36 protein-coding genes (1 of these 36 only partly in view) are annotated in these 57,148 nt (G+C 59.1%); 14 read left to right on the top strand and 22 right to left on the bottom strand.

Annotated elements, in window-relative coordinates; genetic code table 11:
* The 6 genes from Q1K29_RS12870 to Q1K29_RS12895 form a co-directional block, all read left to right on the top strand.
* Positions 1 to 1,952, top strand: partial view of a phosphoenolpyruvate carboxylase gene (locus Q1K29_RS12870; RefSeq protein WP_300395439.1) — the 3' portion only. It extends 886 nt beyond the left edge of the window; 1,952 of the gene's 2,838 nt are visible here — the last part of the coding sequence; its start codon lies beyond the left edge, outside the window; its stop codon occupies positions 1,950 to 1,952.
* A 189-nt stretch (positions 1,953 to 2,141) separates the two neighbouring features.
* Positions 2,142 to 3,644 carry a PfaD family polyunsaturated fatty acid/polyketide biosynthesis protein gene (locus Q1K29_RS12875; protein WP_300395441.1) on the top strand — a complete coding sequence of 501 codons (1,503 nt, stop codon included), beginning with the start codon at positions 2,142 to 2,144 and terminating at the stop codon, positions 3,642 to 3,644.
* 28 nt (positions 3,645 to 3,672) lie between these two features.
* Positions 3,673 to 7,671, top strand: coding sequence for a beta-ketoacyl synthase N-terminal-like domain-containing protein (locus Q1K29_RS12880; protein WP_300395442.1), 3,999 nt, complete (start codon positions 3,673 to 3,675; stop codon positions 7,669 to 7,671).
* A gap of 71 nt (positions 7,672 to 7,742) precedes the next feature.
* Positions 7,743 to 9,161, top strand: a complete 1,419-nt coding sequence (locus Q1K29_RS12885; protein ID WP_300395443.1) for an SDR family NAD(P)-dependent oxidoreductase — start codon at positions 7,743 to 7,745, stop codon at positions 9,159 to 9,161.
* On the top strand, positions 9,154 to 16,413 hold the full coding sequence (locus Q1K29_RS12890) for a beta-ketoacyl synthase N-terminal-like domain-containing protein (protein ID WP_300395444.1): 7,260 nt from the start codon (positions 9,154 to 9,156) through the stop codon (positions 16,411 to 16,413). Before Q1K29_RS12885 ends, Q1K29_RS12890 begins: the two co-directional genes overlap by 8 nt.
* Positions 16,400 to 16,984, top strand: a complete 585-nt coding sequence (locus tag Q1K29_RS12895; protein ID WP_300395445.1) for a hypothetical protein — start codon at positions 16,400 to 16,402, stop codon at positions 16,982 to 16,984. The genes Q1K29_RS12890 and Q1K29_RS12895 overlap by 14 nt, the downstream gene beginning before the upstream one ends.
* Here Q1K29_RS12895 and Q1K29_RS12900 read toward each other — a convergent pair.
* Positions 16,974 to 17,609, bottom strand: coding sequence for a 4'-phosphopantetheinyl transferase superfamily protein (locus Q1K29_RS12900; RefSeq protein WP_300395447.1), 636 nt, complete (start codon positions 17,607 to 17,609; stop codon positions 16,974 to 16,976). The two genes, Q1K29_RS12895 and Q1K29_RS12900, sit on opposite strands and share 11 nt — an antisense overlap.
* Before the next feature lie 347 nt (positions 17,610 to 17,956).
* Between Q1K29_RS12900 and Q1K29_RS12905 the strand changes: the two genes are divergently transcribed.
* Together Q1K29_RS12905 and Q1K29_RS12910 are read left to right on the top strand one after the other, a co-directional pair.
* Positions 17,957 to 19,723, top strand: coding sequence for an autotransporter assembly complex family protein (locus Q1K29_RS12905; protein ID WP_300395449.1), 1,767 nt, complete (start codon positions 17,957 to 17,959; stop codon positions 19,721 to 19,723).
* Positions 19,723 to 24,045 (top strand): translocation/assembly module TamB domain-containing protein, encoded by a 4,323-nt coding sequence (locus Q1K29_RS12910; RefSeq protein WP_300395451.1) that lies wholly within the window; start codon positions 19,723 to 19,725, stop codon positions 24,043 to 24,045. Before Q1K29_RS12905 ends, Q1K29_RS12910 begins: the two co-directional genes overlap by 1 nt.
* 14 nt (positions 24,046 to 24,059) lie before the next feature.
* Here Q1K29_RS12910 and Q1K29_RS12915 read toward each other — a convergent pair whose 3' ends face one another.
* The 4 genes from Q1K29_RS12915 to Q1K29_RS12930 form a co-directional block, all read right to left on the bottom strand.
* A complete protein-coding gene (locus Q1K29_RS12915) occupies positions 24,060 to 25,262 on the bottom strand; it encodes an acyl-CoA dehydrogenase family protein (protein WP_300395453.1) in 1,203 nt (400 codons plus the stop codon).
* Between the two features lie 242 nt (positions 25,263 to 25,504).
* Positions 25,505 to 26,446 (bottom strand): nucleotidyl transferase AbiEii/AbiGii toxin family protein, encoded by a 942-nt coding sequence (locus Q1K29_RS12920; protein WP_300395455.1) that lies wholly within the window; start codon positions 26,444 to 26,446, stop codon positions 25,505 to 25,507.
* The gene (locus Q1K29_RS12925) at positions 26,443 to 27,036 is read right to left on the bottom strand and encodes a hypothetical protein (RefSeq protein WP_084394437.1); all 594 of its coding nucleotides are present in this window, start codon (positions 27,034 to 27,036) and stop codon (positions 26,443 to 26,445) included. Before Q1K29_RS12925 ends, Q1K29_RS12920 begins: the two co-directional genes overlap by 4 nt.
* Before the next feature lie 914 nt (positions 27,037 to 27,950).
* Positions 27,951 to 28,826, bottom strand: coding sequence for a LysR family transcriptional regulator (locus Q1K29_RS12930; RefSeq protein WP_300395457.1), 876 nt, complete (start codon positions 28,824 to 28,826; stop codon positions 27,951 to 27,953).
* 95 nt (positions 28,827 to 28,921) lie between these two features.
* Here Q1K29_RS12930 and Q1K29_RS12935 point away from each other — a divergent pair, with 95 nt between their 5' ends.
* Genes Q1K29_RS12935 through Q1K29_RS12955 form a run of 5 tightly spaced genes read left to right on the top strand, consistent with a single transcriptional unit; the run spans position 28,922 to position 34,859 of the window.
* The gene (locus tag Q1K29_RS12935; protein WP_300395459.1) at positions 28,922 to 30,073 is read left to right on the top strand and encodes an acyl-CoA dehydrogenase family protein; all 1,152 of its coding nucleotides are present in this window, start codon (positions 28,922 to 28,924) and stop codon (positions 30,071 to 30,073) included.
* On the top strand, positions 30,070 to 31,671 hold the full coding sequence (locus tag Q1K29_RS12940; RefSeq protein ID WP_366524207.1) for a carboxyl transferase domain-containing protein: 1,602 nt from the start codon (positions 30,070 to 30,072) through the stop codon (positions 31,669 to 31,671). The genes Q1K29_RS12935 and Q1K29_RS12940 overlap by 4 nt, the downstream gene beginning before the upstream one ends.
* A gap of 4 nt (positions 31,672 to 31,675) precedes the next feature.
* Positions 31,676 to 33,583 carry an acetyl/propionyl/methylcrotonyl-CoA carboxylase subunit alpha gene (locus Q1K29_RS12945; protein ID WP_300395463.1) on the top strand — a complete coding sequence of 636 codons (1,908 nt, stop codon included), beginning with the start codon at positions 31,676 to 31,678 and terminating at the stop codon, positions 33,581 to 33,583.
* Positions 33,583 to 34,035: a MaoC family dehydratase gene (locus Q1K29_RS12950; protein ID WP_300395465.1), complete on the top strand. Its 453-nt coding sequence runs from the start codon at positions 33,583 to 33,585 to the stop codon at positions 34,033 to 34,035. Before Q1K29_RS12945 ends, Q1K29_RS12950 begins: the two co-directional genes overlap by 1 nt.
* Positions 34,032 to 34,859, top strand: a complete 828-nt coding sequence (locus Q1K29_RS12955; protein ID WP_366524208.1) for a CoA ester lyase — start codon at positions 34,032 to 34,034, stop codon at positions 34,857 to 34,859. Before Q1K29_RS12950 ends, Q1K29_RS12955 begins: the two co-directional genes overlap by 4 nt.
* A 131-nt stretch (positions 34,860 to 34,990) precedes the next feature.
* Here the strand turns inward: Q1K29_RS12955 and Q1K29_RS12960 are convergent, their stop codons facing one another.
* The 17 genes from Q1K29_RS12960 to Q1K29_RS13040 form a co-directional block, all read right to left on the bottom strand.
* On the bottom strand, positions 34,991 to 35,731 hold the full coding sequence (locus Q1K29_RS12960) for an SDR family NAD(P)-dependent oxidoreductase (protein WP_300395469.1): 741 nt from the start codon (positions 35,729 to 35,731) through the stop codon (positions 34,991 to 34,993).
* Positions 35,732 to 35,949: 218 nt separating this feature from the next.
* Entirely contained in the window at positions 35,950 to 37,179 is a 1,230-nt protein-coding gene (locus tag Q1K29_RS12965) for a cytochrome P450 (RefSeq protein WP_300395471.1), read from the bottom strand.
* 12 nt (positions 37,180 to 37,191) lie between these two features.
* Positions 37,192 to 39,207 carry an acetoacetate--CoA ligase gene (locus Q1K29_RS12970; RefSeq protein ID WP_300395473.1) on the bottom strand — a complete coding sequence of 672 codons (2,016 nt, stop codon included), beginning with the start codon at positions 39,205 to 39,207 and terminating at the stop codon, positions 37,192 to 37,194.
* A complete protein-coding gene (locus Q1K29_RS12975) occupies positions 39,200 to 40,597 on the bottom strand; it encodes an MFS transporter (protein WP_300395475.1) in 1,398 nt (465 codons plus the stop codon). The genes Q1K29_RS12970 and Q1K29_RS12975 overlap by 8 nt, the downstream gene beginning before the upstream one ends.
* Entirely contained in the window at positions 40,594 to 42,177 is a 1,584-nt protein-coding gene (locus Q1K29_RS12980; RefSeq protein WP_300395476.1) for an FAD-dependent monooxygenase, read from the bottom strand. The genes Q1K29_RS12975 and Q1K29_RS12980 overlap by 4 nt, the downstream gene beginning before the upstream one ends.
* The gene (locus tag Q1K29_RS12985) at positions 42,170 to 42,796 is read right to left on the bottom strand and encodes a TetR/AcrR family transcriptional regulator (protein ID WP_300395478.1); all 627 of its coding nucleotides are present in this window, start codon (positions 42,794 to 42,796) and stop codon (positions 42,170 to 42,172) included. Before Q1K29_RS12985 ends, Q1K29_RS12980 begins: the two co-directional genes overlap by 8 nt.
* Before the next feature lie 70 nt (positions 42,797 to 42,866).
* Positions 42,867 to 43,424, bottom strand: a complete 558-nt coding sequence (locus Q1K29_RS12990; RefSeq protein WP_300395480.1) for a carboxymuconolactone decarboxylase family protein — start codon at positions 43,422 to 43,424, stop codon at positions 42,867 to 42,869.
* Positions 43,412 to 45,205: an FAD-dependent monooxygenase gene (locus Q1K29_RS12995; protein WP_300395483.1), complete on the bottom strand. Its 1,794-nt coding sequence runs from the start codon at positions 45,203 to 45,205 to the stop codon at positions 43,412 to 43,414. Before Q1K29_RS12995 ends, Q1K29_RS12990 begins: the two co-directional genes overlap by 13 nt.
* Positions 45,198 to 46,040, bottom strand: coding sequence for a fumarylacetoacetate hydrolase family protein (locus Q1K29_RS13000; RefSeq protein ID WP_300395485.1), 843 nt, complete (start codon positions 46,038 to 46,040; stop codon positions 45,198 to 45,200). Before Q1K29_RS13000 ends, Q1K29_RS12995 begins: the two co-directional genes overlap by 8 nt.
* The gene (locus tag Q1K29_RS13005; RefSeq protein WP_300395486.1) at positions 46,037 to 46,444 is read right to left on the bottom strand and encodes a hypothetical protein; all 408 of its coding nucleotides are present in this window, start codon (positions 46,442 to 46,444) and stop codon (positions 46,037 to 46,039) included. Before Q1K29_RS13005 ends, Q1K29_RS13000 begins: the two co-directional genes overlap by 4 nt.
* A 30-nt stretch (positions 46,445 to 46,474) precedes the next feature.
* A complete protein-coding gene (locus tag Q1K29_RS13010) occupies positions 46,475 to 47,038 on the bottom strand; it encodes a VOC family protein (RefSeq protein WP_300395487.1) in 564 nt (187 codons plus the stop codon).
* Positions 47,039 to 47,107: 69 nt separating this feature from the next.
* The gene (locus Q1K29_RS13015) at positions 47,108 to 49,525 is read right to left on the bottom strand and encodes a TonB-dependent receptor (protein WP_300395488.1); all 2,418 of its coding nucleotides are present in this window, start codon (positions 49,523 to 49,525) and stop codon (positions 47,108 to 47,110) included.
* A gap of 941 nt (positions 49,526 to 50,466) precedes the next feature.
* Positions 50,467 to 51,396 (bottom strand): aminotransferase class IV, encoded by a 930-nt coding sequence (locus tag Q1K29_RS13020; RefSeq protein WP_300395489.1) that lies wholly within the window; start codon positions 51,394 to 51,396, stop codon positions 50,467 to 50,469.
* Positions 51,397 to 51,455: 59 nt separating this feature from the next.
* On the bottom strand, positions 51,456 to 52,841 hold the full coding sequence (gene lpdA / locus Q1K29_RS13025; protein WP_300395490.1) for a dihydrolipoyl dehydrogenase: 1,386 nt from the start codon (positions 52,839 to 52,841) through the stop codon (positions 51,456 to 51,458).
* Entirely contained in the window at positions 52,838 to 54,145 is a 1,308-nt protein-coding gene (locus Q1K29_RS13030; RefSeq protein ID WP_300395491.1) for a dihydrolipoamide acetyltransferase family protein, read from the bottom strand. Before Q1K29_RS13030 ends, lpdA begins: the two co-directional genes overlap by 4 nt.
* Positions 54,146 to 54,149: 4 nt before the next feature.
* The gene (locus Q1K29_RS13035; protein ID WP_300395492.1) at positions 54,150 to 55,163 is read right to left on the bottom strand and encodes an alpha-ketoacid dehydrogenase subunit beta; all 1,014 of its coding nucleotides are present in this window, start codon (positions 55,161 to 55,163) and stop codon (positions 54,150 to 54,152) included.
* A gap of 5 nt (positions 55,164 to 55,168) precedes the next feature.
* Complete coding sequence (locus Q1K29_RS13040; protein WP_300395493.1) at positions 55,169 to 56,401, bottom strand: thiamine pyrophosphate-dependent enzyme; 1,233 nt, start codon at positions 56,399 to 56,401, stop codon at positions 55,169 to 55,171.
* 164 nt (positions 56,402 to 56,565) lie between these two features.
* Here Q1K29_RS13040 and Q1K29_RS13045 point away from each other — a divergent pair, with 164 nt between their 5' ends.
* On the top strand, positions 56,566 to 57,018 hold the full coding sequence (locus Q1K29_RS13045; protein ID WP_300395494.1) for an Lrp/AsnC family transcriptional regulator: 453 nt from the start codon (positions 56,566 to 56,568) through the stop codon (positions 57,016 to 57,018).
* The last annotated feature ends 130 nt before the right edge of the window (positions 57,019 to 57,148 follow it).

A 57,148-nucleotide genomic window follows, 5' to 3' on the forward strand; every position in this document is an offset into this window, starting at 1 on the left:
TGATTGAAGCCGCAAACTTTCTCACAGCAGACGCCACCGACAAGCTGACGGACGCCTGTGAAATCATTGCGCCACTCACGGCACTGATCGAAGACGAGGCGACGGACGCCGCCTTTGCCGGCAAGCTGCAGGTCCTGCGGGCCGAGGTCGAAGCCCTGCAGCTTGGCACGGCGCGCATCCATCTGCGCGTCAACGCTGCCCAGGTCCGCACCGTCCTGTCGCGGGACCTCAATCTCGAAACCGAAGACAATGAACTTGGCCGCGTGGCGCTAAGCCAGCTCTCTGACATGGCGGACTCCAATGAGGTCCGCCCGGTCAATTTCGCCGATCTGTTCATCGAACAGTCGACCGCGCGCCGCCAGTTCATGATGTGCGCGCAGATCCTGAAGCATATCGATGCCGGCTCGCCGATCCGCTTCCTGATCGCGGAAAGCGAGAACCCGGCCACCGTGATGGGCGCGCTGCATCTCGCCCGGCAATACGGCGTCGATCATGCCCTCGACATCTCGCCGCTCTTCGAAACACCGGAAGCGCTGGAGACTGGCGGGCGGTTCGTCGAACGTCTGCTGGAGGAGCCTGCCTTCGTCGATTATGTCCGCCATCGCGGCTATCTCTCCATCCAGCTCGGTTTCTCCGATTCCGGCCGCTTCATTGGCCAGGTCGCTGGGAATATGGCGATCGAGCGGATCCACAATCTCATCGGCCGGGCGCTGGGCGACAAGGTGCCGGGCGTCGGCCTGCTCTTCTTCAATACGCACGGCGAATCCATGGGCCGCGGTGCCTATCCCGGCAGCTTCGAGCAGCGCTTCGACCATCTGCTCACCCGCTGGACACGGGCCGGCCTCGTGCGCCGGAACATCCAGCCCCTGCACGAGGTGAGCTTCCAGGGGGGTGATGGCTTCCTGCACTTCGGGACGCCTGCCCTTTCCGAAGCGACCTATGCCGCCTTCTGCGAACACATCCTCTCGCCGACGGATACCGCGCTGGATGATCCTTTCTATAAGCAGACCGACTTTGTCTGGGATGCCTACCGGGCGCTTCGCGGCTGGCATGAAGCGCTTTTCCACGATGGCGACTATGCCCGGCTGCTTGGTGGCTTCACGTCCGGCTTCCTGGTCAAGGCCGGCTCGCGCCCGGTCAAACGGGCCGGCAGTATTTCCGGGCCGTCCGCCATCCGCGCCATCTCGCATAATGCAATGCTGCAACAGCTTGGCGTGCCGCTGAACTCCGCCTGCGGCATTGGCTCCTCGATGCCGCGTGAGACGGAGACGCTGAAGGATCTGATCAACGCCTCGCCACGCATGCATGCGCTCGTCATGCTCGCCGTGCAGGCCCGGATGCTGACCAGCCTTCCAACGCTGCGCGGCTATGCGAGCGTCTACGATCCGGAAGTCTGGCTGGCCCTCGCCAAGCACCGGGACGTAAAGAACGAGGAGGCGCTACGCCGCGTCGCGAACTCTGTCACCGACTATACGACAACCACCAGCCTCAAGCGCATCAACAATATTCTTGCCGTCGACCTGATCAAGTTCGACCGCCTGCTTGCCACGCTCGATGATGCCCCTTCGGTCGAGGCCCGCCACGAAGCACGGCTGGAAATGCATGCCCTGCATGCGCTTCGCCAAGCGATCATGATGTATGCGCTCAGCCTTGTCGGCCGGCTGCGCACGCTCTCGGCCCGGCACGATACGAGCCTTGAAGACATCATCGGCCTGTTACTCGACCTGCGCCTGGAAGACGCCGCCGACATGCTGGAGAAAATCTATCCGGCGTCCCGGAACGATACGGATCTGATCAAGGGTGTTTCAGAACAGGGCTTCGAAGGCGCGTCGACAAGCGCGGCCGGCTATGACCAGCTCCACCGGGACATCATTCAGCCCCTCCGTCTGACCGGCGAACTGGTACGGCGTATTTCAGTTTCCAATTGTCATGCCTTTGGCGCCTGGGGCTAGGAATAACGGGCATGGCAAAGATTAAGGCCGCCCGGCCCGCATACTGCTGAAAACACTACAGATTGCATTTGAAACTATTTGCTGTCGTCCGGTTTCGGCCTGTCACGCGAATCTGGTGCAAATGGTGCATTGCGAAAAAGCACGATTCGCGAGTACGGTTACAACCAGAAGGGGAATGGAAGCATCGTGTTGACCTCATCACCGCTTCATTCGGAATCATCCGCCTCAACCGGCCCGGTTGAAGCCCGCCGCGCATTCCCGTCTCAGCAGACTGCAGGCACCGCTCTGGACATCTATCCCGAATGGCTGGGCGACCAGCGCTTCAGTCATCAGCATGGCAGCCGCTTCTGTTACGTCGTGGGGGAAATGGCCCGCGGTATCGCGACCCCGCTTATGGTTATTGAGGCCGTAAAGGCCGGTCTGGTCGGCTTCTATGGCAGCGCTGGCCTGCGGCCTGAAACGATTGCCGCCGGCATTGACGAAATCGAGGCCGGTCTCGGCAAGAACGCGCCAGCCTGGGGGGCCAACCTCATCCACTCTCCACAGCAGCCGGGCTATGAACGCGCCGTGGTGGACCTCTTCCTGGCGCGTGGCGTCGCCCGCGTCTCGGCCTCTGCCTTCATGGCGCTGTCCAAGGAGATCGTGCGCTACAGTGCCAGAGGCCTGTCGCGTGCCGAAGATGGCAGCATTGCCCGCTCCACCCATGTCTTTGCCAAGGTCTCCCGCGCTGAGGTGGCGCGTCACTTCATGGCGCCGGCACCCGACAAGCTTCTTGCTGGCCTTGTGTCCGCAGGCGATATCAGCGCCGAACAGGCAGAGCTTGCGAAGCTCGTTCCCGTGGCTGCCGACATCACGGCCGAATCCGACAGTGGCGGCCACACAGACAATCGCCCGGCCGGCCCGCTTTTCTCCTCGCTTTTACGCACGCGTGAAGATGTCTGCGCAGAGTACGGCCTCTCGCCAGACATGATCAGGATCGGCCTGGCCGGAGGGATCGGTACGCCCTGGGCAGCTGCCGCCGCCTACCAGATGGGCGCGGCCTATATCCTCACTGGCTCGATCAACCAGGCCGCCATCGAATCCGGCCTGTCGCCCGAAGGCCGAAAGCTGCTCGCAGAGGCTGGTCCGGCGGACGTCGCAATGGCACCTGCCGCCGACATGTTCGAGCAGGGTGTCGAAGTCCAGGTACTCAAACGCGGCACGCTGTTCGCGATGCGCGGCAAGCGGATGTGGGAGATCTACAAGGCCCGCTCCGGTTTCGAAGACTGCACGCCTGACGAGCAGAAATTCATCGAGACCGCGCTTGGCGAACCCTTCGCTGCCGCCTGGGAGCGGACGCGTGCCTATATGCAGGGCGCCAATCCGAAGGAACTTGCGCTCGCCGAAGCCGAGCCGCGCCGCAAGCTCGCGCTTGTTTTCCGCCGCTATCTCTTTTTCGGAGCACAGTGGGCCCGCGATGGCGAGGCGGCCCGGCTGCGCGACTTCCAGATCTGGTGCGGGCCGGCCATGGGCGCGTTCAACGAATGGGCAAAGGGAAGCCCGCTCGAAGCGCTTGAAAACCGGACCGTGCGCCAGATCGCGTGGAACCTGCTGGACGGGGCAGCGCACATCACCCGCATGCAGGCCATGAGAGCCACCGGCCACGACGTGCCCGGTTCAGCCTTTGGTTACCAACCGGGGCTATTTCAGTAACGTTTGATTAGCGGAGGGGCTGATCAGAATGACCAGTAAGACCACTCATCCAGCCGATATCGCCGTTGTAGGCCTCGGCGCCATGTTTCCGGGACGCGGCAACACTGCAGGCTTCTGGCGCGACATCGCCGAAGGCGTCGATACGCTCGGCCCGGTGCCAGAGACCCACTGGCTGATCGAGGACTATTACGACGCCGACCCGCGCGCGAAGGACAAGACCTATGGACGCCGGGGCGGTTTCCTCTCACCGCAAGGCTTCGATCCCCTCGCATTCGGCATCCCGCCCAACCAGATCGAGGCGACCGACACCGCCCAGCTTCTGGCCCTGATCGTGGCCCAGCAGGCCCTCGATGAGGCCGAAGCCGCGACCAATGGTGTGATCGACCGCAAGCGCACGAGCTGCGTCCTCGGTGTCGCGTCGGCCACCGAACTGGTTGGCCATATGTCCGGGCGCCTGCAGCGTCCGGCCTGGGTAAAAGGCCTTCGCGAAGCCGGCCTGCCGGAAACCCAGGTGCAGGAGATCGCCGACCGGATTTCCTCGAATTTCTCTGAATGGAAGGAAAGCACCTTCCCTGGCCTGCTCGGCAATGTCGTCGCCGGGCGTATCGCCAACCGGATGGACCTTGGCGGCTCGAATTTCGTCACCGATGCAGCGTGCGCGTCTTCGCTCTCTGCCGTGCAGGTCGCACTGCACGAGCTCAACTCCGGCGACAGCGACATGGTGCTCGCCGGGGGTGTCGACACGCTGAACGACATCCTGATGTATATGTGCTTCTCGAAGACGCCGGCACTTTCCCCGACTGAGGATTGCCGCCCCTTCTCGGACAAGGCCGACGGCACCATGCTCGGCGAAGGCATTGGCATTGTCGCGCTACGCCGCCTCGAAGATGCCGAGCGTGATGGCAACCGCATCCATGCGGTGATCAAGGGTATCGGCGCGGGGTCTGATGGCCGGGCCACCGCAATCTATGCGCCCCTGCCTGACGGTCAGGCCCGTGCGCTGAAACGCGCTTACGAACAGGCTGGGTACGATCCTCGCACTGTGGAGCTGATCGAGGCCCATGGCACGGGCACGAAAGCCGGCGACGCCGCGGAGCTCGGTGGACTGAAGCTGGTCTTCTCGCCAGACGGTGAGCCGGTCGATGAGCCGTGGTGCGCCATCGGGTCGGTAAAATCCCAGATCGGTCACACCAAGGCGGCTGCAGGCTCAGCCAGCCTCATCAAGACTGTGATGGCCCTGTCCCGCAAGGCCTATCCGCCAACGATCAAGGTCGACCAGCGCGCGCCAGCGCTCACCGGTTCGCCCTTCTATCCCAACCGGGAACTGCGACCCTGGGTTCGCAAATCAGACCATGCTCGCCGCGCGGCTGTCAGCAGCTTCGGTTTTGGCGGTTCGAATTTTCACCTGACACTGGAAGAATATACCGGACCCAACGCCGCCCAGCCCGAGCGCACCCTGTCAGCCGAACTCTTCATGATCTCTGCCGACACCCCCGAGCGCCTGGAAAAGATCCTCGAAGCGCTCGCCGCCCGGCTGGAGCATGAGGAAGACCTCGCCATCGTTGCGTCGGAAACCCACAGCGCCTTCGACATCACCGCGCCCTGCCGCGCCTCGATCGTCGCTACCGACAATGAGGACTATGCCGAGAAAGCCGGCAAGCTCGCCTGGCTGCTCAGCTCAGCTCAGGCCGAAGCCGCGCCGCGCCCGAAAGGTGTCAGCGTCTCACTGTCACCGGCCAGCCCCGGCAAGCTTGCCTTCCTGATGCCCGGCCAGGGCAGCCAGTATGTTGGCATGGGCCGCGACCTGGCTCTCGCCTTCCCCGAAGCGCGCACGGCCTGGGATCTCGCCGCCAGCCACAAGAAGACCGGCAAGCAGGCGTTGCACAATCTCGCCTTTCCGCCCTCGGCCTATACGCCCGAGGAGGCTGTCGAGCAGGCCGACCGGCTGACTGCGATGGAGAATGCCCAACCCGCACTCGCCGCCGCCTCGCTCGCCGTTCTCGCCGTGCTCGACAAGGCCGGGCTGTCGCCTGAAATGGCTGCCGGCCACAGCTTCGGCGAGATCATGGCGCTGCAAGCCGCTGGTGCCCTGAGCGCGGATGACGCGCTCACCGTGGCCCACAAGCGGGCAAAGCTGATGGCCAAGGCCGCCGCATCGAATGAAGGCGCCATGCTGGCCACGCAGGCCGCCGCAGAAGCCCTCGCACCGATCCTGGAAGACCATCCGGATGTCGTCATCGCTAATGACAATGCTCCAACGCAGACGGTGCTATCCGGCCCGGTCGAAGCGATTGAGGCCGCCCGCGCCGCCATCGAAGCGGCCGGTATCAAGGCCCGGCGGCTGCCCGTGGCCTCGGCATTCCATTCGCCGATCGTTGCTGGCGCCGTCGATCCGTTCCGCAAGGCGCTGGAGAAGGTGGACTTCGCCAAGGCCCGCTTCCCGGTCTTCGCCAATGTCTCGGCGAAACGCTATCCGCTTGCCTATGCAAGACAGCGCGACCTGCTGGCCACGCAGATCGAAAGCCCGGTCAAGTTCCGCTCCATCATCGAGGCGATGGCCGAAGACGGCGTCACCACCTTTGTCGAGGCAGGCCCCGGTACGGTGCTGACCGCCCTTGTCGGCCAGATCCTGCCCGGCAAGGCAAACGCCGTCGCGCTCGACGACAAGAAGGGTGACGGTCTCGCCGCTTTCCTCTCCGGCCTCGGCAAGCTTGCCGTGCTCGGCCACGCAGTCGATTTCAAGGCACTCTTCGCCAACATGCCCGCGCCGCAACCACGCAAGCCGCGCTCGAAACATGCGATCGACCTGAACGGCGCGAATTACCACAAGCCCTATCCGCCCAAAGGCGGCGCCGCGTCCCTGCCGCCGCCCAATCCTGAGCGGAGCGCGCCAGCGCAGCCAGCCGCCGCCGCGACCCGCCCGGAGCCGCGCACCGTGGCGCCGCCATCACCCACGCCCAAGCCCGACCAGACGCCGGAACCACCGGCGCGGCCCGCACCGCAAAGCGCCGCCACACCCCCAACACCTACGCCCGCAGGAGCCCAGTCCGTGACCCAGTACAGCCGCCCGGCCAGTGACGCCAACGAACGCATCCACGCAAACATGACAGCCGCCCATGCCGACTATATCGAGGCGCTGCGTGCCGCTCATGCGCACTATCTCCAGGCCTCTTCCAGCCTGCTCGGGTCGGCCTCCAGCCATGTAATCGATCACGAACCGCAACAGCGCCGCCAGCTTGCCCCGCCGCCGGCCCCCGCCGATGCTCCGCAAGCCGAGGCGCCAGCCGCACCAGAGCCTGCCCCGCAACCGGCTGCAGCGACCGCCCCCGAGCCTCAGGCCGCCCCGGCTCCGGCAGCACCTGCACCAGCAGCGCCGGCACCGGCACCCGCCACACAGACGGCTCCGGCCGCTCCCCCTGCAGCCCCATCACAAGACTTCAGCGGCCTCGTTGCCGCCCTCGTTGCAGAGAAGACTGGCTACCCGGTCGATATGCTCGAGCCCGACATGGACCTTGAGGGCGAGCTTGGCGTCGACTCCATCAAGCAGGTCGAAATCCTGTCGGCCCTGCGCGAAAGCATGCCGGAGCTGCCGGAAGTCGAGCCCGAACAGATCGCCGAACTGCGCACCATCCGCAAGATCGCAGACTTCCTCGCCCCTGCCGGCTCATCTGCCCCGGCGCCTGCGAAGAATGGGAATGGCAATGGGCACACGAATGGAAACGGCAACGGCCATCACGCGCCTGCGACTGAAGTACCCGCCGCGACAGCACCAGCCCCTGCCGCGTCGGCTCCCGCCGGCGATGACATGGCCGAGCTTGTCCGTGGCCTGATCGCCGAAAAGACCGGTTATCCGCCAGAAATGCTCGAGGACGATATGGACCTCGAAGGCGAACTTGGCGTCGACTCCATCAAGCAGGTCGAAATCCTCTCGGCCTTGCGCGAGCAGATGCCCAACCTGCCAGAAGTCGAACCGGAGCAGATCGCCGAGCTTCGCTCGATCCGGAAGATCGCCGATTTTTTTGGCTAGGGGGCGCGCCGGCGCCTGAGCGCGCCGCCCGCCCCGCGCCTGATCCGGCACCGCCTGCTGAAACGTTGGCGGTGCGTGCGGTCACATACCAGCCGCAGATCCCCGTCGGCAGGGTCACGCCCGGCCTGCGTGAGGCCGCGCTGATAGAATTCATCGGCAGCGATCCGGCACACGGACAGGCCATCGTTCAGGCCATGCTGGAAGCGGGCTTTGTCATCCGCGAAGTCGCCCAGCCCTCCGGTCAGGCCGATGCGCTGATCCTCGCCCATGGCCTTACCGGCACGACGCTCGACGCCCATTGCGGCGCGCTGGAAGCCATCTCGGCTCAGGCGAAACGTTTCGAGGAACGCGGTGGAACGCTGATCCTGCTTCAGGACACCGGCGGGCGCTTCCAGCCAACCGACCATCGCGCCTGGCGCGGCGGCCTGACCGGGCTGGCCCGCACAGCCGCCCGTGAATTCCCCAAGGCGACCGTGCGCGCTATCGACATGGACATTGCCGATCTCGGTCTGCAGGGCGCGACCGACCGCCTGGTCGAGGAGCTATTGAGCGGTGGCACTGCCCCGTGTGTTGGCCTGTCGGCACAAGGCCGGCTCGTTCCAGCCGATGGCCTTGCTGCGCTGCCCGGCAACCGGCCGGGCCTGATCGGCTCACAGGATGTGATCCTTGTCACGGGCGGTGCGCGTGGGGTCACCGCTGATTGTATCATCGAACTCGCCCGGCGCACGCAGGCGCGGTTTGCCCTGCTCGGCCGCTCCGCAATCACACCGTGGCCCGACGACCTTGCCCCTGTCACAGATGAGAAGGCCCTGCGCGGCGCCCTTGCCGCCCGCGCCAAGGCGAAAGGCGAGAAAGTCTCGCCCGCAGCCCTCAACAAGGAGGCGCGCGCCCTGCTGTCGGGTGCCGAAATCCGCAGTACGCTGGGCGCCATCGAACAGGCTGGCGGCAAGGCGCTTTACGTACCGACCGATGTCGCCGACCCGGCTGCTTTGGTTGACGCGCTGTCACGCATTGAGGCCGGCCTTGGTCCGGTCACCGGTCTTGTCCATGGCGCAGGCGTTCTGGCCGACAAGCTGATCCGCGAGAAGACCCGTGACCAGGTGGAAAAGGTCTTTGCGCCAAAAATTTCCGGCCTTGAAGCGATCCTTGCACTGATCAACCCCAACCAGCTGAAAACAATTGCCTTTTTCTCATCTGTCGCAGCCCGGTACGGCAATGCCGGGCAGGCTGATTATGCGATGGCGAACGAGATCCTGAACCGCATGGCACACTGGCTGAAAGCCGCAAATCCTGACGCCGCGATTACCTCACTTGGCTGGGGCCCATGGGATGGCGGCATGGTGGATGAGAGCCTGAAAGCGAAATTTGCCGAAATGGGCGTTTCCCTCATCCCGCGTATGGCGGGGGCCAACCTTTTTGCGGACGCGGTGCTTGCTGGCGATGCCTGCCCTGTGGAACTCGTGATCGGCTCCGAGATTGCCCATGGCTGACGGCGGGTTTGAGCCGATTGCCATTGTCGGACGCGGCTGCGTCCTGCCCGGCGCGCTAACGCCAGCCGCGCTATGGCAAGCCGTGCTCGAGGATCGCGACCTGCTGAGCCAGGCGCCTGCGGGAAAGTGGGGCGTCACCGATAGCGAACAGGCCGCCATGAGCTATCGCGGCGGCTTCGTCACCGGCTTTGACGACGTCTTCGACCCGTCCGCATACGATCTTGGCGAGATCGGCGTGCTCAGCCTCGACCCGCTTTTCCAGTGGCTGCTGCATGCGGGGCGTGAGGCCTGGCAAGAGGCCGGTAGCCCGAAGGTGAAGCGCAAGAAGCTCGGTGTCATCGCCGGAAATCTCGGCTATCCGAGCCGTACGCTCTGTGACTTTGCCGGTGATATCTGGGACAGCGGCCAGTCCGAAATCGAGCCCTTTAACCGCTTCAATACCGGTGGCCCCGCCCGCCTGCTCGCACAGGCGCTTGGCGCAAAAGGCCCGGCCTTTGCGCTGGATGCCGCCTGCGCATCCTCGCTGTATGCCGTGAAACTCGCCTGTGACCGGCTGCAGGACGGCTCGCTCGATGTGGCGGTCGCGGCAGCGGTGAACGGGGCCGATAACCTTATCCTGCATCAGGGCTTCTCGGCGCTGAACGCGCTCAGCCCCACAGGCCGGTCGCGTCCCTTCGTGAAAGGCGCTGACGGGCTTGTCCCGGCTGAAGGCGCAGCAGCCATCGTGCTGAAACGGCTGGCCGACTGCACCAGCGATGACACGGTGTACGGTGTCATTCGCGGCATTGGCCTTTCCAATGATGGCCGGCGCAAATCGCTATTGGCGCCGGATGAAGGCGGACAGGCCGAAGCCATGGCGGCAGCCTGGGCCATGTCCGGGCTTGATCCGTCTGCGGACATTGGCCTCGTTGAAGCGCACGCCACAGGCACACCCACCGGTGACAAGGTCGAACTGATGGCGACCGCGCAGCATTTCGCCGGTGTTGACGGCCTGCCTGTTGGCTCGCTCAAGGGCAATCTTGGCCACCTGATAACCGCAGCAGGTCTGGCCAGCCTCATCAAGATGAGCTTCGCCATCAATGAGGGCATCATACCGCCGACCCGGCTCGACGGCGCGGCGCTGGATAGTTTTTCCACCTCCACCCTCATCCCTGCCCGCAAGGCTGATTGGCCGGCAGACCGACAGCGCGTCGCCGCGATCAGCAATTTCGGCTTTGGCGGCAATAATGCCCACTTGATCCTGACAGCTGATGAGGGTGAGCGCCCGAAACCGCCGAAGCGCAAGCGCTCGAAACCCGAAGCGGTGATCTGCTCGACAGGACTGTCCATGGGCCCTGACCGGGGCGTGGCAGCAGTGCTGCAGCGCCTCTCGCGTCCGCCACAACAGGCACGCGGTGCGATGGCAGAGGTCGCTTCCCAGCCTAAATTGTTGCGCACCCCGCCATCCGAGCTGCGATCGGCTCAAGGTCAGCAGCTCGCCCTTTATGATGCGGTCGATGAGGCTCTGAACCGCCACCCGCTCGAGGACGGCGCACGCGTCGGCGTGTTCACCGGCTTTTCCTGTTCGCCTGAGGCAGCCCGCTGGATGCTCCGTGCCCGGATTGCCGAGCGACTGGGTCTTGATCCACAGGCGCCGGAAACTGATGCGATCCGGAATGACATCGCGCCGCCGCTCAAGGCTGGTGATGTGCTCGGTGCGATGCCGAACGTCTCGGCCAACCGCATCAATGTCCGGGGCGACTGGCGCGCGCTTGGCTTCGCCGTGATGGAAGAAGAGGTGTCGGGCCTGCGCGCACTGGAGCTCGCCATGCGCGCGCTTGAGGCCGGCGAAATCGACGCCGCCATCGTTGCTGCCGCCGACCTCTCTTCCGACCCTGTTCACGAAACCGCTACCCGCGAAACAGGCGGCGATGCCGCTGTGGCGTTTGTCCTGAAGCGGGCCGGCGAAGCCGATGGCCCGCTTCTGAAATCGCTGAAGCTCGACGGTGCGCGGGCTAAGCCAACGCTGTTTGAACACCTCTATGGCCGCTCACATGCCGCTGGCAGCCTCGCCCGGCTCGCGGTGCAGGCCGAACTGACCGCGCGCGGCCTGATGCTGGAAGACACAGGGCTCGCCCCCTCGCTGGACCGCAAGGCCCTGAAGCTCGCACTCCCTGGGGGAACAGCAAAGCTGAAGGCGACCCCACGCCCGGCACCCGATTTGCTGCGCCAGGCACCGCTGCTCGAAACCTATGCCGCCGACACGCCCGAAGCGCTCGCCAAAGCAATAAGTATTGGCCAACAGGGCGGATCGGGGCTTTCCCGCCTCGCCTTCGTCGCGAGCGATGAAACCTCGCTTGCGGCTAAACGGGATGTCGCCCTCGCTGCGCTCAAATCAGGCCACGCGCCAGCAGGCGACGGCATTCATTATGGCGCCGGTCCAGCGGCAGGCGATCTCGCCTTCGTCTTTACCGGCGCCGCCGCGGCCTATCCCGGCATGGGACTCGGGCTGTTTGCCGCTTTCCCAGAGCTCGGCCCGTTGATGACGCAGAAATTCCCGGCGGCCCAGGATGTCGCCCGGCTGCTCGCCACGGGTCTTGCACCGGCCTATGATCAGCTGCGGGCCACCACGCTTATCACGCAAGCCCAACATATCCTCCTGACGCGGCTGCTCGGTCTCAAGCCGAGCGTGGCCATGGGGCTTTCCTCCGGTGAAACCAATTCGCTTATTGCGTTCGGCGCCTGGGTCGATGCCGACGGTCTCATGGCGACGATCGGTGAAAGCGGGATGTATACGGAAGACCTGGCCGGCGCCTTCCGGACCGCGCAGGCCGCCTGGAAGGATGATGCCCCCGTCGAGTGGCAGACATGGCGCGTGCGGGCGGAGGAAGCCCGCATCCGTACAGCGCTTGAAGACGAACCGCGCTGCGACCTCACCATTCTTTACAGCCCGACCGACGGTGTCATCTCAGGAGACGCGGCTGCCTGCCAGCGCGCACTGAAACAGCTTGGTGGGTCGGCGATCCGTGTGCCGCATGACCTTGTCGTCCATACACCCATGATGGCGCCCTATGAAAAGACCTGGCACCAGCTCCATCACCGCAAGACAAAAGCGCCCAAGGGCGTCCGCTTCTACGCCAATGCCGTGAATGGCGCATACACGCCGAATGCGGATACGATTGCTGACATGCTCACGGGGCAGGCCGTTTCGGAGATCCACTTTCCGAAGACGCTCGCCCAAGCCCATGCCGATGGCGTGCGGACCTTTGTGGAGATCGGCCCGCGCGACACGCTGACCGGCGCAGTCCGTGAGACGCTGGGCGAGACTGTTCAGGCTGTCGCGGCAGACCGGTTCGGGCAGCCTGCCCTGATGGACATTGCAACGCTCAGTGCGACAGTCTTCGCGGCCGGGCACACCATCGACACAGGCTGGATAAAGACCCGCCTCGCCGAAGCCCGCAACAACGCCATACCGTTACGCACAAAGGCTCCCGGCGAGATGGTCTTCCCCGCCCACGCCCCGCTGCCCCGCCTGCCGAAGCGGCACCCGAAGAGACACGTTTCAAGACCGGAGGCGAAAGCCCTGAAACCCTTTACTCCGCCCCCGCCAAAACCGGCCACCGGACGCACACTCCACCTCCCGCCCGGGTCGACGTGGACAGCGCCATCCGGTCCCGGCACTAAGGCCACGGCGCTCCTCGAACGGCCTCAGACGACACCGACGGCTCGCCGCGCTACGCCGAAGCTGGCCACGGCGGCGAAACCGCATGTCCGCCCGCTGGAGCGCTGGGAGCCGACCGGCCCGAGCTTTACGCGCGCCGAGCTGGAGCAGGCGGCCGCTGGAAGGATTTCCGATGTGTTCGGCCCGCAATTTTCCGCGCAGGATAAATTCCGTCGACAGGTCCGCATGCCACGTCCTCCGCTGCTGCTGTGCGACCGGATCACCGGCATCGACGCGGAAGCGCTGGTTCAGGGCAAGGGCACGATCTGGACGGAAACCGATGTCACCGATGGCCATTGGGCCGTCAGCGACGGCGTTCTGCGCCCCGGCCCGCTGATCGAGGCTGGTCAGGCCGATCTTGCGCTCATCTCCTGGATGGGCGCCGACATGCTGAACTGTTCTGATCGCGTCTACCGCCTGCTCGGTTGTGAGCTGACCTTCCATGAAGGCGGCCTGCCGCGCGTGGGCGAAACCGTCCGTTTCCAGATTTCCATCAAGGGCCATGCGGAGCTGTCCGGCGTGCGCATGTTCTTCTTCGAATATGACGGCTATGCCGATGACCGGCTGGTTCTGTCGGTGCGCAACGGACAGGCAGGCTTCTTCACCGATGAAGAACTTGCCAACTCCAAGGGCGTCCTCTGGGACGCCGAAACGGACAGCGCGCCAACCGCCGATGCCGTGCTGGACAAAATGGCGCCGACGGCGAAGCGCAGCTTCAGTGCTGCCGAGGTCGCCGCCTTCCGCGCGGGCGATACGTTCCGCTGCTTCGGCGAGGGCTTCGAGCGCGCTGCGCCGCAGACCAGACCTGCCCGACTGCCGTCCGGACGGCTCGCCTTGTTCGATGATATCGAGAGCTTCGATCCAGCAGGCGGGCCATGGGGGCGCGGCTATCTGAAAGCCCGCCAGCATGTGCCGAAAGACGCCTGGTTCTATGATGGCCACTTCCACGAAGACCCCTGCATGCCGGGCACGCTGATGGCCGAGGCCGCCGTGCAGGCGCTGGAATTCACCGCCGCCGCCATGGGCCTCACCGTGGACCGCGACAGCCATGTCTTCGAGCCTATGCCGGGCGAGGCCGCGACCTTCTATTGCCGTGGCCAGGTCATTCCGGACGCCGATCATGACGTCACCTATGAGGTCTTCGTGGACGAGGTGATCGATGGCGAAGAGCCGGTCGTCTTCGCGAGCCTTCTTGCACGCTCGGATGGCCGCAAGGTCTTCTACTGCCCCCGCTTCGGCGTACGCCTGCGCCGCCAGTGGCCGGAAATGAAGAAGGCGGCCAACGTCCCGCATTACGTCAATGATGAGTGCGATGTGCGCGGTGACGAGGCCGCCATGATCGAATGCGGCTCGGGTGCCCCAAGCAATGCGTTTGGCTCCATGTATGCGCCCTTCGACACGCGTGGCGCCGTCCCGCGCCTGCCGCAGCCGCCTTACCATATGGTGAGCCGCGTCCTGTCCGTGAGTGGACCATCCGGCCAGCAGAAGGCCGGGCTCACCGCCGTCGCCGAATACGACATCCCACCGGATGCCTGGTACTTCCTCGATGGCGGCACAGGCACCATGCCTTTCTCGGTGCTGACCGAAGTCATCCTGCAGCCCTGCGGCTGGCTCGCCTCCTATTCGGGCTTTGCCCTGTCCGGCGAGACGCGTTTCCGCAATCTTGACGGCAAGGGCACGACCGCGCGCCAGATCCGCCCTGAAGACGGCACGATCCGCACACGGACAACCCTTACCCGCTGCTCTCGCGTCGGCCCGATGACCATTGTCTTCTTCGAACTCGAAGCGACCCTCGCAGACGGGACACCTGTCGTGACGCTGGAGACGAGCTTCGGCTTCTTCACGAAGGCGTCGCTGGCCGCACAGGCTGGCCTGAAAGCCAGCGACGAGGCGCGTGCCTTCATCAATGCACCCGCCGATCCGCCAAGCGAGGCCGAAACCGTCCTGCCGGCTTCCACTGGCAGGCTTGGCCTTCTTGATTTGATCGACCGATATGAGCCGGACGGCGGCGAAAACGGCCTTGGCCGCATCCGCGCGCGCCAAAGCGTCGATCCCTATGCCTGGTATTTCCGCGCGCACTTTTTCTCCGACCCGGTCCAGCCCGGCTCGCTCGGCCTCGACATGCTGGTCCAGCTGCTCGCCCGCGCCGCTGATCTGAAGGGAGCCGGCGCCGGCTTCGACGATCCGGTCTGGGAACCGGTCGCCCCCGGCAATGAGGTGGCCTGGACCTATCGCGGTCAGGTCACGCCAACAGCGAAACAGGTCACGGCAACCGTCGAGATCGACCACATCGAAACCGGGGAAGACGGGAAAACCGTCCTCGGGACGGGATCGCTCTGGGTCGATGGTTTGCGAATTTACGAGATGCGCGGCGTGAGCATCCGGGTGCGTGAAAAAACCGGACTGGAATCGGACTGTCACCGGACTGTTTTCGGACCCTCATTTCCGGCCTGGGTCGGCGCGCACCGGCCCACCCACACCCTTCCGGCGCTGCCGCTCCTCTCGCAGGCCGGGATGCTGTTGCGACAGGCACAGAACACCGGGATTTCCGGATACCCAATTGAAATAAAGGCGTTTTCCCCAAAGCAGTGGGCGAACATTCCAGAGGACAGCCTACGGCTCGAGACCCGTGTCAGACCCGACGGCCGGGCGACCCTGCGCGCACGAAAGACCGCTGACCCTGACGCCCCCTTCCACATACTGTCCGCTGGAGAGATCGTCTCTCGCCCCCGTCCACCCGCGCCGCGCCTGAAACCGCGAGACCATGGTGTGCCACTGCCCGATCCTTATGAAACAGCCGACCTCTTCCACGGCCCCGGGCTGCGCCCCGTTACCGAAATGCGCCGTGATGCAAGCGGCTTTGAGGCGACGGTCGATCTTGAACAAGCCGCCCATCCGGGGGACGCGTTCGACGCGGTCATCCTGGATGCGCTGGTGCACGGCCCTCCGCACGAGCGCCCGGAAGAGTGGTTCGACGGTGTCGAGGATTGCGCGATCTATCCCGTTCGTATCGACCGGCTGGTGATCTGTTCCGACCTTCCCGAGACCGGCCACCTTACCATTCGGGGCGTGCCCGGCCAGCGCGATCCGGCAACCGGCGACCTACCCGTCACCATTGAGGCCTTCCTCGGGACGAAACTGTGGGCGCGCCTGGACCTGATCGAGAAAGCCTATCCGAAAGGTCCGCTTGCCGCGCTGGAGCCCCTGGAAAGACGCGATTTTCTGACGGGCGCCAGCGATGCCCATCCGTCACCGCTCAGCCGCTGCGACGGGACACGCACGCTCCTGTCCCCCGCCGATGTTATCGCGTGTGACTGGTTGCCAGGCACGGTTGCCGCCGCCTGGGGCTGCGACGGGCTGACGGGCAGTGCGCTGGTCAAAGCTGTCGCAGTGAAGGAGCATTTTGCGCGCAAGTGGGGGATCCACCCGCGGAAAGTCCAGTTCGATCCGCCATTCGTCATTGGACCGCATGGCCGTCACCGCTACGAATTGACGTTCGAGTCGAAGGCCCGGGCATGGGCCGTTGCGGATGATGTGTATGAGCAAGATTGAGTTGATTGTGGTGGATGAGCGCACGCTGCCGCTGGTCCAGCACCTGCGCTACCGGGTCTATTGCGCCGAGAAACAGTTCGCCATGCCGGGCGCCGATCATGAAGCCCGCATGTTGTTCGACGAGGCGGACTCACTGGGCGTAACCTTCGCTCTTTTCGACGGTGCCGATCTTGTCTCAAGCGCGCAGGTGATCCCGGTCGATCCGCTCAAGGCCCCTGATAAGTTTGCGGTTTTTGATCTTCGAAATGCCTTGCCCCGGCCCGACCATGGCGCCGTAATCGTCTCGAAACTGGTGACCGCACCGGACCGCCGCGGCTCCAAAACGCTCGGCCCGGTGATGCGCGCGGTGCTCGATTTCGTCGCGCAGGAAAAGCGCCGCTACATCGCCATCCTGGCAGAACCCTCAATGCGGGACTTCTATGTCTCCATGGGCTTCGACATCATGAAGGAAGACATTGATGCCGCGCCCTTTGGAAAGGTCGCGCTCATGGTCTTCGACATGCGCGATGAGCGTCATACGAGCGGCAAGTCGCTCGCCGGGTGGATGTTCAAATCGGTCTTTACCGGCTGAAGGCCAAGACGGCGAGCCAGTCCTCAGACGGATGGATGGCCTTGAGGTGAACGATCGTACCGCCCTCGTCCAGTTCGACATCGTCAATGCCGCCAGAGATGAAAGGCACTGGAATGTCTATGGTTTTCGCGCCACCGCGAAACCCGTTGCCCCGCCATTTCAGCACAGCTTCCTTGGCACACCAAAGGCGGTAGAAACCGTGGAGCGCGTCCGGCCCATCCCCCAGTCCCGCCATGACCGCGCGTTCGGTCTGCGTGGCGATCATGTCGAGCATCGGCGCAACACGACGCGGCAGCACCTGTTCCACATCTGCCCCCAGTCGTCCGTCACGAAGCAGCGCGGCAAAAGCGTGTGGGCCGGAGCGGGACCAGGAAACCGAGACGCTATCATCCCCCTCCACGCCGGGCGGCGCATCATCATGGATCTCAAGCCTGACCGCATCTTCCGCTAGCCGCAGTTCACGCGCCGCCAGGAGGCGCATCAGGTGACGGGCATGCAGGAAGTTCTGGGCGTGGGCAGGATCAATCAGTCGTCCGGCCCGGTCGGCTTCACGCTGGTCTCGAGGACTGAGCGGAGGCGCGGCGGCCTGCCGGCAGGCATGGGTCCAGACCGGTGTATCCTGCATTCGGTATCTGCTCCCCGTCCGGCGTGACCGTCACAACTGGCTGCTAAGACGGTGCATTGAATTTTGCATGTCTTTCAAGACTTTCCACACGGCTTTGTGCCTACTCTTGCCGATGATGCCGACACTCAATCAACAGACCTTTCCGCCGCATGAAGACGGTCGCAAAGCGGCCGGGCGGCGCCACGCCGCCGCCTGTAAACGCAGCCCCGCATGGCAACATCACAAAAAGTCCTGCGTTTATTCATTTCCGGTTTGGTTCGGTCATGTGAATAAGAGCCAGCGCCCCAGCCCTTGTCGTGCAGGTTTTGCATAACAGGTTGATGGTGTGCCAGCTCGGCTCAAAGTAGATGAAGATACACGCAACAGTCCTGATTACCGCTGTGACGTTGATGGCACTGCCAGCAGCGGCCGCACCGGTGAGCGTTGACTTCACCGGAGACAATGTCACCGACGAGGTCGAAGAGGACGTTCGCGGTGCTCTGCCAGATGAAAGTCGAGCCAAAACCGTTCTGGAAGCCCGCCGGCAGGGCCGCCGTGCCGTCAGCGCTGCTCGCAAGATGCTCAACAGCCTTGGCCACTACGATCCACAGATTGACCTCGGCATTGAGAGTACCGAGCCGCCAGCCGCCCGGCTTCGCATCGATCCCGGCCCGAGATTCGCGCTGGGGCCGGTCACGGTCGACTTCAACGGCACCCCGCCGACCAGCGCTGTCGCAGAGGAAATCCGCGACGCCCTGCCCGTCAGCCAAGGCCGGCCGGCCATTCCGTCCGAAGTCCTGGAAGCTGAACGCTGGATCGTCACGCAGCTGCGCGAGAAGGGCTATCCCTTTGCCGAAGTAAGCGACAAGCGCCTGCTGGGAGACCGCGACGCCGAAACGATCGAGGTCACATATCTTGTTCAGGCCGGTCCGCGCGTCCGGTTTGGCGAGACCCATTTTCCGGAAGACGAAATCGTGACGAAGGCTTCTTATCTGGAGCGCCTCGTCCCCTACGAGCAGGGCGGTTTATACGATCCCGAGAAACTGTCAGCCTTCAACCGCCGGCTTGCAGAGACGCGGCTGTTCCGCGTTGCGCGCGCCTCACTGGCAGAAGAGCCAAGCGGCATAGCCGAAGACGGCACCGAGATTCGCGACATCGTCATCACCATGAACGAACGCGAGCGCAACACCATTGCCGCCGGCGCCAGCTACTCGACCTCTGAGGGCTATGGCCTCAATTTGGAGTACACGCGGCGTAATCTCAGCCGCCGCGGCGATACGCTGACCAGCGAGATAACCGTCGCCGAACTGGAGCAGTCTCTCACTGTTGTCTGGCGCCGCCCGAACGAGCTTGGTTATGGCCGAGGCCTCGTCCTGAATGCGGGGGCAACAACCGAACAGACCGATGCCTATGACCGTCAGGCTCTTGAAGTCGGGGCTGCCTTCGAAGTCGTCAAAAGTCCTGAATTCACCTATTCTTACGGCGTCACTGGCGAGATCGTGCGCGAAGAAGACGATCTCGGCGAGCGCGACCTGCAAATCCTCTCCGTCTTCGCCGATGCGCGTCTCGACAAAACCGACAGCGTGCTCGATCCCCGCAAGGGCTGGCGCGCCAATGGGCGTGTTTCGCCGGCCTATTCATTCGGCGATGAAAGCAACCCTTATGTCCGTTCGGTCGGCCAGGTCAGCGGATACATCCCCTTTGACGAGGACCGCCGCTTCGTGCTGGCGGGCCGGCTGAAGGCAGGCGCGGCTCTTGGCGCCAACGCCGCCGACCTGCCGGTCGATGACCGCTTCTATTCCGGTGGTGGCGGCAGCGTGCGCGGCTATGCCTATCAGGCGATCGGTCCGCGCGCCGATGACGGGACGCCCCTCGGTGGCAAGTCGGTCGTCGAAGCCTCTCTGGAAGCGCGCTACCAGATCCGGCCAAAGATTGGCGTCGTTGCCTTTATCGATGCCGGCAGCGTGTCGATTGACGAATTCTCGAACTTCAATGACGCGCGCTATGGCGCCGGTATCGGTGTCCGCTATTCAACGCCCGTCGGACCGATCCGCCTGGATGTTGCCGCGCCGCTGAACCCGACCGATTTCGACGATCCGGTCCAGATCTATATTTCTATCGGGCAGGCCTTCTGATGAGCAGTGAGACGGCCACTCCCGAAGGCGAAAAGAAGCGCCGCCCCATTCTGAAATGGAGCCTCATCGTGCTTGGCGTACTGGCCGGGCTCGTCCTCATCCTGCTGCTGACCCTGCGCTTTGCTGCGCAGTCGGAATTCGGCCGGCAGTTCGTTGAAAAGCGGATCGAGGCGGCGGATCCGTCCGGCCAGGATATCGAGATTGAAGGCCTGTCCGGCGACTTGCTGGGCACCTTTCGGATCGAGCGACTGACCATTGCCGATGATCAGGGCGTGTGGCTCGTGGCGGAAGATGTTCTCGCTGACTGGAAGCCGCTGGCCTTGCGCAAGCGGGCCCTGCTGGTTGATGCCTTCGAGGCTGATCTTATCCATATGCTGCGCCGGCCCAATCTCGTTTCGAACGCTTCTTCCGGCGGGGGCTCGATGCCACTGCGCGCCGGCGAACTGGACAGGCTGCGCATCTCCGAATTACGCACCGAAAAGGGCGTGTTGCCCCGCGCCCTCAGCCTCGAGATAAATGGTCAGGGCCGAATTGCAGGCGATGGCGGACGCACACAACTCTCTGTCCTGCCACTCGAAGGCGAAGGCGATGAACTGCTCGCCGACCTTACCTGGTCTGACGATGTTCGCCTGCGCGGAACGCTTGATCTCAATGGCCCGGCCGGCGGCCTGTTTGCCGCTCTGGCCCGTCTCGAGCCTGGCCAGTCGCTTTCGGCCTCGCTTGATGCCGACGGCACTCTGGATGACTGGGCGGGCGAAGCGACCATTGCTGTCGATGGCGAAACGGCCGTCGAGGCCGAAGCCGGGACCGAAGATGGTGTCATTGGCTTCGATCTAACAGCCTTCCCGCGCCGCCATCCGCTGTCGCGCCAGGTTGCCGATACGCTGGGCGAAACGATCACGGTGGAAGGCCGGCTGTTGAGCAATGATGACAGGCAGCGTCTGCTGGAGCTGACGGCCAATGCCGAGGGCCTGGAACTGGACGCTCAGGCCGGACGACCGCAATCGGGTACCTATAGCGCAGATATCCGCCTCGCGATTGACGAGCCATCTCGCTATGCGGACAGAGACAACATCTCCGTATCCAGCGCCCTTCTCGACGGCACCCTTGTCTATGATCAGGGCGCGGCACGTTTTGAGGGTACGCTGGAGGCGAGCGATGTCGATGTCCCCTCCTTCACCGCCGAGACCGTCTCCGGCCCGCTCAACGTGGTCTATGACAGCCCATCCATCCTCGTGCGCACCACGCTGACAGGTGAGCGCGCAACTCTGCCGGGCATGACCGGCAAGATTGCCGGGGGCCAGCCAGTCCTCAAACTCAACGGGCAATACGCCCTCGGCAGCAGAACGCTCTCCCTTCGTGAAACTCTCCTGACCGGGAAGGCCGGGCGTGTCAGCGCAGCCGGAACGATGAGTTTCAGCCCGTCTTTCAATGCCGATATGGCAGGCAGCTTCACAGTGGATGGCGCAGCGGCCGATCTGCAGCGCCCGGTCAAGCTGAATGGCCAATTCCAGGCCAATCGTGCAGGGGCAGGCCGGACGACCTTCACCCTCTCCACCCGGGCCAGCAATTTCGGCAGTCTCCCCTCCCCGCTCAGCCAATGGAGCGATGGCCAGGCGCGTCTCGATGCACGTGGCGAAATACAGGGCGGCGGTGCCGTGCGGCTTTCCTCCTTCTCCCTGCAATCGGGGACGCTTCAACTCGATGGGTCCGGGCGCATGACATCCGAGCAGCGCCTCATGGCCGAGGCCGACCTCACCGCAGGTGAAGCCCGGCTGGCCGGCATGGCGCTGGACAGCCTGAACGGACGTGTCTCCATCACTGGCCCTGTCTCCGATCTCAATTTTGAAACCCGGCTCAATGCACCCTCGCTCGGCAATGACAGCATCAGCTTTTCCAATATCAACCTGATCGCCGACGGCAGATATGGAGATGGCACGCTGAACACGGCGGCCGAGCTCACTTCCGAGACCTCGAACAATGGGCCGATAACCGTCAGGACAGGCCTGATTGTGAACGGTCGGCAGTGGTCGGTCAGCGACTTTCAGGCGGAGTGGGGCTCACTGACTGCCGAAGCTGGCCTTCGAGGCGATGGCGGCAAACTGAGCACGATACGCGGCGAGCTGAGCGTAAATGGCAACCTGCCGGAAGGCTTGCCGGCAGAGCGCATCGTCGCGGACGCCAATATCCAGGGAGAAAGGCTCGCTATAGATGCAACGCTGGAATCCTTCGCGGTAGGGCCGACAGAAGCTGATGCGCTTGTCTTCCGCGCCAGTGGCACCCCTGAGAACGTAGACTTCCTGATTGAGATGAGGGGCAGCACGGAACTGAATGAGCTCAGTTACGAAACCGTACTGGACATGGACGGCCACGTGGAAGGCCTGACCACTGGCCGGATCGACCTGACCACATCGCTGTCTGCCCTGCTTGGCGATATCGGCCTGAATACCGAAGAACCGCTCCGCTACACTCAGTATGAAGACGGCTTTGAAGCCTCTGCCCGGTTTGCGGCCCTCGGCGGGACCTTCTCTCCTTCGGTCACAACGCGTGGGCAAACCGCACTACGGCTTGAAGGAGAAGGCTTGCGGATCGCGCCGGTTCTCCTGATTGCAGGCCGGCCGGCGCTGGAAGGCGTCCTGTCGATTGACGTCGACTTCACTGAAACCGAAGGCGGTCTGTCCGGCCCGTTCAACGCCGAACTGGCGGGCATTTCCCAGCCGGGATCCGAACTCGGTCCGGTTGATCTCATCATTTCGGGAGACCTGCAGACCGACCAGCTCGTGACCAATATTCGTGCCGATGACAATGAGGCGCTGGAAGCCCGGGTCGATATTACTGTGCCTGTGCGCACGATGGAGGCCCCGCCCTTCATCCTTCGCCAACCGGATACGGAGATGCCGTTCCAGGCGCGTGTGGATGGTCCGATCGATGCGGTCTCTGCGCTGCTTGTGCCGCCTCAAATGGTGCTGCGAGGCCTCATCGACCTGGAAATGTCGGGGAGCTTGCCAACCCTCAATGAAAGCTTTTCCGGCGAGCTTCGCTTCGCCGAGGGCGAGTTTGAGCATGGCGATCTCGGCATGGTGCTGAACCAGATCAATGCGGCAGCCACGCTCGGCGGCGGCTCCGTCGACCTCACGGAATTCAACGCCGCTGGCCGCTCCGGCGGTACACTCTCCGGGAGCGGGACGATGGCGGTCGATGGCTCGGCCATCAGCGATATCCAGATCGAGGCAAAAGAACTCGTCGTCACCGAACGCAAGGAAGGCCGCGCGACCGTCAGCGGGACCATGGAAGTCCGTCAGCAGCCGGAGCTGCTGGAGATCATCGGTGATCTCACTGTCGACAAGGGTGAAGTCAACATCGACAACCTGCCCGATGGCGGCCCACCGACCCTGAACGTGAATTTCGAAGACCCAATTGAGGAAGACGACGAAACTGAGGAAGAGGAAGCCGCAACCCGTCTCGACATTCAGCTGAATGCACCGGGCCGCATTGATGTGCGCGGTCGCGGCGCCAATGCCGAGCTTTCGCTCGACGCCGACATTACCGGGTCGCTCGGCAATCCGGTGATTACCGGGGAAGCCAATATCGTCCGCGGTCGCTTTGACCTGATCGGCAAGCGCTTCCAGTTCTCTGACAGCTCTATCCGTCTTGCACCGGAACTGGGCACTTCACGTCTGGACATTTCAGCCACGCATGAAACACGCGACGACATTCTCGCTATCCTGAATGTCGATGGCACCATCGATCGCCCGGAGATCTCGCTGACCTCCGACCCCATCCTGCCGGAAGACGAGGTGCTGTCTCGCGTTCTGTTCGGGCGCTCGCCGACACAGTTGAGTGGTCTTGAAGCTGCACGCCTGGCCGCTGCTCTGGCCCAGCTTTCCGGCGGTGGCGGGTTTGACCTGATGGGCGGTATCGAACGCGCGCTTGGCCTCGACACTTTCGATCTTGGCTCGGGCAATGACGGGGATGTCCAGGTCACGAGCGGGAAATACCTGACCGAGAATGTCTATCTGGAAGTCCGCTCAGGTGCGACAGCTGCGCCCGGCGTCGCCATCGAATGGGAACCAGTCAGCAATATCGAGGTAGAAGCCGCAACCAGTACCGATGACGGGCAGCAATTCTCCATTCAGTGGAAGCGTGACTTCGATGACGGTGTCTTTCCGGGCATAGCCGGCAACAGGACGGGCTCGGCGTCAGCGCCATCAGCGGGCCAGCCGGATGCCGATCCTGGTATCGTCGATAATGCAGATGAAGAGGACTTCGGCACGGCATCTGACACAGCCGTAGAAGACGGCGCTGCGCCGGTAGACGAATAGACCGAAAGCAAAGGTCAGAGCTGAGACGTGTCAGTGGGCTGTTGCAGGAAAATCCGGCCCGCAAGTTCATAGGTCTGCTGCTTCACCATCATGTGCTGGGTGGCGACATGGACATCACGAAAACGACGCTGGATGGGGGATGTCCGGTATACCGCCGTGCCGCCGGCAAGTTCATAGATGAGATCGACCGCCTGTTTTGCAGACTCCACCGCACTTGTCGTGGCAAGCCTGACATCCCGCTTGAGCGCGACAGGCACCTCCCCTGCTTGCGCCGCCGTCCAGGCGGTCTCGATCGCCTCATGCAGGAAAGCCCGCCCTTGCCGTATATGCGCTTCTGCCCGTGCGACTTCACGATGGGTGGATGATTTCTCCGCCAGCGAACTGCGGGAGCCAGCCGGGACCTTGTCGACGGCAAGATCATAAAGGTCGTTGATCGCGCCGCGCGCCGCACCGAGTGCGACTGCGGCGATGCCGATGCCGAGCATGCCGAAGGCCGGAAAGCGGAAGATGGGCGCATCATCACGCGCCGTACCGAAACCGCTTACCATCCGGTCTTCCGGCACGAATACACCTTTCACTTCAAAGTCTGTCGACCCGGTCCCCTGAAGGCCGGCGACCGTCCAGGTATCAATGAAGCTCACCTCATCAGCGGCAAAGATTGCCGAGAGATGCTGCGGTTTTCCGCCTGCATCCGGAATGATCCTGCCGTCTTCATCTGCCAGAAAGCAGCCGGCGCTGATCCAGTGCGCATTCTGCGAGCCCGAGCCCCATGCCCAGCGTCCATTGATGATGTAGCCCGACGTGCCGTTGCGTTCGGTCCGGACGGCGCGGCCCATCGGCGCGAAGATGCCTGCTGTTATCACACCCGGCGTATTCAGCAGTTCGCGTACAGCATCCGTTTGTGAAAAGGCCATGCCATAGGCTGCCGTGGTCGCGATAAAGGCACACCAGGCCGCAGAGGCATCTGCCTGTGCCAGCCTCTCGACCACCTGTGCATATTCCAGGGGTGACGCGCCTTTCCCGCCCCAGTCTGGAGGCGTACACATGGCGTAGAAGCCATCAGCTGCGAAGCGGTCGGCAATGTCCTGTGGGAGCCTACGCGCCCCTTCGATCTCGCTGGCTCGCCGCGCGAGTTCGGGTTTCCACTCTGCGGCGCAAGCGGACAGCTGACTGTGCGTCGATGAGGCGGGCATGGTGTCGGCAATATTATCTGGCATTGATTCCTCTTCGGCGTCTGACGCGCGTTCCTTATGGAGGATATCACACGCCACCCGGTATTGTCCGGGGCAGCCGGCAAGAAATTCGTGGTCATGCGAGCTTCAAGCACAAAAAAAAGCCCCTGAAATCCGAAAGGAAATCAGGGGCTTGATGGGTGCGGGAGGGCGCACCCAACAAAAGAGTAAGCTAGTAATTCCTTTTATTTCAGAGGGTTAGAGGTTTCCCTGCGAGCAACGATCATTCAAAGTTCCGGCAGGCGCCGGCTGATGCGTGCCAGAATATCGTCAAAGAGTGCAGGCTCCCTGTAGTAAAGCGCTCGTGACTTCGCATAAGCGTCCGCGTACGCCTTTCGCGTTTCTGCGTCGCTCAACAGAAAGGCTTCGTTCCTGGTGAGGTCCGGTTCATCTGCCTTGCGGAACCTTTTGGCCTTGTGGTCCTTGTACGCGTCTGTTCCGATGAACTCTTTCACTGAGGCGTCAGCGAGCAGGCAGTTCACGTCATAATAGTGGCGCATGAAATTGACAGGCATGTCGCCGTCCGCCTGCTGCTTTCGGAATTTCGTTGAGATGGTCTGGAGCTTTTCGACAAAAGTATAGCCCGGCTCATAGCAAGGCACATCGACCGCGCGGGTGTCGGTCAGGTCTGCAATCCCACTCTCGACTGCAAGTTCGTAAGCCCAGGACGAAATCGTACATGGCCGGTTCGGCGCCACCTGGTCGAACCCGACTTCGAGCAGGATGCCTGCCTTCAGCCCTTCTGGCAGTGGATTCACCGACTCATACTTCAATCGAATGCCTGCGCCGCGATAGTGGCGTGTGTCGTCGAACTCTTCGTCGCGGACCACTTCGATAATGCCAGGAATTTTGATGGCTTCGGCCAGACCGTTGAAGAATTCGAGACGCGCCTTTACCTGCGCAGGCTTGTTGTGGTTTGGGCCATACTGGAGGTCGGTCTCTGGGTGGATCAGGATGTCGATGTCTTCCGAAAAACGGTCGATGAGGCCGTATCCCTTTGACAGCGAAGTTCCGCCTTTCAGCTCAAACTTATAGTCAAGCTGCTGCAGTCCCCAGAGGCAGTGCATCAACCAGTAGTCTTTTTCGATGAGGCCCGGATCGATAGTGTTGTTTCGCGCAGCAACAGCGATGAGGTCGGCAAAATCAGGCAGTGCGTGCAGGAGGGTCACGCGGCGGTTGCCTGATCAGGGTTCAATACAGGCTTGAGGAGCCTTGCAGCCCGCGCCGATCCGAAATCCTTCACCGCACGTGACAGTCGCGCGCGGTCCATACGTCGCGCACGCCTAAGTGCCTTGGGAAGCACTGCTGCCTTTTCCTCGGGAAGCCGATCGAGGTTGTGCAACAGATCCACCAGGAGGAATTCTTCGCTGAGGTTTGAAGGAACAGAGGTCCGCATGCGGAAGTCATAGCGTCGGCCATCCAGCTCGAAATGGCCGTGCCGTTTGCGATTATAAACTACCGGCTCATTGTAGAGCTGCGTCGTTCCCAATTCGAGGCTGTTATAGGCGTTTGGCGAAACCATAAGAAACCGGTCATCCCCCAGGAATGACTCAACCAGCTTCTCCGGCTTGGCGGGTGCCTGCCCGAACCGAGTTTTCTTCGGAGCCATATAGAGCCCTGCCCCAACCTTTTCGAGGCGTCCTTCGTCAAGCAGCTGTCCAACATGTCGATCGACAGCGTTTGACCAGGTCGCAAGCTCCTTGCGCCGGTACACCTGTCCGGGGCGCAATTTCCTTTTTAGTTTTGCAAGCGCGGTCATGTTCTGTCTCCATCACCCACAATATAGGGGTCATGCTCCATATTATGCAACATTTCTTATTAAAAAGTCATGCACAACAAAGACAATAAATACTCTCGACACAGGTGCAAGATATTGATTTTACGATGTTTTATAGAATGAGGAAGCAGGTCTCTTAATCACCGGAATGGCACAATCCGTACTAAACAAAAGGGTCTGGGGTCCAATTTATTTATGAATTGAAGCTCGTACGCAGCGAAACCAGGTTGCCCTTTCGCCAAGAGCCGACAATGGATTCCGAACCGCGAGTGACGCGCCTCACCCATGACCTTGAAACTTATTGAATTCAACGTGTTAAAGCGTCGAATTTTTCGCCTGTAGTGCAAAAAGTCTGCAAATTGTAGTGCAAACTGTGGTGCACTCCTTTCCTGCTTTCTGAGTTCGACCCGGCCGATCCGCGCCACGGCTGTAGCTAATCCATTTCGGCCCATGAGTCATCATTGACCCACTCGATGATGAACAAGCGGTGCATCCAGCAGCAAATACTGCGGATCACAATATGTTGTGGATAATTTTTACCGTCAGCGGGCCCGAAGAAAAATTCGACTGAGTTTTCCATCATGCAGGCTATTCAACATGATAACTTTACAAGGTCTTGGTGCATTCCCGCAACATGTTTGATATCTGGGATATCCCTCAAGCAAACGCATCGATTCTCGAGAACTAGTCTGATCTGTCGCCTGGTTAAAATCGTGAGGTCGTATGCCTAAAACGAGAAGATTGCACTTCCAATAATGCCAAAGGTTAGCGTGTTGAAAATATTCCTCCCCTCGGAATTATGTTGGAGTTTCGACTTTGTCGCCAGAACCTGAACATGATCGTGTCTGCGGCTGAAAAAGCTGCCTGAGGACAAGATCCGTGCGTCAACCTATGCCTTAATTTCGTCGACTGACAACTTCCCTGAATTTCTGAAACGCGGGCGAACCGTCGACTGCGGTCCGGTTTACATCCGGCGAAAACATCAAACCAATTTTCCGCGTCAGGTCGAACCCGGTCAATCGGGACTGCCAAACGCCGCGGCACACATGAGACTCCGGGACAACAGTCATTCCGAGTCCGGCCGCAACCATGGCCATCACCCGATCGTCCTGAGAGGACCTGTAGGCGAAAAATGGCCGTACACCGCGCTCTGTAAAGTACCGGCTGGTCTCGGACAGCGCTTCGCATTGTCGGCGGACAATCATGACGCTGCCCGCTAGCGCTTCGGCCTTTAGGTCGCTCTTGCCTGCCTCTGGGTGACTGCGAGGCAAGGCGGCGACATAACCCTCTTCAAAAAGAATTTCTTCTCCAAATCGTGCCTCTCCCCTCCCCACAAGCGTCAACGCCGCATTAATCCGGCCGCGCCCAATACCATTCACGAGCTCACGTTCTGTACCGTCGACGACTTCTATTCGTTGCGTCGGGTCGGCAGACAGCATCTGCGCGATGGCGGACCGGACCAACGCCGAAGAGATTGTGTTGAGGATTCCGAGCTTCAGGATCCTTGATGGCTGTACATCCTGGATAGCGGCTAGAGATCGATTGAATTCACTTTCGATCCGTCGCGCAAAGGGCAGGAAGCGCGCGCCCGCATCAGTCAGGTTTACACGCTTATTGTTTCGGTCGAACAGGCTCGCCCCAACAAGTTCTTCAAGCTTGGCAATACCAATAGACAGGGTCGGCTGGGCGACATGCATCCGCTGCGCTGCGCGGGTGAAGTTGCCACTGTCCACGACGGCGAGGAAATAACGAACGAGATACCGATCAATCATAGAGTACACTTATACAGTTGAGCCATTTAATTCAATTTTCTCTATTTATTTAAATTTGCTAGCCCCTAGCACAAGTTATGGAAGGGAACAGACACATGACTCTTTTTGATTTTTCCCTAGGCGAAACGGCGGACATGATCCGCGAAACCTGCGCGCGGTTTGCCCAAGACCGACTGGCACCGATTGCCCCGGAACTTGACCAGACCGACGAGTGCCCACGGTGGATCTGGGCGGAAATGGGCGAACTCGGCCTGCACGGGATAACCGTTGAAGAAGCTGACGGCGGACTTGGACTTGGCTACCTGCATCATGTCGTAGCCATGGAAGAGATATCCAGGGCGTCCGCCTCCATTGGCCTCTCCTATGGCGCTCATTCCAACCTTTGCATCAACCAGATCCGGCGCTGGGCCAGTGCGGACCAGAAAACCCGCTACCTGCCAAGGCTGGTAAGTGGCGAACATGTCGGCGCGCTTGCAATGTCGGAAGTGGGGGCCGGCTCTGATGTCATGAGCATGACGCTAAAAGCCGAAAAAGCTGATGGTGGGTTTGTTCTGAACGGCAGCAAATTCTGGATAACCAACGGCCCCATCGCCGATACGGTGGTAATCTACGCCAAAACCGATCCGTCGGCGGCTTCAAAGGGGCTGACGACGTTTCTTGTTGAGAAGGAATTTGACGGATTTTCCGTTGCCAGAAAACTCGACAAGATGGGGATGCGGGGATCCTACACCGGAGAACTGGTCTTCCAGGACTGTTTTGTCCCCGACGCGAATGTCATGGGCGACATCGGCCAAGGCGCGGCGATCTTGATGAGCGGCCTCGACTATGAGCGCACAGTGCTGTCCGGCGGACCGATCGGCATCATGCAGGCCTGCATTGATACGGTCCTTCCCTATGCCCGCGAACGAAAACAATTCGGCCAGCCCATCGGAAATTTTCAGCTCATGCAGGCCAAACTTGCCGACATGTATGTCGCACTCAACTCCGCAAGGGCTTATGTCTACGCCGTCGCCCAAGCCTGTGACGAAGGCCGAACCACCCGATTCGACGCGGCCGGAGCCATTCTGATGGCGAGCGAGAGCGCAGTACGGACCTCGATGGAGGCCATTCAAGCGCTAGGCGGCGCAGGCTACACAAAGGAATGGCCCGTCGAGCGATTTGCCCGGGATGCAAAGCTGTATGACATTGGCGCAGGAACGAACGAGATCCGCCGCTTCCTCATTGGCCGGGAGCTCATGAAAGGATGAGCGGTCCCACGATGAAGAGTCAGCTGAGCGCGGCCGATCCCGGCTTCGCCCACAATGACCGGAACAATCGCGCGCTTTGCCAGCGACTTCACGAGGACGTCGCCCGCACGGCACTCGGCGGAAATGAGCGTGCGCGCGAGCGACACACTTCACGTGGGAAGCTTCTGCCTCGGGATCGTGTTCGGCACTTGCTCGATCCGGCGAGTCCGTTCCTCGAACTTTCGCAACTGGCCGCCTCCGGCATGTATGGACAAGAAATTGCCGGTGCGGGACTGATTACCGGCATCGGCCAGGTTTCCGGTCGGTCGGTGATGATCATCGCCAATGACGCCACCGTCAAAGGTGGCACGTACTATCCGCTCACTGTCAAAAAGCACCTCCGGGCACAGGAGGTGGCGCTCGAGAACAATCTGCCCTGCATCTACCTCGTCGACTCTGGCGGCGCAAATCTGCCCCACCAGGACGAAGTTTTCCCCGACAGGGATCATTTCGGTCGCATCTTCTACAATCAAGCCAACATGTCGGCGCGCGGCATACCGCAGATTGCCTGTGTCATGGGAAGCTGCACGGCAGGCGGTGCCTATGTGCCAGCCATGTCCGATGAATCCATAATTGTTCGCGAACAAGGCACGATTTTCCTGGCCGGCCCCCCTCTGGTCAAAGCTGCAACCGGCGAGGTGATTTCTGCCGAGGAGCTAGGCGGCGGAGATATCCATAGCCGCAAGTCGGGCGTGACTGACCATCTGGCAGAAAATGATGAACACGCCCTCACCATCGTTCGAGACATTGTGGCAACCCTGCCCCGGAACCGGAAGGCGGACATCAATCTTCAACCGGCCCGACCTCCCCTTTATGCACCGGAAGAAATATATGGCGTCCTCCCACCCGACCTTCGGACGCCGTTCGATGTTCGGGAGATTATTGCCCGGCTGGTGGACGGCTCGCAATTTCACGAATTCAAATCACTCTACGGAACTACGCTCGTCTGCGGATTTGCACGCATCTGGGGGATACCGGTGGCGATACTGGCAAACAATGGCGTCCTCTATTCTGAAAGCGCGCAGAAGGGCGCTCATTTTATCGAACTCGCGTGCCAGCGCCGCATACCCCTACTTTTTCTGCAGAACATTTCCGGGTTCATGGTTGGCGGAAAGTATGAAGCCGAAGGCATAGCTAAACACGGCGCGAAACTCGTGACCGCCGTCGCGACCGCGCAGGTGCCCAAAGTCACCGTGCTGATTGGCGGAAGTTTCGGCGCTGGAAATTATGGCATGTGCGGGCGGGCATACCAGCCAAGGTTCCTCTTCACCTGGCCAAATAGCCGGATCTCGGTAATGGGTGGGGAACAGGCAGCCAGCGTCCTCGCCACGGTCCACAGAGAAGCCGATACTTGGACACCCGAAGACGCCGAAGCGTTCAAAGCCCCGATTCGGGATAAGTACGAAACCGAAGGCAATCCCTGGTATGCAAGCGCCAGACTCTGGGATGACGGCATCATTGATCCTGCTCAGACCCGTGATGTTCTCGGCCTCGCATTTTCCGCAACTTTGAACGCTCCAATTCCCGAACGGGCACAATTCGGCGTGTTCAGGATGTAATGTCATGATCAAATCACTTCTTATTGCCAACCGTGGTGAGATTGCCTGCCGCGTCATTCGCACGGCTCGACGTCTCGGCATTCGAACCATCGCAGTCTATTCAGATGCAGACGCGAGCGCTCTTCATGTGAATCTGGCAGATGAGGCCGTTCATATCGGCCCCTCCCCGGCCGCAGATAGTTATCTTGTTGGAGACCGCGTGATTGCGGCTGCGCAGCAGACAGGTGCGGAGGCGATTCATCCGGGGTACGGATTTCTATCGGAGAACGCCGATTTTGCAGCCCGGGTCATAGAGGCCGGACTCGTTTGGGTCGGCCCCCACCCGGACAGTATTCGCGCCATGGGCCTGAAGGATGCTGCCAAGAAGCTCATGCAGGACGCTGGCGTTCCAACTACTCCAGGCTATATCGGCGACGACCAGTCTCCCAAACACCTGAAACAGCAGGCTGCCCGGATTGGGTATCCCGTTCTGATCAAGGCTGTTGCAGGCGGCGGCGGCAAGGGCATGCGCAAGGTCGATCGTGCCGAGGACTTTGAAGAGGCTCTTGCGTCCTGCCAGCGCGAAGCCACGGCATCCTTTGGCGACCAGACCGTGCTCCTCGAAAAGTGGATCACCAATCCGCGCCACATCGAAGTCCAGGTGTTCGGAGACACTCACGGCAATATAGTTCACCTGTTTGAACGCGACTGCACGCTTCAGCGCCGGCACCAAAAAGTCATTGAAGAAGCTCCCGCCCCTGGCATGGATGAAGAGACGCGTGAGGCCGTCTGCATAGCGGCCGTGAACGCTGCCCGCGCGGTCAACTATGTCGGAGCAGGTACGGTCGAGTTCATCGCCGACGGCTCCGCATCGCTGAGTGCTGACCGGATCTGGTTCATGGAAATGAATACGCGCCTGCAGGTGGAACATCCCGTAACTGAAGAGATAACGGGGGTGGACCTCGTCGAATGGCAGCTGCGCGTTGCATCCGGTGAGCCTATCCCGCTCGCTCAATCGGACCTCCAGATCAAAGGCTGGTCGATGGAAGCGCGCCTTTACGCGGAAAACCCGGTCACAGGCTTTCTTCCTTCAACCGGTCCGCTGCGCGTGTTATCACTTCCGCACAGATCAGCACGGATCGAGAGCGGCGTCAGCGAGGGCGGTGCGGTTTCTCCTTTCTACGACCCGATGATCGCGAAATTGATCTGCACCGGTGACACCCGGGACAAGGCCCGCACGGCACTCGCCGAGGCTTGTGACGGCGTGGCTACATATCCAGTACACAATAATGCAGGGTTTCTGGCCCGGCTCTTGCGCGACGAAACCTTCGCAGCTGGTAGCGCGACCACCGGCTATATCGGTGAGCACTTGGATCGTTTGGTCGGTCGTCCCGAGCCTTCAGTTGAAGGCCTTGCGGCGGCAACGAAAACGCTGGGTGAAGCGCGATGGGCATATGATCGCTTTAGTCCTGTTTCGGGCGCCTGGGACCGTTTGACCGGATTCCGTGTCAATGGACCCGTCGACCTTGAAACTCAGATTGCAGTCGATGGAGAAATCCGAACCGCCACATTGCAGAGAGTCGAAGGGAAGCCAACCACCCTCTTGCCAATAGACGACAATGTTCTGCTGATTGAACACGGCTGGCCATTTGAAGTGTCGCTTTCTCGACATGGTACCGGTATCGACGGAGCCAGCTCATCCGATGGCAGCATCATTTCACCCATGCCGGGACGTATCATTTCCGTCGCCGTCAGGGACGGTGACATCGTCAAGGCCGGCCAAGCACTGGCAACCGTCGAAGCCATGAAGATGGAGCATGTTCTTCGCGCGCCATTTGATGGTGAAGTCCGGGAGCTCTCGACAACGGAAGAGGACCAAGTGATCGAAGGTAAGCTGCTGATGAAGATCGTTCAGTTGGAAGGGGAAACGTGATGGCCGGCCGATATTATGATGACTGGACGATCGGTGACACGATCGTTCATGACCTCGAACGGACTGTAACCGAGGCCGACAATCTGACCATATGCACAATGACCCATAATCCGCAGCCCTTGCATCTCAGCCGGGCTTATGCAGAGACGACCGAGTTCGGACAGATTGTCGTGAATGGCATATTCACCTTCGGTCTGATGGTGGGCGTGTCCGTCGGCGAAACGACACTCGGCACGCTCGTGGCCAATCTCGGCTACGACAAGCTGGTAATGCCAGCGCCGGTTTTCATCGGCGACACACTTCGTGCCCGGACTGAAATTATCGCACTACGCGAAAGCAAATCCCGTCCCGATGCCGGGATCATTACTTTTGGTCACAAGATGTTCAATCAGCGCGACAAGCTTGTTTGCGAAAGCCTGCGCATGGCGCTCATCCTAAAAAGGCCAGTTTGATAATGCGCTCCCTTCTCTTTGTTCCTGGTGACCGGCCGGACCGGTTCTCCAAAGCCATTGCGAGTGGGGCTGATGCGCTGATCCTGGATTTAGAGGATTCAGTCAGTCTCGGCCGCAAGACCCACGCCCGACAGGCAATTTCCGAATTCACCTCAATTGAGCAGGGTTTGCCCGTCTTTGTGCGCGTCAATCCGCTGACATCTCGTCTTCTGGAAGAAGATCTTCAAGCGATCACAGACTCACGGATCACCGGCCTTGTTCTTCCCAAGTGCGAGTCTGGAAGCGATGTTCAGATGCTGAGCTCGCAATCGGGGAGACCCGATTTGAAGATCCTGCCCGTTACAACAGAAACCCCGAAAGCGGTGTTTGGCCTGAGCTCGTATGCAAACTCTGCGTCAACCCTTGCAGGGTTGACTTGGGGGGCCGAAGATCTGCCGGTCGCCATTGGCGCTTCAAGCTCGCGGGAAGACAACGGAACCTATACCCCACCCTATGAACTGGTTCGCAGCCTGACCCTGTTCGGCGCACATGCTGCTGAGGTGCCGGCAATTGAAACCGTATTTCCAGACATCCGGAACCTGGACGCTTTGGCAGCCTATGCATCGCGTGGACGACGCGACGGTTTCAGCGGGATGATGGCCATCCACCCGGCGCAGATAACCGTGATCAATGACGCCTTTACGCCTTCCGCCGACGAGATTGCACATGCCCGGAAAATCGTTGCCGCATTCGCTGCAGATCCTGATGCTGGTGCATTGCAACTCGACGGGATGATGATCGACGCACCGCATCTCAAGCAAGCCAGACGCCTATTGTCGCTTTGAATTGTGAATATGTCTAATCGCCAGGTGCGCCTGAAAAGGCTCAGGGAATTATCTACAAAGCGCTACATGCAGGAAGATGAGTACCTCCCAAAACTGCCTTCTCGATTACAGAAGTTACTATGATAAAATACTCAGTGAAGTCGTATCACACCTTCAAATCGCATTTTGTCTGCAACAGCCTTATGAGTAAAGAAATTTGCTATAGCCTTCGCGGGCTCGTCCACGAGCTGCATGTCCTCTCTTGGTACTTGCCGAACCATATTATCAACTCGCGCGTTTCGGATTATAGCTTGCATATCTGTATCCATCATTCCCGGCCGCACCGCGAGAACGATGAGATCCGGCCTCTCACTTGCCAAGGTCATGCTGAGACGCTCTAATCCTGCCTTGCTCGCCGCATAGGCGCTCCAGCCTTGCAATTCAGCAACTGCAGCGCCAGAAGATACGTTGATTATAATGCCCCCTGACGATAGATGCGGAAGGCTCACTCGCAGCACGTGGTAGGCGCCGATCAAATTTATCTGGATGCAATCAGCCCAGCAGGCGGGGTCGCTGTCTTGAACTTTATCAATGGGTTCAATAACACCAGCATTATTGATTACACCGCCGAGACGCTCGCCGGGCAGCAGCGCCTGGACGATATTGACCCGCAGAGCATCCCAATTGGCGACATCTGCAACTATGGTGCGGACCTGACGTCCCCAAATAGGTTCGATATCGGCGCGAGTGCTGGCGAGATTAGCGCAAGAACGTCCTAGCAGTAGTGGCTCAACCCCGCCTTTTGCCAATGCCCTTGCGGTAGCAGCACCTAGCCCTTTTCCGGCGCCAGTAACAAGTACGGGACCACTAGTAACTATTTCGTCAGTTTGCACGTCATTTCCAGTTCAGTAACTACGGGATTTAGGGATAAGTTTCTAAGCGGGGTTGCGATGAACTAAAGAGTTAGAAATTTCCTTGGCTTTGGTGCCAACCTTCATGTTGGCTATCTCCCGGTTATGTGAAAAATCCATGTAAAAATTCGAACGGATTCCCTTGTGGCAGAGCCAATCTCTACTGCACACGTTTAGTCAAGCTGTGTGTTGTGGGACCCTCAGCGAATGAGCATCGGAAGGGAGTTGATCTTCATCTCACCGACTGCGCCGCCATATGTAGGCACCATATCTGTATCCTTCAAACGCGCATCAGGGAATCGGGAAATCAGCCTCTCAAGGGCGATCCGGATTGCCAGTCTGGCGACCCGAAACCCCACGCAATGATGCGGTCCCGTACCGAACACGATGTTACGCCCTCCTCGATGGATATCGAATCGTAGTGGGTCAGGATAAACTGTTGGATCGTAGTGCGCGGCCTGCGGACATACCCTAACGATCATTCCCTTTGAGACGGGGGTGCCTCCAATGACCGTATCTTGCAAAGCAAATCGAGGAAACGTTAAGTAGCCACCCGTTTGCCAACGCTGACACTCATCCATAGCTGATGGAATCAAGGACTTGTCCATCTTCAATTGCCCAACAGCTTCAGGATGGAGATAAAGCGCGTAAAGCGTGTTTGTAAAAGAGACAGTCGTGGCTGAAAGCGCACCGGCACATATGGTAAAAATCTGGTCAAACAATTCCTGATCGCTAAGTTTCCCGGATTCGTCTCGCGCATGTATCAGGTTTGAAATTAGATCCTCTTTGGGGCGTTGGCGCCGTTCCGCGATCATTTCATTAATCAAAGACTGCGCCTCGATGAATGCATCAACGCAATCCTGTGGGAATCCTTCGTTCGTATCGGCGTATGTCACTTTCGGAATGGCATCATGCATACGCAGAAAGACCTGCTTCTGATCCTCCGTCAGGTTTAGCATGACGGTCAAAAGCGTTTCGACAATCAAATGACTTGCATACTGCTTCACCGCATCGAACTCTTGGCCCTCACGCTGGATCTCATCGAGCAGTAACTCTACAGACTGGGCGATTCCACCTTCCAGAGCCGCAGCTGCACGCGGAGAGAATGCAGGGCCCATCAGCCGCCTAATGCGCATATGCTTTTCGCCATCCATCTGAGCTAACACCTGTACTCCCATGAATTTGTCAAAAACTTCAAATCCGGGACCTTTTGGAAGTTCCGTAGAAAACCTGTCAGTGTCTTGGTAAACACTATTAACGTCTGCATACCGGCCGCAAATAACGATGACATGCCCTCCCGACCGGACATAAAACGGGTCCATGGTCGCCCATCCGGCGGCAAGTTGTTGCATATTTGCTTTGGTTTTTGCGCTGCCTAAATCGATGTCTATCAATTTCTCAGCGTCCAAATTCAGGTTGTCAGTCAACATGATAGTCCTTTCTCAGATGGGCTTCAGCGCTTCAATTTCTTGTGCAGCGAGGGTTTTGAACCAATCCAGGGAGCCTGGATTGGTCATTGAAGCGGGGCTGGCCACTGTGTCAGGGTCAGCACCAGAAAACAGTCGCTTTACCGGCACTTCCATTTTTTTTCCGGTTGTTGTGTAGGGAATTTCGGGCACGCGATGCACCGCGTCCGGGGCATGGCGAGGACTCGCTTCAGATCGCAGATGTCTGATGATCTCGCCGCGTAGCGTCTCATCGAGGTCGCGACCGACTGCAAGCTTTACAAAAAGCACCATCCAATCACGGCCTTCCCCAACCTCATAGCAAATGGCTAGACTGTCTTCGATGCCGGGTATACGATTGACAATATTATAGATTTCGGCCGTGCCAACGCGGACTCCATAGCGGTTGAGTGTAGCGTCCGACCTTCCATACACGTAAGCACCACCATGGCAGTTTATCTTCGCGATATCGCCGTGTCGCCATACTCCAGAAAAATGATTGAAATAGGCGTCCCGGTAACGCTGGTCGCCTCGGTCGTTCCAGAAAAACAGGGGCGCGGATGGAAATGCGTTCGTCACCACTAACTCGCCGACCCGATCAGTTACCGGTTCGCCCGACTCATTCCAGACTTGGACATTCAGACCAAGCGCTTTCCCTTGCATTTCGGCGGCTCGGACAGGTTTAATCGGTACTCCCGCGAACAGGGAACTACAGATTTCCGTCCCGCCTGATTGCGACGTCACCCAGAGATCGCGCGATACGTTGTCATAGATCCATTCAAACGTTTCAGGTGTCGAAGGCGCGCCACCAACCATGACGGTATCAATTGATGAAAGATCATAGTCCCTTTCCGGAACAATTCCGCCCTTTTTCATATTGCTAACGAGCGTCGGACTTACGCCAAAAAGAGTTGAATGGCTTTGTTCTGCAAGGCTCCAAAGTGTTCCCAGGCCATCGTGAACCGGACTTCCGTCATATAGAACAGCAGACGCACCCGTGATGAGCGCTGACACCACTGAATTCCACATCATCCAGCCCGTCGTAGTGTAAAAGAACATACGTTTTCCCGGACCCATATTGCAATGAAAGCTCATTACCTTGAGATGCTCGACGATCATGCCTGCATGACCGTGCACAATGGCTTTCGGCAGGCCTGTGGTCCCAGATGAAAATAGAATCCATAGAGGGTGGTCCGGCGGAACGCGCGTATACTTAAAATCCTCGCGGGCGATCGGTGTACCCGCTAGCAAACTCTCAAAAGATTGGGAAGGAACCGGCAAATCTTCCGCCTCTAGGCCGATGTACGAAAGCGTGATGGCGTGCTTGAGGTTCGGGAGTCGTTTAGCGATTTCCTTCGATTCGGAGCGGCGATCGAAAATCTTGCCATTGAAAGTGTAGCCGTCTGTAAAGAATGCCAGCTTAGGATTGATCTGCTCAAACCGGTCAAGAACGGCCTGTGTGCCAAACTCTGGTGCGGCCGAGGACCAGATAGCGCCGATCGCCGTCGTGGCCATCATGGCAATTACTGTTTCTGGCACATTTGGCATATAGGACACGACCCGGTCGCCTGGTCCTATACCGAGCTGCCGTAAGGCTGTTGCGGCTTTTCGCACAGCGGCGCCGAGCTGCTGCCAGCTCAATCGGTCAAGCGGTCGGATTTCGGTAGCGTGACACAAGGCGGTCTCATTCGCCTCGGCGACGACTTCATGGCGCAGAAGGTGTTCAGCATAGTTCGTAAGCGAGCCTTCGAACCATCGAGCCTTGAACATCTCGCCCGGCGTCACGACCCCGCAATATTTGCCCTCCGAGATGACGTCAAAATACTCCCAGATTGTCCGCCAGAACCTGTCCGCCTCTTCAACAGACCACACCCAAAGGTCCTCATACTCAGAAAACTCCAATCCATGTCTGGCCGCGAGCCAGTTCATGAATTTGGCTATTTGTGTTGACTGAGCGAACCCTTTTCGAGGCCGCCAGAGCTCGTCGCCTTCCTTCAGAACACTGTCAATCATCACCGATCCGTCCCGAATTCCCACTGAGCTCCCGGGTCATCAATTCTCGTCGTGTTTCGCCATAAGGCTTCATGCCAAGCCAGGCACATCCCAAGGCGATCAGCGAAACCGGCACGGTTGCAAGCACGAGCGAATATTTCAGCGCCGCATCATCGCCAAAGACCCAATCCGTAATTAGCGCGGTAGCCGTGGGACCAAGCCCATAACCTAACAGGGTGGCTATCATCATCGTTAACGTGACCGACTGGCCCCGCATTCGGTTCGGCACTATCTCCTGAAGCGTTGTTGGAAGCGTGCCGATCGCAATGATATGAATCAACATAACCATACCGAGGCAGAAGAAGCTCAGTATTTCATTGCCAACCAGTGGCCACGCAATGAGAAACGGAATAATCGCCATCTCAGCGTAAAGCAGCGGTCTCAATCGTGCGCTATTGTCGCCCCTTGCTGCCCAATAGTCGCTGATGAAACCGCTGAATGTGAACCCCATAACCGCGGTGCCGATGAAGATCAGCCCGAGGATAAGTCCCACTGTCGGTATATCCAGACCATATTCACGGCTGAAAAACGTCGGAATCCAAGGATATAAGGCATTTCCGACGAATTGGACCGCGATCTGAGCTGTCATAAGGCATGCAAATGTCTGTTTGTGATCGCTGAGATATTTGAGGAAGGCGGAATAGTCGAACAGGTGCCGCTTGGCGCCTTCACTTTTAACTTCATGCCTCGCTGGCTCTTTCACGAAAAACAGTAGCAGGGCCGTTAGGAAGCCCGGCGCCCCGACCAGTAAGAAAATCGCCTGCCAAGGTGCGAAATTCCCCACCAGTGGAATGCCGATTGTCGGCGCATTCGCAATTGCACCAACAACGAAGCCACCAATTAACAAAGATGAGCCCGATCCTACCGCTACGGCAATCATGTAGACATTTAGCGCACGCGCGCGCATTCGCGGCGCCACATAGTCTGCAATAAGGGAGTAAGCGGCTGGAGCCAGAACAGCTTCCCCGATACCTACCCCCATACGGCTAATCAGCAATTGCCAGTAATTCTGCGCAAAGCCGGAAGCCATCGTCATGGCTGACCAGACAATGAGCCCTATGAGTATGAGGTTTCGACGATTGGAATGGTCCACCAAGACGCCGAAGACGGGCCCCATGACAGCGTAGAAAACGGCAAATGCTGCACCCTGGAAGAAACTGATTTGCGTATCGCTGATCTCAAAAGCATTACGTATGGGCTCGACCAGCAAAGCCGGCAGTTGCCGGTCAAGCTGAGCCTGAAAAGTTATCACCATCAATACGGCGATAACAAATATGGCATAAGCGAGGGGAGGAAAGGGAGGCTCGTCTCTCAGTTCCGTTTGATCGGAGTCGGAAATTACGCCGCTCATGCGCCTGTCACCACGTCAAGCACGTAGGCGGGATGTTTCACTTCCTCGCCTCTCCACGCGACATGCCCATCCGGACGAACCAACACCAGCCGGGACTCGTAAAGGGCTGACATCCGCGGATCTCTAATATCGTGCATTTTCAGCGGGACGCCCTTCTTGGCGGCTTCCTGCAAAACGAGTTCATCTTGTTCGCTTTCTTTAAATCGAAGCAGCACATAGCCATCGCCGAAAAGATCAAGGCTCGATCGGCCGTCCTCAAGCCAGGCATGTGGTGCTCGACGGCCTGGACGTGCCGACGCTACATAGTCAGCCGGATCGTCGGGCAGCGGCGGAGTTCCATCCTCAATGCAAAGTGGAGAGCCGCTATAATCGTACCCCAATGCAACACCTGTAGATTCCCATTCAGCCCTCGTCGCTTTCACCAGTTCATGCCCGATCATACGACGCGCCGTCTCGCCCCGAGAAGAACCTTCGCAGACGAAAGCAAGCTCCTGTCCGGGATTCCAGGATTTGTAGTTGACCAGAGCCGCCGCCATATTGCGTGCGGCTATCGGTCGCCGCTCGACTTCATATGAATCGAGCAAATTCGTCCCGCCCCATCCCTTGATTGTGGCATCCAGTTTCCACGCAAGATCAACGCCGTCACCTATCCCGGTGTTGGCACCAAAGCCACCTGTGGGCACCATCAAATGAGCGGAATCGCCCGCGAGAAAAACATTGCCATGCCTATAGCTCTTCGCAAGCATTTGCGAACGACGCCAAGGCATAATCGACAAGACTTCAACCTCGCAATCGGCTTGACCGATTGCTTTTCGCACATGAACCATGGGATCTACGTCACCTTCCTGATCCTCGCGGACGATCAGGCGCCACAAGTCATGGCCGTTCATGGAAGTGATGGTCCCAAAAGGACCATCCGGGGTCATGATGATGAATCTTTCAGCAAGTTCGCCGCCACCGGCAGAGCGCAGATCGGCCTTGAACAGAATACTCAACGAGCGACCGAGGAATTCACCATCCATTTCAATTCCGAGTTTTTCCCGGATGGTGCTGCGCCCACCGTCGCAGGCCACGAGATATCTTGTGGAAACTTGGTAGGTCTTGTCGCTTTCGACTTCGCGCAAAGTGCAGATGACGCCTTCATCGCTCTGCTCGAAGTTGACCAACTCCGTGCAATATCGGAGCTCCGCTCCAGAACGTTGCGCTGCATTGGACAGAATAGGGTCGAACCACATTTGTCGACACCGCCACATCTTTTCGGGGCTCTTGTCGGAAAGAGGCGCCTCAGCGAGAGACGGGTAGCGCGCCGTAGCGAGTTCGAAACCGTCCACAGAGGTGCAGAACCTTTGATTCAGTGGAAAATCCGCATTAAAGCCACTCTCGCGGACTTCATCAGCGACACCCCATCGCCGACAGTGCTCCATCGTTCGCACCGACATGCCGCCCGCTCGAGGATGATCGACAGTTCCGTCAAAGCGATCAATCAGTAGGGATTTCGTACCGCGCCAAGCAAGATCCAAGGCGACGGATAATCCAACCGGGCCTCCACCGACAATCAAGATGTTCTCTTGCTCAATCATTCGTCAGATCTCCCGACATTGTGCTAGGGCCGGCGAGCATAGAAGCCGCCGCTGCCGTAAGCGTTTCGATGTACACTTCACGCGACCAGTTGGCGTCGTGGGTAAGGTCGTCCCATGCCCTGAAGGAAAACAACACTACGAGTAGAGACGCTGCCTGAGGCGTCTGCCAGCTGGCATGAACACGGCCCTCTGCACGTAACCGGTCGACAACCAGATTGGACAAGTCGTTAACGTTCTGCCGAAAGCGTTGGCGCCAAGCTTCTGCCGCAGCCTGATCTCTGTGCCGGGCCGACTCAACTGCCCGGACGACGGTCCTCAGCGCCCAGGCCCGCTCGAACCGCATTTCCGCCAGCCGGTGCAGGCGCTGATATCCATCGCTTTCACCAGATATGGCTTCGAGCCACCCGCCAAGCCCTGCCGTTTCGTCGATATGGTCGGCTAGGGCCGCAATCATGTCGGCTCGGTCGGAAAAGTGCAGGTACAGGGTTTGACGTGAAACCCCTGCAAACTCAGCGACGGCTTTCATAGTGGCCGCTTCTTCACCATCTGTGTCTACAATCTCGCGAGCAGCCTGGAGAATGCGTGTGTGGGTAGCGGCGCGCTGTTCCTCGTTCGACATGGGGAGCGAGGTTCGGCTTGCCCGGCTGCTCTTCTGTCGTTGGTCTTTCCCGGAAGCCGGAAGCTTAAGTTCATGAATATTTTTCGAGGAAGGGGACATCTTCATACTCACATTCTGGTTGAAGGGCCGCGGCGGAAACCAATTTGGCCACGCAAATGTAAAAGCAGGTCGTCATCATCAGCTGTACGATGGCCTCCTCGGAAAAGTATTTTTCCAGAGCGGCAAAGCTGCTATCCTTGACATCTCCTTTACAGATCTCATCATTTACGGTCAGCGCAGCGCATTCGGCAGGCGAGAAAAGTGCGCTGTCGCACCAGCGATCCAGAGCTTCAAGCTTGGCAGCAGCTACCCCGTTCTTCAGAGCAAGCCCCCAGTGATGGGCCCATTCATACGAGCAACCCGATAGCTGCGCGGTCCGCATGATAAGCAGCTCGCGCATACCCCGATCGGCATGTGGTGTACTGCGCAAAGGCCAAGACAGATCCGTCCAAGCGCGCAGAAGCGGAGGCGAAACAGCAAGTATACGGTAAAGCGCTGGCGGCTCAGATCCCATCGCCCGCAATTCCTCAAACAAGGCCGAGCTGCTGGGTTCAAGTTCGTGGTCTTCCAGTTGTCTCAGACGGGGCATTGGACCCCCTTTCCAAGAACAATCTCCAATACTGATCCAAGCGCAGCGACCGGATCAGCTGGACAGTTTCGAGCACGAAACGCCACATGCCCATCGGGGCGAACGAGAAGCGCACCATCTGCTTCAATTTCCCGTACAGCACTCCATGCCCCGGATGGGTCAGAAACATCGCCACCCTCGCCAACGCGAACCGATTGGATCGTCAGACCAGTTTCAGCGGCGAGCCTATCTGCTGCATAACACCAGCTCCCTCCTTCTGCTCCCGTTATTAGAAGAAAGCCTCCTAGCGGAATAAGGTCATGGGTTGAAACAGCCTCGCCATCCTGAACCAGCCACGCATGTGGAAGACGGCATCCCGGCCGGCTTGACGGCCGGTAGTCAGACCCCATCGGATCGCGCCAAGCGGTTGGGGACCCATCATCAACGAGCGCACCGCGATTGTAGCAGAAACCCATCTCCATATCGTGCGCCGCGTATTCGACGCGTTGCACCCCCAGAATCTCCTCAAGCTGAGCACGCCGGGATGCCCCAATCTTGGTATCGCTCATCATTGCCGCAAAGCGCTCACACGTCTTGGTGGCATCTTCACCGGGAACAACACCGAGAGCAGCAAGCATGACGAACGCATTGGTCATGGCATTCATCGACCAAGCGATATTTTCTTCGATGACCGGGCGGCGCTCCGCTTCATAAGATTTCATCAGATCGGCGGCTGCCATTCCACGTAGCACAAGCGCAAGCTTCCAACATAGATTGTGAGCGTCCTGAAACCCTGAATTCGCGCCTAGTCCAGCGCCAGGCGGATGCCGGTGAGCCGCATCGCCTATCAGGAAGACTCTACCTTGGGAAAATCGTTCGGCGATCACAGTCTCGAGCGACCAACGACTTACTCCCTTAACGTTCACCGGAACATCGATCTTCAAGATATCCAATCCTTGACGGATCAGTTCCTCATCGCTGGCGTCGACCGAACTGTCGCTTGAAAGCATGCGAGGCCCTCGTGTGAAGCTGGACGCCCATTCTTCACTGTGCCGGTCAAACTTGGTTGGCCCAAAAGCCAACAAGGATGCGATCCGATGCGGCTCTTCGGGGTGGAAGATACGCCGCATGGGGATATCATCTTCATCGAGGTACCTGCTCAGGTCAGCCTGAAACCAGATTGTAAAGAAATCTCCAAGCCCTTGCTCGCCGAGCATCTCGACACCCAATGCCTGACCGATTGTCTTACCGCCATCTGCAGAGATGAGGTATTTCGTCTCGACCTGAAATAATTCATCGCTCTCAAGATCTTTGATTGTAGCTAGAACCGCCTCTCTATTCTGTTCCAGCTCAACAAGCGCATGCCTGAATTTAATGCATCCCGGCCGCCGTGTTTCGGCCACATGCCGCAAGACTGGTTCCAATCGAATTTGTGGGATATTTGTGGGCGGCGTGACGCCCTTGGAATCGTATACTGCGCGGAGCGATCCTCCACCCATAATCGGTGGGGCGGCAATCTTGATCCGGTCCAATGGACCGTCGCCACCAAGCGATGTCATCCACCGAATACGTCCAAGGTTTTCGCGCGGTGCCGCGTGCGAATAAATATCTTCAGCGGCATCGTGGTGGCGAAAAATCTCCATGGTCCGCTGATTCAAGTAGTGGGCCTTCGGCAAATGCGAGGTAGACGGATGGCGCTCGATCGTCAGGGTGTCGATACCCAGATCACAAAGGAAAATGGTTGCAGCCAGTCCACTCGCCCCTGCCCCCACAATCAAAACATCTGTAGAAATCTTATGCATCTTCGCCGCCTCCTTTCGGGGCTGTGATACGGTTTCGAAGACACCCGATAGACTCGATCTGGCACTCCACGACGTCGCCGGACTGCAGGAAAACGCCGCTCTCTAATGCCACGCCGGCCGGTGTTCCGGTGAAAACAAGATCCCCCGGCTTGAGGCTGGAACGCGCCTGGACGTAAGCGAGCAGTTCCGAGACACTCCACTCCATGCTACCTGTTCGATCCGATTGGCGAATTTGACCATTAACCCGAAGCTCCATTGCGAGATCCGGCGCCGTGCCGATTTCATCGACTGTGACAATCCACGGGCCGATTCCGCACGTTCCATCGAGAGATTTACTGGAATAAAGGTCGACGCCTCGGGGCCCATGCTGTAGGTCGCGAGCACTCGCATCATTGCCGATCGTATAACCGATTATAGAGTCGGCAGGGCACGCGCCCGGCTTTGGCGCATCGCCCATGACTGCGACAAGTTCGATTTCGTAATCGAGCTTCTGAGTCAGAACAGGCATCACCAGATCAGCATCATGTGGAATCACTGCCGATTGCGCCTTTAAGAAGGCGACCGGGCTATCCGGCATCTCACGACCGAATGCTTCAACGTGGGAACGGTAGTTTAGACCGACGCACACAATCTTGGCGCAGGGATTAACAGGAGCGAGCAGGGTGACGCCAGCCAGTGGTTTCGGTGCCGACAGCGCGAGCGTTCTGACTCCCTTCCCCTTAATCGCCGCAAATATGTCTTCCAATTCGCAATTCAGAAGAGCCGCCGTTTGGGCATCCTCATCGATGCGCGCCCAACCGGTCTTTCCATCCGCATGGATACGAGCTATTTTCATGAAATGCAGGCCTCTCGCAGATGTGCTTCCGCTTGCTCAGCGTCCTCTGCTCCGACATTACTTCTTCCAGCGCTATCCCGGATCGACGCACGCACTTCTTCTCCCAGGACTTGATCGCGGGGAATCAGCAGAAAATGACAATGAAGCGTGTTTTCACCAAGTCCCAGCACGTAGACGCGATCGCAGCCTGTTACCTCACGTACGGCATTACTCATTCGCCGCACCGCAGGCCCGAAAGCGGTCGCCTCATCATCCGTCATTTCCCACGTCCAATTGAAGTGCCGACGAGCGGCCATCATGACCCAGCCCGGCTGCCCTGTGACTGGCATACCAATCCAGTTTTCGCCGTCGAAAACCAGGCGCGACCCAACCGCCAGCTTCATCTCGCAGATACTACAAGCCATTTGACGTTTCCAATTCTAGAAGGAGAGCTGTCATGACTGTTGAGACGTCATAAATTCGGCCAACCACTGATCAGCACGCTTCTGATCATAACGGAGGATCTCGCTCTCCGGCACGCCGGCATCCAACTGTCTGCCGATCTCATCTGGATCGACAAAATAGCCGAACAGGTTTTTCTGGAACGCGTCCGACTGTATAAAATCTTGAGTTTCTCTTGATGTTGCGAAACGATCCACAAAAAACTCGATGCCGTTACCATCGGGATCTTCATAATAAAAAGACAAGGTGGGTCCGTGGTTCACGCACTCAACTGGTGTGTTGCCCAAATCCTTCATGTGCCGGTACTGGGCGACCAGTTTCTCAAGCGAATCATAAGCGTAGGCGAGATGCTTCAGCGGTGAAGGAGCAGCTTTTCCGGCCGGCAATGGTCGCTCAACAAAAGCGAAACGATGATGCTCCTCATCATAGGTCGCGATGGCTGCCCGCATGTTTTCAGCGATGACATCAAGATCAAATGCCGCTCTATACCACTCAAGCGTTTTTGCTAGATTGGGCGTAAACAGGACGGCATGCGAGAATCGGTCAGGACGGGGCATAAAATTTCCTTTCACACATTCGGAGATTGGGGCTTGACGGGATCAGGTCCACCACAGAGGTAGCCTTACTCAATATGCCTCCCCCCCGAACGGAACAGTCAGCTCAATCCCCCAGGTCCGCGGGGCACCGATACCCACAGCAAAACTTCCAAGCGCGGCAAGTCCCGTAAATGCGCTCGGATAGTACAGCTCGTCGGTCGCATTGTTGACGAACAGGCCCAGATCGAATCCTCGCGAAGCGACATTTTTCCAGTTGAGGCGCGCGTTTACCAAAGTGTACCCGTCAAGAACCCCCTCGCTATTGTAGCAATTACGGTAAAAATCGTTGGGAGGCGGGGCCCCGGTTGAACAGTTCGATGTATTGATCTCAAATTGCGTCGTATATTCAGATCGGTAAGAAGCATTCGCCTGTAGGGACATCTCTCCAAGTGATCTTGTAAGCGGCAGCTCGTAGATAACCGCAGCGTTCAGCTGGTGCTCGGAGACATCATTGAACTGGCTGTCAGAAATATCGACCAAGTACTCCACGCCATCAAATTGCAGCGCTTCAATAAATTCGTCATATTCCGGCTTAACTAGAGCATAGCCAAAATTGAACGTAAGCTCGTCTGTCGGCCGTAGGACTAATTCTACTTCACCGCCGGAAATGTGCGCATTGGCCGCGTTGGTCACGAAGTTGAACAGCACACCGTCCCGTATGGCATTGCTGCGGCGCTGAATATCACGATAATCGGAATAGTAGGCAGCTAGATTGAAGCTTCCATACATGCCGGCGAATTCGAATGAATTCTTTGAACCGACTTCATAGGTGTCGACGAACTCAGGCTCATAGGCAACACCTGCTATCCGGATGTCGCGAGCCGACGACGAAAAGCCACCTGTCCTGTAACCTCTTCGATAAGATGCATACAACAGATTGTCCGAGGTAGCCTGCCAGTTGGCACTCAGCTCCCAAGTCGGCTCAGTAAATTCTTCCGATACGGGTATATTACAAAGAGAACGGTCGTTTCGCGGTATCGAAGTGCCGTCCAAACTGCATAGGTAATCGCTGGAGCCGACAGCCGCCTGGACCCGACTTCTATAGATCATTTCCCGCTTATCTCGGGATATTCGCGCGCCAAGCGACACCGAAAGACCATCCAGCAATTCAGCCAGGCCGACATTCAGATGCGCATATGCAGAATAGCTGGTATTGTTCGCGTCAATGTCGTTAATCACCTGACGCGGAGAACCAAAAGTATAGGCTTCTATAGCTTCGGTTCCCTCGGACTTAAAGTAGTATAATCCGGCCACATAGTCATACCGGCCAGTAAGCCCTGACAGCTGAAACTCCTCGCTGAATTCCTGAATACTGTCTGAAACCATAGAGTTTTGTGTCGCAACCAGACTGCCGTCTGCATCACTTATGCTTGTGTCCGTGATATCGCGGTAACTAATAATATTTTTGATCGTAATGTCGCCAATTTCATAGGCGGTAGTATTCTGAATGCTGTAGACTTCGCTGAAAGCAGCATTGGCACCGAGAGGGTTGCCCGTACCAAGATCACTAGCGAACTCATAATCGCCCAGCGAGCGAGAGAAATCGAGCGCCTCATCCAGCCCGGGAACAGCATTGGCCGTGGTACGGAACAGCTTCACGCCCTCCCCATTCGTGTCACTTTTCGAGTAGGTGCCAATCGTCGTGGTCGCGAGATCGGACGAAATTTCCCACCGCCCGATCGCGCGCAGCGCGTAGCGATTGATATCGTTTACTTCCTGCCCGGTCGCAACATTGGTTAAATATCCGTCGCGCTCCGAGTAGATGCCTGACAGACGGAACCCTGCGGAGTCTCCCAGAGGAGCATTAATACCACCCTCCAGCTCCGTATGCTCATAGTTGCCCTTGGCACCCCGGATATATCCTCCGAACTCCTCACCCGGCATGTTCGGTTCGATAAGAACCGCTCCGCCTGTTGCATTGCGGCCAAAAAGCGTCCCCTGAGGCCCTCGAAGAACCTGCACATTGTTGAGGTCGAAAAAGGCTTGATTCAGCCCCTGGGGAGCATTTTGGGGCGCTTCTGCGAAGTAGACACCAATTGACTGGTCCGAGGCGATTGCCGGGTCGCCATTTCTCTGACCGCGAATACCGATAACCAGCTGGTTAAAGCCCCGTGTGCTGCCAGGACCCGTTACGAGCCCAGGTGCAATTTTCACCAGATCCTGCGGATTGTCGATACCAAAATCGTTCAATGCTTCCCCGCCTATGGCTGTCACAGAAACCGGGATATCCTGTATATTTTCAGACTTACGCCGTGCATTTACAATTACGACGCCCAGCTTGTTCTCGGCGTCCCACGCCTCTGGGTTAGAAGCCTGTTCAGATTGGGAGTCCTCATTCAGGGCGCTCCCTTGCGCAGCAGCATAGGCCGAGCTCATGGCCATCAAAGCCAAACAACTTGCTGCTGCAGAATTGTTCCATCGCGCACGAAAGCAATGCCTGTTGATCATTATAACTTCCTCCCTGACGAGCTCATCTTTGCGACGCGTCAATGCGTCTTGCGAACTTAGGGCGACACTACAAGAAGATTTACACCTGTCAATCATCAGGCACATAAAGTTAAATAAAATTTTGTACTGTTCTGTTTTCGAAGGTCTTTTCAGTTGGACATGCGTCTATTTTACTGCGGGTTCGTGCGAACCGCTCAGGTCCACAAGAAAAATTGTGAAAGATAATGATCATTGAGATGCGATCATGTGGCCGGCCATTTTGCGCAGCTTAGACGGGCACCTGCCTAATGATGTCTGCTACCCGGTTACCTTCAGACTATCGGACTTGATGATTAGACATCACCCAAGATTCTCCCAATTGGACCCCTTGCTGAATCGCCATCATTTGCATTTGCAATGACAGGCTGAATTGAACAGGCCTGACAGTCGGCGGTTCGTACGTAGTCGCAACTGGCCGGCGTTTCGAGCCGTGCGGGTTCGCTTTGTTCAATTTTAAGTTGTATCAATTAACACGAAGGCTGGATCTAGTTTCCGTATACGCGGCATGTCTTCTCACCATGGTAGACGTTTCCGCAAGTATTCGTGGACCAGATGCTATTTCAGAATATCCGTATACGGTGTCACCCAAGGATTTATGACTTGATGCCCCCCACCTTGCTCAACCGAATCACTCAATCTCGCATTCACGCCCTGCGCGAAAGTGATTGCTTATGGCCAATAGCCGTCACTGTGTTCGCTCCCGCGCCGAATCCCGGCGTCCTGAATATCGATGGCCGCATGTTCGACATGCCGCATTACAACCTGGCGTTGTGCGTCCTCGCGAACTTGGATAATATTTCGCCCTCATCGGATTTGTGAGATATCAAGATTTATGCGGCTGAAAAGGCGCTGACGCCTCTAGGCAGGGAGCGGGGAGTACTCTCTTGTTCGTTCCAGCCCACTCACAGCCAGGCTTTCTGCCTGAGCGGCCGATTTTTGGACGTGTGCTGCAGCTGCGCTGGCGCGCCGGCCTGTACCAGGCGCTTATAGCTGTCGCGCAGCAGGGCCGTCATCTTTACTGTGGGGAACTTGTAATCACCAATAGCCTCCACAGGCGCCACTTCGATTGCAGTCCCGGTCAGGAAGACTTCACTGGCATAGCCCAACGTGCCAGGCAGGATATGGCGTTCGTAAACTTCGATACCTTCCCGCCGCGCGATGTCGATAAGCGTCTGGCGCGTGATTCCATCGATGAAATTCTCGGCTTTGGGCGTGTGCAGGGTCCCTGCACAAACAAAGAAAATATTTGCACGGGTCGTCTGCGTCACGAGCCCCCGATGGTCGAGCAGCAGTGCGTCATCGAACCCACTCGCGCGGGCTTCCAGTCTGGGGATGGCATAATGATCCAGCAGGTCTGAGCACTTGACGTCTCCCCGCACGGATCGTGGCATCAACGTATGCCAGGACGCGAGGCTCAGTCGCGCGGCCGACGGGGACGGCTCTGCCATAAAAGACTGAGGCCAGCTCCAGGCCGTAATCGCCAGGCGCACGGATAAATCCACGCAATTGGAAACAACTGGCGACGTCCCTTTCCAGACCACAGGCAGCAAATAGGCATTGCGCATGCCCGGCATCGCAACCACTTCCTCACAAGCGCCCTGAATATCCTGGGCCGAATAAAGGCAGGCGAGCCTCAGGCTTCGCGCGCTGGCAAGCAGGCGGGCGATATGTGCTTCAGGTTTAAACAGACTGCCTTCATAGGCCCGCAAACCTTCGAACACATGATTGCTGCGGTCTATTCCAAGCTTGTAGGCATCAGACAGCGCTCGGTTATCGAACAGGCTGTGCCCATCCGCCCAGAGTATTCTGCCAGCTCCCAAACGCTTAAGCATCGGAATGCTCCCGCCAAGCTCCGAGCGGGATGGCGTCGATGCGCACAGCAGATTGTGTGTCAGATATGGATGGCATGTCCGAGGGCTTTCAACGCGGCTTCGTGGAATGCTTCACCAAGTGTCGGATGCGCATGAATAATACCGGCGACATCTTCCAGAACGGCTCCCATTTCGATGGCATGGGTAAAGACGACCGACAGTTCGGAGACATGTGACCCGACAGCCTGGACGCCCAGGATGCGATGAGATGCCTTGCTCGCGATCACGCGCACGAACCCCTGTTCCTCGCCGGCAGCCATGGTCAGGGCACGTCCATTCGCGAAGAAGGGGAAGACGCCGTGAATTGTGTCCGGTTCTTCGGGCCCGGCGCCTACCGTGACAATTTCAGGATCGGTGAAACATACGGCCGGGATGGCACCAAAATCGAACCGGCGCCTGCGGCCCGCAATGATCTCCGCCACCATCTCGCCCTGAGTCGCCGCCTTGTGCTCGAGCATAGGTTCGCCGACAAGATCGCCGATGGCCCAGACATTGCGGCTCGAGGTCGCGCACTGATCATCGATGTCGACAAACCGGCCATTCGTCTTGATTGCTATATTCTCCAGGCCCCAGTCTTGCGTATTGGGGCGGCGTCCGACCGTGACGAGAATCTTGTCGGCTGGGAGCGTCCTCTTTCGTCCGCCATCCGGTTTGACCATCAGGCCTTTCGCGTTCTCTTCAACAGCTTCACTATTGAACAGAAATGTCACCCCCAAAGCCTCCATGGCTTTTTGAACGGGCGCCACAAGCTTGGCGTCATAGGACGGCAGGATCCGGTCAGCCATCTCGACCACGGTGACTTTGGACCCAAGCTTTGCAAACGCGCCGCCGAGTTCGAGGCCGATATAACCCGCGCCGACTATGACAAGGCTCTCAGGGACGGACGAAAGGCAGAGCGCCTCTGTCGAGGAGATCACTTTGTCGCCCGGCCCCAGAGCGGGCAGATTGATTGGTGATGAGCCAGTCGCAAGGATGACATGTTCGGGCCGGATCGTAACCAGGCCGTCCTCGGTCCTGACCTCACATGTCTTGGCATCCGAGAATGTGCCCCAACCGGATATAACCTTCACCTTGGCGCGCGCGAGTAGACCTGCAACCCCCTGATTGAGCCGGTCGACAATGCCGTCTTTCCAGCGCACCGTCTCGGCAAGATCTATCCGGGGCGCAGAGGCCAGCGAGACGCCGTGTACAGGCGCTGACGCCGCTTTCGTCATTTCCTCATACTGGCCTGCCACATGGATGATGGCCTTGGACGGGATACAGCCCCGGATGAGGCATGTCCCGCCGAGCCGGCCCGCTTCAACCAACACGGTATCAAGGCCGAGCTGTCCGCAACGGATCGCCGCCACATAGCCGCCGGGGCCACCGCCAAGGATCAGGACTTTCGGGGTAAGTATTTCGCTCATCGCGGCATCTCCACAAATAGACGGGCAGGTTGCTCGATCAGCATTTTCAGTTGGCCGACAAACCGCGCGGCATCATGCCCGTCGACGATGCGATGATCGAAGGAGGTCGACAGGTTCATCATGGTCCGGATCACGATCTGGCCGTTCTGTACGATCGGGCGCTCGACGATCTTGTTGGGACCGATGATGGCAACTTCCGGTGAGTTGATCACAGGCGTTGCCGCAATGCCCCCTAGCGCGCCGAGACTTGTGAGTGTGATCGTGGAACCAGTCAGCTCATCGCGTGCGGCCGCGCCGCTGCGCGCAGCGGCCGTGACCCGGACCATTTCGCGGGCACAGGCCCAGAGGTCGCGCGCCTCGGCATGACGCACGACCGGCACCATCAGGCCTTGCGGCGTCTGGGTGGCAATACCGATATGCACGCCGTCATGCGCATGCAGTACATTCGCCTCATCATCATAGCGGGCATTGATGTTCGGGAATTCCGGTTGCAGCAGGACAAGGGCGCGCATGAAGAAAGGCAGCAAGGTCAGCTTGGGCTGATCGTCACTCGCGCGTTCCTGGTTGAGTTCCTTGCGCAAACCTTCAAGCGCGGTGACGTCGAATTCCTCGATATAGGAAAAGTGCGGAATACGCGATTTGGCATCCTGCATCCGCTGGGCGATCACGCGCCGCAAGCCAACAATCTTGGTCTCATGAACACCCTCGCGCGGCATCAGCCCTTGTGCCGGGCCTGCCTCGCCTACGCCATGCGCCATGTAGGCATCAAGGTCAGACGGAATAATCCGCCCGCCCGGACCGGTTCCCGGCACGAACTGCAAGGGGACACCATGCTCGAAGGCGCGCCGGCGGGTTGCCGGGGCGGCCAATGGCGCATCGCCCGCTCCCCGGCTCGCAAAGGCTGATATGGATACGGCCGGTGCAGGCGCGCTCACCGCCTGCCTCGTAGGTGCGACCGGTCCGGTCAGGACGACGGGACTCTCAACCGACGGCTCAGCGGCATCCTTAGCCGTTGAGATTGGCGCCGCCTCCTCCTGCCGGGCAGCATGTTGAACGGCACCCTCTGTGGCGATCTCGACAAGGACGGATCCTACCGCGGCGAAATCACCCACCGCGCCATGGATCGCCATGACTTTACCGGCCACCGGCGAGGGCATTTCGACCGTGGCCTTGTCGGTCATCACGTCGAGCAGCGTCTGCTCCTCTTCAACCTGATCGCCAACGGCGACGTGCCAGGCGACGATCTCCGCTTCGGTGACCCCTTCCCCGACGTCGGGCAATTTTACGTAATAAGCTTCAGGCACAGACCTATACCTCCATCACATGGGCGAGCGCTTTGGCAACACGGTCAGGTCCCGGGAAATAGTCCCACTCGAAGGCATGCGGGTAGGGCGTGTCCCAGCCAGCCACCCGCTGAGTTGGCGCCTTCAGATGATAGAAGCACCGCTCCGTCACAAGGGCGGAGAGTTCCCCGCCGAAGCCGCCAAAGCGCGAGGCCTCATGAACGATGACGCACCGGCCCGTCTTTTTCACAGAGGCTACAATGGCGTCTACATCGAGCGGCACGATCGATCTCAAATCGATAAGTTCGGCATCGACACCCGCGTCGGCAATCCCCGCAAGGGCAACATGCACCATGGTGCCATAGGCCAGGACCGTTACATCCGCGCCTTCGCGCACGATCGCGGCCTTGCCCAGGGCAATAGAATAATGATCTTCGGGAACCTGCGCAGCCGGATGCTGGGCCCAGGAGGTAAGCGCCTGCCCGTGGCGCCCGTCAAACGGCCCGTTATAGATGCGCTTTGGTTCCAGGAAGATGACCGGGTCGTCGCATTCGATCGCAGCGATCAGTAAGCCTTTCGCATCATAGGGCGTCGACGGAATGACAGTCTTGAGCCCGGTAATGTGCGCAAAGATCGCCTCGGGCGACTGGCTATGTGTCTGGCCCCCGAATATGCCCCCGCCATAGGGCGAGCGGACCGTGATCGGCGCGGTAAACTCTCCATTCGACCGGTAGCGCAGGCGCGCCGCTTCGGACACGAGCTGGTCATAGGCGGGGAGGATGTAATCGGCGAACTGTATCTCGACAACCGGACGCAGCCCTTCGGCGCCCATGCCAATCGCCGTCGCCACGATTCCACCTTCGGCAATGGGCGCGTCAAAGCACCGGTCCAGACCATGCTTTTCCTGAAGCTTGTCAGTGACCCGGAAGACGCCGCCAAAATAGCCGACATCTTCCCCAAAGATGAGAACATCCGGATCGCGCGCCAGCATCGTGTCGAGCGCGCTGTTGAGCGCCTGGATCATGTTCATCACAGCCATTTCGATCAGATCCCCACTTCGCCGCGCTGCTCAAGGACACGCCAGTCAGGCTCCTTGAAAACTCCCTCGAACATTTCCTTCACGCTGGGTTTGGACTGGCCGAGCGTACCGACCGCCTCTCCCTGCTTGACTGCGGCACGGACCGCCTCGGCAACGCTTTCTTCAAGCGCAGCATGGCGGCTGTCATCCCACTCGCCCAAGGCGATTAGATGCTGCTTAAGGCGCTCAACAGGGTCCCCCAGCGGCCATTTGGACGCCTCATCTGATGGTCGGTATTTGCCTGGATCATCGCTGGTGGAATGACCCTCGGCGCGGTAGGTGAAAAACTCGATCAATGTTGCGCCGAGTCCCGACCGCGCGCGCGCTGCGGCCCATTGCGTCGCGGCCCAGACCGCCAGCACGTCGTTGCCGTCAACGCGCAGGCCGGGGATGCCATAGGCGATCGCCTTGGCCGCAAAAGTCGTTTCCTGCGCGCCGGCAATGCCAGAAAATGTCGAGATGGCCCATTGATTGTTCGTGACGCAGAGCACGACGGGTGCGCGATAGACGCTGGCGAACGTCAGCGCCTCATGAAAATCGCCCTCAGCTGTGGTGCCCTCGCCGATATACCCGATCGCGATATCATCGATTCCGCGATAGGCCTTCGCCATGGCCCAGCCCACCGCGTGTCCGAACCGGCTGCCGACATTCCCGGACAGGGAATAGAATCCATAATCCCTCGCCGAATACAGGATGGGAAGCTGCCGGCCCTTCAAGGGATCCTGCGCGTTGCTGAAGATCTGGTTCACCAGGTCCTCGAGCGGATAATCCCGGGCCATCAGCCAGCTGACCAGCCGATAGGTCGGAAAGCACATGTCGCCCTGCCTAAGCGCGAGGGACGGGACTGCACCCAAGGCTTCTTCGCCCCGGCTCTTCATATAGAAGCTCGTCTTGCCTTGCCGTTGTATTTTGAACATGCGCTCATCGAACGCACGCGTCAGGACCATTGCCTTCAAGGCGCGGATGAGGTCTCCATCCGCCAGGTCAGGCAGCCACCCGCCGACAACATTACCAGCATCGTCGAGCGTCCGGATGAGCAGGAAGGGGAGATCACGCAGGCAAGGCTCAGGCGCGTCGATGTCGGGGCGCGCAACGGCGCCCGCAGGCGACAAAGCGAGATCCCCGAATTCCACCGGATCGCCCGGACGCGACGATGGCTCCGGAACCCTCAGGCGTCCCGATCTGCGGTCATTGGTCAAAGGACACCTCCATTCACTCAAGCAAAGCGTATGGGCCGCATTATGCAGATATCGGGAGAAATGTTGTTTCTCAATTGGCTTGATTTGCGCTATTATGATTGACGATGTTTCCCAAATCACTCATTCAAGTTTATGCATAAGATGGATTACGGAATATCTTGGACATGGACGCGACTGACAAGAAATTATTGAGAACCCATCAGTCCCACCCCAGCATGTCTATGTCAGAGCTTGGGGAGGCAATCGGCCTCTCCCATTCAGCGTGCTGGAAACGCCTCAAACGGATGGAAAAGGACGGCTATATCGATGGGCCTGCGATCCTCCTGAACCAAAATGCGCTCGGCTTGACCGTGACCGTTATTGTCCAGGTGAAACTTGAAAAAAATGCCACGAAGCAGCTCGATGAATTCGAGCGTGCCATTCACGACCACCCAGCAATCCTTGCATGCTTTTCCATGAGTGGAGCTAGCGACTATATGCTGCGAGTCGTGGCCACGAGCATTGAAGATTACGAGGTCTTTCTCAAAGAAAAACTAGCCAATCTTCCACACGTGTCATCACTGAACTCAAGCTTTGCTCTGAAAACAATCAAGAGCACAACTATGTTGCCCGTCTAGACTCACTGCCCATTTGGGGTCGCTGGCTTCGGGTGCTCTGAGACCCTCAGGAAAGCACAATTCAGCGATCCCCTTTGACCCAACCCCGTGATCCGGGCCGTTCATTCGGAGAGTCTGTTCGCCTTTCTTT

The organism is Henriciella sp., assembly GCF_029937755.1.
In the GTDB taxonomy this organism is placed as follows: Bacteria; Pseudomonadota; Alphaproteobacteria; order Caulobacterales; family Hyphomonadaceae; genus Henriciella.

Excerpts from the sequence above, each read along its gene's own strand:
- Q1K29_RS12880 (WP_300395442.1), top strand. The coding sequence starts at position 3,673 with ATGACCAGTAAGACCACTCATCCAGCCGATATCGCCGTTGTAGGCCTC.
- Q1K29_RS12890 (WP_300395444.1), top strand. The coding sequence starts at position 9,154 with ATGGCTGACGGCGGGTTTGAGCCGATTGCCATTGTCGGACGCGGCTGC.
- Q1K29_RS12895 (WP_300395445.1), top strand. The coding sequence starts at position 16,400 with ATGAGCAAGATTGAGTTGATTGTGGTGGATGAGCGCACGCTGCCGCTG.
- Q1K29_RS12900 (WP_300395447.1), bottom strand. The coding sequence starts at position 17,609 with ATGCAGGATACACCGGTCTGGACCCATGCCTGCCGGCAGGCCGCCGCG.
- Q1K29_RS12905 (WP_300395449.1), top strand. The coding sequence starts at position 17,957 with ATGAAGATACACGCAACAGTCCTGATTACCGCTGTGACGTTGATGGCA.
- Q1K29_RS12910 (WP_300395451.1), top strand. The coding sequence starts at position 19,723 with ATGAGCAGTGAGACGGCCACTCCCGAAGGCGAAAAGAAGCGCCGCCCC.
- Q1K29_RS12915 (WP_300395453.1), bottom strand. The coding sequence starts at position 25,262 with ATGCCAGATAATATTGCCGACACCATGCCCGCCTCATCGACGCACAGT.
- Q1K29_RS12925 (WP_084394437.1), bottom strand. The coding sequence starts at position 27,036 with ATGACCGCGCTTGCAAAACTAAAAAGGAAATTGCGCCCCGGACAGGTG.
- Q1K29_RS12930 (WP_300395457.1), bottom strand. The coding sequence starts at position 28,826 with ATGATTGATCGGTATCTCGTTCGTTATTTCCTCGCCGTCGTGGACAGT.
- Q1K29_RS12935 (WP_300395459.1), top strand. The coding sequence starts at position 28,922 with ATGACTCTTTTTGATTTTTCCCTAGGCGAAACGGCGGACATGATCCGC.
- Q1K29_RS12940 (WP_366524207.1), top strand. The coding sequence starts at position 30,070 with ATGAGCGGTCCCACGATGAAGAGTCAGCTGAGCGCGGCCGATCCCGGC.
- Q1K29_RS12945 (WP_300395463.1), top strand. The coding sequence starts at position 31,676 with ATGATCAAATCACTTCTTATTGCCAACCGTGGTGAGATTGCCTGCCGC.
- Q1K29_RS12950 (WP_300395465.1), top strand. The coding sequence starts at position 33,583 with ATGGCCGGCCGATATTATGATGACTGGACGATCGGTGACACGATCGTT.
- Q1K29_RS12965 (WP_300395471.1), bottom strand. The coding sequence starts at position 37,179 with ATGTTGACTGACAACCTGAATTTGGACGCTGAGAAATTGATAGACATC.
- Q1K29_RS12970 (WP_300395473.1), bottom strand. The coding sequence starts at position 39,207 with ATGATTGACAGTGTTCTGAAGGAAGGCGACGAGCTCTGGCGGCCTCGA.
- Q1K29_RS12975 (WP_300395475.1), bottom strand. The coding sequence starts at position 40,597 with ATGAGCGGCGTAATTTCCGACTCCGATCAAACGGAACTGAGAGACGAG.
- Q1K29_RS12980 (WP_300395476.1), bottom strand. The coding sequence starts at position 42,177 with ATGATTGAGCAAGAGAACATCTTGATTGTCGGTGGAGGCCCGGTTGGA.
- Q1K29_RS12985 (WP_300395478.1), bottom strand. The coding sequence starts at position 42,796 with ATGTCGAACGAGGAACAGCGCGCCGCTACCCACACACGCATTCTCCAG.
- Q1K29_RS12990 (WP_300395480.1), bottom strand. The coding sequence starts at position 43,424 with ATGCCCCGTCTGAGACAACTGGAAGACCACGAACTTGAACCCAGCAGC.
- Q1K29_RS12995 (WP_300395483.1), bottom strand. The coding sequence starts at position 45,205 with ATGCATAAGATTTCTACAGATGTTTTGATTGTGGGGGCAGGGGCGAGT.
- Q1K29_RS13000 (WP_300395485.1), bottom strand. The coding sequence starts at position 46,040 with ATGAAAATAGCTCGTATCCATGCGGATGGAAAGACCGGTTGGGCGCGC.
- Q1K29_RS13005 (WP_300395486.1), bottom strand. The coding sequence starts at position 46,444 with ATGGCTTGTAGTATCTGCGAGATGAAGCTGGCGGTTGGGTCGCGCCTG.
- Q1K29_RS13010 (WP_300395487.1), bottom strand. The coding sequence starts at position 47,038 with ATGCCCCGTCCTGACCGATTCTCGCATGCCGTCCTGTTTACGCCCAAT.
- Q1K29_RS13015 (WP_300395488.1), bottom strand. The coding sequence starts at position 49,525 with ATGATCAACAGGCATTGCTTTCGTGCGCGATGGAACAATTCTGCAGCA.
- Q1K29_RS13020 (WP_300395489.1), bottom strand. The coding sequence starts at position 51,396 with ATGCTTAAGCGTTTGGGAGCTGGCAGAATACTCTGGGCGGATGGGCAC.
- lpdA (WP_300395490.1), bottom strand. The coding sequence starts at position 52,841 with ATGAGCGAAATACTTACCCCGAAAGTCCTGATCCTTGGCGGTGGCCCC.
- Q1K29_RS13035 (WP_300395492.1), bottom strand. The coding sequence starts at position 55,163 with ATGGCTGTGATGAACATGATCCAGGCGCTCAACAGCGCGCTCGACACG.
- Q1K29_RS13045 (WP_300395494.1), top strand. The coding sequence starts at position 56,566 with ATGGACGCGACTGACAAGAAATTATTGAGAACCCATCAGTCCCACCCC.